Source organism: Sedimentitalea sediminis (genome assembly GCF_042687825.1).
Classification (GTDB): domain Bacteria; phylum Pseudomonadota; class Alphaproteobacteria; order Rhodobacterales; family Rhodobacteraceae; genus Sedimentitalea.
On record NZ_JBHUQE010000008.1, the window covers coordinates 1 to 54,003 of the forward strand.

General features: G+C 65.1%; 58 protein-coding genes, 1 tRNA gene, 1 pseudogene and 1 riboswitch (1 of these 61 only partly in view). Of the genes and pseudogenes, 23 read left to right on the forward strand and 37 right to left on the reverse strand.

The annotated features are described in order from the left end of the window. Positions 1–75: 75 nt before the first annotated feature. From ACFMPD_RS08345 to thiB, 8 genes are all read right to left on the reverse strand, one after another. A complete protein-coding gene (locus ACFMPD_RS08345; protein ID WP_380993344.1) occupies positions 76–870 on the reverse strand; it encodes a cytochrome c1 in 795 nt (264 codons plus the stop codon). 17 nt (positions 871–887) lie between these two features. Next, positions 888–2,234, reverse strand: coding sequence for a cytochrome b (petB, locus tag ACFMPD_RS08350; RefSeq protein ID WP_380993345.1), 1,347 nt, complete (start codon positions 2,232–2,234; stop codon positions 888–890). 11 nt (positions 2,235–2,245) lie between these two features. Next, positions 2,246–2,806, reverse strand: coding sequence for a ubiquinol-cytochrome c reductase iron-sulfur subunit (gene petA, locus ACFMPD_RS08355; RefSeq protein ID WP_380993346.1), 561 nt, complete (start codon positions 2,804–2,806; stop codon positions 2,246–2,248). Between the two features lie 220 nt (positions 2,807–3,026). Then, positions 3,027–3,638 carry a glutathione S-transferase gene (locus ACFMPD_RS08360; RefSeq protein WP_380993347.1) on the reverse strand — a complete coding sequence of 204 codons (612 nt, stop codon included), beginning with the start codon at positions 3,636–3,638 and terminating at the stop codon, positions 3,027–3,029. Between the two features lie 42 nt (positions 3,639–3,680). After that, a complete protein-coding gene (locus tag ACFMPD_RS08365; protein ID WP_380993348.1) occupies positions 3,681–4,301 on the reverse strand; it encodes an FMN-binding negative transcriptional regulator in 621 nt (206 codons plus the stop codon). A 67-nt stretch (positions 4,302–4,368) separates the two neighbouring features. Next, positions 4,369–5,061, reverse strand: coding sequence for a thiamine ABC transporter ATP-binding protein (locus ACFMPD_RS08370; RefSeq protein ID WP_380993349.1), 693 nt, complete (start codon positions 5,059–5,061; stop codon positions 4,369–4,371). Further along, on the reverse strand, positions 5,048–6,604 hold the full coding sequence (locus ACFMPD_RS08375; RefSeq protein WP_380993350.1) for an ABC transporter permease family protein: 1,557 nt from the start codon (positions 6,602–6,604) through the stop codon (positions 5,048–5,050). Before ACFMPD_RS08375 ends, ACFMPD_RS08370 begins: the two co-directional genes overlap by 14 nt. Continuing rightward, complete coding sequence (gene thiB / locus ACFMPD_RS08380) at positions 6,580–7,557, reverse strand: thiamine ABC transporter substrate binding subunit (protein ID WP_380993351.1); 978 nt, start codon at positions 7,555–7,557, stop codon at positions 6,580–6,582. Before thiB ends, ACFMPD_RS08375 begins: the two co-directional genes overlap by 25 nt. 34 nt (positions 7,558–7,591) lie before the next feature. Then, positions 7,592–7,691, reverse strand: a riboswitch (TPP riboswitch). A gap of 148 nt (positions 7,692–7,839) precedes the next feature. Here thiB and aroC point away from each other — a divergent pair. Next, the gene (aroC, locus tag ACFMPD_RS08385; protein WP_380993352.1) at positions 7,840–8,940 is read left to right on the forward strand and encodes a chorismate synthase; all 1,101 of its coding nucleotides are present in this window, start codon (positions 7,840–7,842) and stop codon (positions 8,938–8,940) included. 118 nt (positions 8,941–9,058) lie between these two features. Beyond that, positions 9,059–9,997 (forward strand): DMT family transporter, encoded by a 939-nt coding sequence (locus ACFMPD_RS08390; RefSeq protein ID WP_380993353.1) that lies wholly within the window; start codon positions 9,059–9,061, stop codon positions 9,995–9,997. A gap of 122 nt (positions 9,998–10,119) precedes the next feature. Here the strand turns inward: ACFMPD_RS08390 and ACFMPD_RS08395 are convergent, their stop codons facing one another. Continuing rightward, positions 10,120–10,752, reverse strand: coding sequence for a VPLPA-CTERM sorting domain-containing protein (locus ACFMPD_RS08395; RefSeq protein WP_380993354.1), 633 nt, complete (start codon positions 10,750–10,752; stop codon positions 10,120–10,122). 203 nt (positions 10,753–10,955) lie between these two features. Continuing rightward, complete coding sequence (locus ACFMPD_RS08400; protein ID WP_380993355.1) at positions 10,956–11,822, reverse strand: branched-chain amino acid aminotransferase; 867 nt, start codon at positions 11,820–11,822, stop codon at positions 10,956–10,958. A gap of 157 nt (positions 11,823–11,979) precedes the next feature. On the opposite strand from ACFMPD_RS08400, the gene ACFMPD_RS08405 reads away from it, so the two are divergent. The 6 genes from ACFMPD_RS08405 to dxs all read left to right on the forward strand — a co-directional run bounded on the left by ACFMPD_RS08405 (position 11,980) and on the right by dxs (position 17,241). Then, positions 11,980–12,489: a MarR family winged helix-turn-helix transcriptional regulator gene (locus tag ACFMPD_RS08405; protein ID WP_380993356.1), complete on the forward strand. Its 510-nt coding sequence runs from the start codon at positions 11,980–11,982 to the stop codon at positions 12,487–12,489. Then, the gene (locus ACFMPD_RS08410; RefSeq protein WP_380993357.1) at positions 12,489–13,190 is read left to right on the forward strand and encodes a response regulator; all 702 of its coding nucleotides are present in this window, start codon (positions 12,489–12,491) and stop codon (positions 13,188–13,190) included. The genes ACFMPD_RS08405 and ACFMPD_RS08410 overlap by 1 nt, the downstream gene beginning before the upstream one ends. Before the next feature lie 66 nt (positions 13,191–13,256). Beyond that, on the forward strand, positions 13,257–14,183 hold the full coding sequence (locus ACFMPD_RS08415; RefSeq protein WP_380993358.1) for a histone deacetylase family protein: 927 nt from the start codon (positions 13,257–13,259) through the stop codon (positions 14,181–14,183). Beyond that, the gene (locus ACFMPD_RS08420) at positions 14,180–14,422 is read left to right on the forward strand and encodes an exodeoxyribonuclease VII small subunit (RefSeq protein WP_380993359.1); all 243 of its coding nucleotides are present in this window, start codon (positions 14,180–14,182) and stop codon (positions 14,420–14,422) included. Before ACFMPD_RS08415 ends, ACFMPD_RS08420 begins: the two co-directional genes overlap by 4 nt. Next, positions 14,423–15,289 carry a polyprenyl synthetase family protein gene (locus ACFMPD_RS08425; RefSeq protein ID WP_380993360.1) on the forward strand — a complete coding sequence of 289 codons (867 nt, stop codon included), beginning with the start codon at positions 14,423–14,425 and terminating at the stop codon, positions 15,287–15,289. It abuts the gene before it with no gap. Positions 15,290–15,312: 23 nt separating this feature from the next. After that, the gene (gene dxs, locus ACFMPD_RS08430) at positions 15,313–17,241 is read left to right on the forward strand and encodes a 1-deoxy-D-xylulose-5-phosphate synthase (protein WP_380993361.1); all 1,929 of its coding nucleotides are present in this window, start codon (positions 15,313–15,315) and stop codon (positions 17,239–17,241) included. Positions 17,242–17,301: 60 nt separating this feature from the next. Here the strand turns inward: dxs and ACFMPD_RS08435 are convergent, their stop codons facing one another. The 4 genes from ACFMPD_RS08435 to rbfA form a co-directional block, all read right to left on the reverse strand. After that, positions 17,302–17,808, reverse strand: a complete 507-nt coding sequence (locus ACFMPD_RS08435) for a DUF1643 domain-containing protein (RefSeq protein ID WP_380993362.1) — start codon at positions 17,806–17,808, stop codon at positions 17,302–17,304. 89 nt (positions 17,809–17,897) lie between these two features. Continuing rightward, positions 17,898–18,803 carry a tRNA pseudouridine(55) synthase TruB gene (truB, locus tag ACFMPD_RS08440; RefSeq protein ID WP_380993363.1) on the reverse strand — a complete coding sequence of 302 codons (906 nt, stop codon included), beginning with the start codon at positions 18,801–18,803 and terminating at the stop codon, positions 17,898–17,900. Positions 18,804–18,879: 76 nt separating this feature from the next. Next, positions 18,880–19,632 carry a phosphodiester glycosidase family protein gene (locus tag ACFMPD_RS08445; RefSeq protein WP_380993364.1) on the reverse strand — a complete coding sequence of 251 codons (753 nt, stop codon included), beginning with the start codon at positions 19,630–19,632 and terminating at the stop codon, positions 18,880–18,882. After that, entirely contained in the window at positions 19,629–20,024 is a 396-nt protein-coding gene (rbfA, locus tag ACFMPD_RS08450) for a 30S ribosome-binding factor RbfA (protein WP_380993365.1), read from the reverse strand. Before rbfA ends, ACFMPD_RS08445 begins: the two co-directional genes overlap by 4 nt. 85 nt (positions 20,025–20,109) lie before the next feature. Between rbfA and dapB the strand changes: the two genes are divergently transcribed. Then, positions 20,110–20,919: a 4-hydroxy-tetrahydrodipicolinate reductase gene (gene dapB, locus ACFMPD_RS08455; RefSeq protein WP_380993366.1), complete on the forward strand. Its 810-nt coding sequence runs from the start codon at positions 20,110–20,112 to the stop codon at positions 20,917–20,919. Positions 20,920–20,998: 79 nt separating this feature from the next. On the opposite strand, the gene ACFMPD_RS08460 is transcribed toward dapB, so the two are convergent. Continuing rightward, positions 20,999–21,589 carry a hypothetical protein gene (locus ACFMPD_RS08460; RefSeq protein WP_380993367.1) on the reverse strand — a complete coding sequence of 197 codons (591 nt, stop codon included), beginning with the start codon at positions 21,587–21,589 and terminating at the stop codon, positions 20,999–21,001. Between the two features lie 129 nt (positions 21,590–21,718). On the opposite strand from ACFMPD_RS08460, the gene ACFMPD_RS08465 reads away from it, so the two are divergent. Beyond that, a complete protein-coding gene (locus ACFMPD_RS08465; protein WP_380993368.1) occupies positions 21,719–22,042 on the forward strand; it encodes a hypothetical protein in 324 nt (107 codons plus the stop codon). Between the two features lie 118 nt (positions 22,043–22,160). Here ACFMPD_RS08465 and ACFMPD_RS08470 read toward each other — a convergent pair whose 3' ends face one another. Further along, complete coding sequence (locus tag ACFMPD_RS08470) at positions 22,161–22,343, reverse strand: DUF1674 domain-containing protein (RefSeq protein ID WP_380993369.1); 183 nt, start codon at positions 22,341–22,343, stop codon at positions 22,161–22,163. Positions 22,344–22,432: 89 nt separating this feature from the next. Here ACFMPD_RS08470 and ACFMPD_RS08475 point away from each other — a divergent pair, with 89 nt between their 5' ends. From ACFMPD_RS08475 to ACFMPD_RS08505, 7 genes are all read left to right on the forward strand, one after another. Then, positions 22,433–23,698, forward strand: a complete 1,266-nt coding sequence (locus ACFMPD_RS08475) for an RsmB/NOP family class I SAM-dependent RNA methyltransferase (RefSeq protein ID WP_380993370.1) — start codon at positions 22,433–22,435, stop codon at positions 23,696–23,698. A 127-nt stretch (positions 23,699–23,825) separates the two neighbouring features. After that, the gene (locus ACFMPD_RS08480) at positions 23,826–25,571 is read left to right on the forward strand and encodes a heparinase II/III family protein (protein ID WP_380993371.1); all 1,746 of its coding nucleotides are present in this window, start codon (positions 23,826–23,828) and stop codon (positions 25,569–25,571) included. 117 nt (positions 25,572–25,688) lie between these two features. Further along, the gene (purH, locus tag ACFMPD_RS08485; protein ID WP_380993372.1) at positions 25,689–27,278 is read left to right on the forward strand and encodes a bifunctional phosphoribosylaminoimidazolecarboxamide formyltransferase/IMP cyclohydrolase; all 1,590 of its coding nucleotides are present in this window, start codon (positions 25,689–25,691) and stop codon (positions 27,276–27,278) included. Between the two features lie 10 nt (positions 27,279–27,288). Beyond that, positions 27,289–27,777 carry a signal peptidase II gene (gene lspA / locus ACFMPD_RS08490; RefSeq protein WP_380993373.1) on the forward strand — a complete coding sequence of 163 codons (489 nt, stop codon included), beginning with the start codon at positions 27,289–27,291 and terminating at the stop codon, positions 27,775–27,777. 102 nt (positions 27,778–27,879) lie between these two features. Further along, positions 27,880–28,398: a DUF3035 domain-containing protein gene (locus ACFMPD_RS08495; protein WP_380993374.1), complete on the forward strand. Its 519-nt coding sequence runs from the start codon at positions 27,880–27,882 to the stop codon at positions 28,396–28,398. A 97-nt stretch (positions 28,399–28,495) separates the two neighbouring features. After that, positions 28,496–29,842, forward strand: coding sequence for a M16 family metallopeptidase (locus ACFMPD_RS08500; RefSeq protein WP_380993375.1), 1,347 nt, complete (start codon positions 28,496–28,498; stop codon positions 29,840–29,842). After that, positions 29,839–31,152, forward strand: a complete 1,314-nt coding sequence (locus ACFMPD_RS08505; RefSeq protein ID WP_380993376.1) for a M16 family metallopeptidase — start codon at positions 29,839–29,841, stop codon at positions 31,150–31,152. Before ACFMPD_RS08500 ends, ACFMPD_RS08505 begins: the two co-directional genes overlap by 4 nt. 42 nt (positions 31,153–31,194) lie before the next feature. Here ACFMPD_RS08505 and ACFMPD_RS08510 read toward each other — a convergent pair whose 3' ends face one another. From ACFMPD_RS08510 to pobA, 8 genes are all read right to left on the reverse strand, one after another. Beyond that, a complete protein-coding gene (locus ACFMPD_RS08510) occupies positions 31,195–33,531 on the reverse strand; it encodes an aldehyde dehydrogenase family protein (protein ID WP_380993377.1) in 2,337 nt (778 codons plus the stop codon). Positions 33,532–33,543: 12 nt separating this feature from the next. Beyond that, on the reverse strand, positions 33,544–33,930 hold the full coding sequence (locus ACFMPD_RS08515; RefSeq protein ID WP_380993378.1) for a hypothetical protein: 387 nt from the start codon (positions 33,928–33,930) through the stop codon (positions 33,544–33,546). Positions 33,931–33,950: 20 nt separating this feature from the next. Beyond that, a complete protein-coding gene (gene deoC, locus ACFMPD_RS08520; protein WP_380993379.1) occupies positions 33,951–34,940 on the reverse strand; it encodes a deoxyribose-phosphate aldolase in 990 nt (329 codons plus the stop codon). Between the two features lie 124 nt (positions 34,941–35,064). Further along, entirely contained in the window at positions 35,065–35,904 is an 840-nt protein-coding gene (locus ACFMPD_RS08525; protein ID WP_380993380.1) for a 3-oxoadipate:acetyl-CoA acetyltransferase, read from the reverse strand. A gap of 26 nt (positions 35,905–35,930) precedes the next feature. Further along, positions 35,931–36,548 carry a protocatechuate 3,4-dioxygenase subunit alpha gene (gene pcaG / locus ACFMPD_RS08530; protein ID WP_380993381.1) on the reverse strand — a complete coding sequence of 206 codons (618 nt, stop codon included), beginning with the start codon at positions 36,546–36,548 and terminating at the stop codon, positions 35,931–35,933. A gap of 1 nt (position 36,549) precedes the next feature. Continuing rightward, entirely contained in the window at positions 36,550–37,272 is a 723-nt protein-coding gene (gene pcaH, locus ACFMPD_RS08535) for a protocatechuate 3,4-dioxygenase subunit beta (RefSeq protein WP_380993382.1), read from the reverse strand. After that, positions 37,269–37,649: a 4-carboxymuconolactone decarboxylase gene (gene pcaC / locus ACFMPD_RS08540; RefSeq protein ID WP_380993383.1), complete on the reverse strand. Its 381-nt coding sequence runs from the start codon at positions 37,647–37,649 to the stop codon at positions 37,269–37,271. Before pcaC ends, pcaH begins: the two co-directional genes overlap by 4 nt. Positions 37,650–37,734: 85 nt before the next feature. After that, positions 37,735–38,904, reverse strand: coding sequence for a 4-hydroxybenzoate 3-monooxygenase (pobA, locus tag ACFMPD_RS08545; protein ID WP_380993498.1), 1,170 nt, complete (start codon positions 38,902–38,904; stop codon positions 37,735–37,737). 238 nt (positions 38,905–39,142) lie between these two features. On the opposite strand from pobA, the pseudogene ACFMPD_RS08550 reads away from it, so the two are divergent. Next, positions 39,143–39,304, forward strand: a pseudogene (locus ACFMPD_RS08550) (transposase); the annotation flags it as partial. Between the two features lie 810 nt (positions 39,305–40,114). Here the strand turns inward: ACFMPD_RS08550 and ACFMPD_RS08555 are convergent. The 4 genes from ACFMPD_RS08555 to ACFMPD_RS08570 all read right to left on the reverse strand — a co-directional run bounded on the left by ACFMPD_RS08555 (position 40,115) and on the right by ACFMPD_RS08570 (position 41,299). Further along, on the reverse strand, positions 40,115–40,417 hold the full coding sequence (locus tag ACFMPD_RS08555; protein ID WP_380993384.1) for an AAA family ATPase: 303 nt from the start codon (positions 40,415–40,417) through the stop codon (positions 40,115–40,117). Continuing rightward, on the reverse strand, positions 40,414–40,653 hold the full coding sequence (locus ACFMPD_RS08560) for an AAA family ATPase (protein WP_380993385.1): 240 nt from the start codon (positions 40,651–40,653) through the stop codon (positions 40,414–40,416). The genes ACFMPD_RS08555 and ACFMPD_RS08560 overlap by 4 nt, the downstream gene beginning before the upstream one ends. A 169-nt stretch (positions 40,654–40,822) precedes the next feature. Next, a tRNA-Ala gene (locus ACFMPD_RS08565) sits at positions 40,823–40,898 on the reverse strand. A 77-nt stretch (positions 40,899–40,975) separates the two neighbouring features. Then, on the reverse strand, positions 40,976–41,299 hold the full coding sequence (locus ACFMPD_RS08570) for a TIGR02300 family protein (protein WP_380993386.1): 324 nt from the start codon (positions 41,297–41,299) through the stop codon (positions 40,976–40,978). Positions 41,300–41,401: 102 nt separating this feature from the next. Between ACFMPD_RS08570 and ACFMPD_RS08575 the strand changes: the two genes are divergently transcribed. After that, a complete protein-coding gene (locus tag ACFMPD_RS08575) occupies positions 41,402–42,082 on the forward strand; it encodes a M48 family metallopeptidase (RefSeq protein WP_380993387.1) in 681 nt (226 codons plus the stop codon). A 48-nt stretch (positions 42,083–42,130) separates the two neighbouring features. Beyond that, complete coding sequence (locus ACFMPD_RS08580) at positions 42,131–42,781, forward strand: GntR family transcriptional regulator (RefSeq protein WP_380993388.1); 651 nt, start codon at positions 42,131–42,133, stop codon at positions 42,779–42,781. Positions 42,782–43,053: 272 nt separating this feature from the next. On the opposite strand, the gene rplT is transcribed toward ACFMPD_RS08580, so the two are convergent. The 4 genes from rplT to pyk all read right to left on the reverse strand — a co-directional run bounded on the left by rplT (position 43,054) and on the right by pyk (position 45,461). Then, a complete protein-coding gene (gene rplT, locus ACFMPD_RS08585; protein ID WP_380993389.1) occupies positions 43,054–43,419 on the reverse strand; it encodes a 50S ribosomal protein L20 in 366 nt (121 codons plus the stop codon). A 15-nt stretch (positions 43,420–43,434) separates the two neighbouring features. Further along, the gene (gene rpmI, locus ACFMPD_RS08590; RefSeq protein WP_380993390.1) at positions 43,435–43,635 is read right to left on the reverse strand and encodes a 50S ribosomal protein L35; all 201 of its coding nucleotides are present in this window, start codon (positions 43,633–43,635) and stop codon (positions 43,435–43,437) included. 122 nt (positions 43,636–43,757) lie between these two features. Then, entirely contained in the window at positions 43,758–43,982 is a 225-nt protein-coding gene (locus ACFMPD_RS08595; protein ID WP_380993391.1) for a hypothetical protein, read from the reverse strand. A 33-nt stretch (positions 43,983–44,015) separates the two neighbouring features. Beyond that, positions 44,016–45,461 (reverse strand): pyruvate kinase, encoded by a 1,446-nt coding sequence (gene pyk / locus ACFMPD_RS08600; protein WP_380993392.1) that lies wholly within the window; start codon positions 45,459–45,461, stop codon positions 44,016–44,018. A 114-nt stretch (positions 45,462–45,575) separates the two neighbouring features. Between pyk and ACFMPD_RS08605 the strand changes: the two genes are divergently transcribed. Beyond that, positions 45,576–46,313, forward strand: coding sequence for an N-formylglutamate amidohydrolase (locus ACFMPD_RS08605; protein WP_380993393.1), 738 nt, complete (start codon positions 45,576–45,578; stop codon positions 46,311–46,313). A gap of 118 nt (positions 46,314–46,431) precedes the next feature. After that, a complete protein-coding gene (locus ACFMPD_RS08610) occupies positions 46,432–46,746 on the forward strand; it encodes a DUF1244 domain-containing protein (protein ID WP_380993499.1) in 315 nt (104 codons plus the stop codon). 9 nt (positions 46,747–46,755) lie between these two features. Here ACFMPD_RS08610 and ACFMPD_RS08615 read toward each other — a convergent pair whose 3' ends face one another. Then, entirely contained in the window at positions 46,756–47,712 is a 957-nt protein-coding gene (locus tag ACFMPD_RS08615; RefSeq protein ID WP_380993394.1) for an alpha/beta fold hydrolase, read from the reverse strand. 92 nt (positions 47,713–47,804) lie between these two features. Next, positions 47,805–48,458 carry an RluA family pseudouridine synthase gene (locus ACFMPD_RS08620; protein WP_380993395.1) on the reverse strand — a complete coding sequence of 218 codons (654 nt, stop codon included), beginning with the start codon at positions 48,456–48,458 and terminating at the stop codon, positions 47,805–47,807. A 112-nt stretch (positions 48,459–48,570) separates the two neighbouring features. On the opposite strand from ACFMPD_RS08620, the gene ACFMPD_RS08625 reads away from it, so the two are divergent. Next, positions 48,571–48,981: a nuclear transport factor 2 family protein gene (locus ACFMPD_RS08625; RefSeq protein ID WP_380993396.1), complete on the forward strand. Its 411-nt coding sequence runs from the start codon at positions 48,571–48,573 to the stop codon at positions 48,979–48,981. A gap of 9 nt (positions 48,982–48,990) precedes the next feature. On the opposite strand, the gene ACFMPD_RS08630 is transcribed toward ACFMPD_RS08625, so the two are convergent. The 3 genes in view from ACFMPD_RS08630 to ACFMPD_RS08640 are tightly spaced (at most 59 nt apart) and all read right to left on the reverse strand, a layout consistent with a single transcriptional unit that may run on beyond the window. Then, entirely contained in the window at positions 48,991–51,435 is a 2,445-nt protein-coding gene (locus ACFMPD_RS08630) for a GcvT family protein (RefSeq protein ID WP_380993397.1), read from the reverse strand. A gap of 59 nt (positions 51,436–51,494) precedes the next feature. Next, the gene (locus ACFMPD_RS08635) at positions 51,495–52,391 is read right to left on the reverse strand and encodes a homocysteine S-methyltransferase family protein (protein ID WP_380993398.1); all 897 of its coding nucleotides are present in this window, start codon (positions 52,389–52,391) and stop codon (positions 51,495–51,497) included. Then, positions 52,388–54,003: the 3' portion of a GcvT family protein gene (locus ACFMPD_RS08640; protein WP_380993399.1), read on the reverse strand. Its footprint extends 829 nt past the window's final position; only the last 1,616 of its 2,445 coding nucleotides appear in the window; its start codon lies beyond the right edge, outside the window; its stop codon occupies positions 52,388–52,390. The genes ACFMPD_RS08635 and ACFMPD_RS08640 overlap by 4 nt, the downstream gene beginning before the upstream one ends.

Genomic DNA, 54,003 nt, shown 5'->3' on the forward strand with positions numbered 1-54,003 from the left:
CCACGTGACAGCCGTCCACATAAAAAAACCCCCGCGCCGGGGCGCGGGGGTTTGGTTATGAGATCAGGCGGCTGGTCAGCCGACCTTCTTGCCCTTGATCGGCGCCCAGATCCGCTTGTTGGTCAGATACAGCAGGACCGACAGGATCGTCAGAAACAGAACGCCGACGAAACCGGCCTGTTTGCGCGCCATCATCTTGGGCTCGGCGGCCCACATCAGAAAGGCGGACACGTCCTGCGCCATGTGATGCATGGTGTTGGGATGACCGTCGGCGAACTCGACCTGCTCGTCGAACAGCGGCGGGGCCATCGAGATCCAGCCCCCCGGGAATGCCGTGTTCTCGTAGAGGATCGCGCCGGCCTCCTCCTTTTCCTCACCGGTATACCCGGTCAGCAGCGAGGCGATGTATTCGGCACCACCCATGCCTTTGAACAATTGGTTCATGCCCAGGCCATAGGGGCCGTGGAATCCGGCACGGGCCTTGGCCATCATGGTCAGATCCGGGGCACCCGCGGCATCATTGGCCGGAAAGTGATCGACCGGTGTGGCCGGACGGTAATCGTCCAGCTCGGCGTCGAACACCTCGAAATTCTCGGCCGCATAGGCGCGCACCTGATCCGCCGGGATCTGCGGTCCGCCCTCGTCCGAGAGGGTCCGCAAAGGCACGTATTTCAGCCCGTGGCAGGCCGAGCATACCTCGGTATAGATCTGCAGGCCGCGCTGCAGCTGATTGCGGTCATAGGTGCCAAAGGGGCCCTCGAACGAGAAGGCGAAATCCTCGATATGCTGCTCGCCGCCGCCTGCCGCCAATGTGGCAGCAGGGGTCAGAGCCAGGGCAAAGGCGGCACCGATTGCAAGTTTCTTGAACATCTGTCCCGATCCTTCTCTTATTCGGCGGGTGCTGCGCTGGCATCGCTGCCGGCCTCAGCCTTCTTGCCATAATGCGCCTCGAAATCCTCTTCGATGGTCGCGGGCTGCGGGTCGGGTTTCTCGATGATGCCCAGCAGCGGCAGGATCACCAGGAAATAGGCGAACCAATAGGCCGAGGCGATCAGCGCAAAGCTGGCATAGGGCTCTTCGGCGGGCATGGCCCCCAGCCACATCAGGGCGACAAAGTCGATGACCAGCAGCCAGAACCACCATTTGAACATCGGACGATACCGGCCCGAACGCACGCTGGACGTGTCCAGCCACGGCACCAGCGCCATCACAGCGATCGCACCGAACATCGCGATCACACCAAAGAACTTGGCATCCACGATACCGCCGGTCACGAACGAGGCGATCTGCACGACCCAGACCTCGGAGGTGAAGGCCCGCAGGATGGCGTAGAAGGGCAGGTAGTACCATTCCGGCACGATATGTGCAGGCGTCACCAGCGCATTGGCTTCGATATAGTTGTCCGGGTGGCCCAGATAGTTCGGCATAAAGCCGACCACGGCCCAGAACACAGCCATGATCACGGCCAGCGCAAACAGGTCCTTGATCACGAAATAGGGCCAGAACGGAACCGTGTCCTTTTCGGCCTCGGCCTTGCTGCCACGACGGACTTCGACGCCGGTCGGGTTGTTGTTGCCGGTGGTGTGGAAGGCCCAGATATGCACGGCGACCAGCGCGGCAATCACGAAGGGCAGCAGATAGTGCAGGCTGAAGAAACGGTTCAGCGTGGCGTTGTCCACAGCAGGTCCGCCCAGCAGCCAGGTCTGCAGACCTTCGCCGATGAACGGAATGGCGCCGAACAGGCCGGTGATCACGGTGGCGCCCCAGAAGGACATCTGACCCCAGGGCAGAACGTAGCCCAGGAAGCCGGTCGCCATCATCGCCAGATAGATCAGCATGCCGACGATCCAGGTGATCTCGCGCGGGGCCTTGTAGGACCCGTAGTAGAGACCGCGGAAGATGTGGATATAGACCGCCACAAAGAACAGCGAGGCACCGTTCGCGTGCAGATAGCGCAGCATATAGCCGCCATTCACGTTGCGCATGATGTGTTCGATACTGGCAAAGGCCATGTCGACATGCGGTGTGTAATGCATCACCAGGATGATACCGGTGACGATCTGCAACACCAGGCAGAAGGTCAGGATGATGCCCCAGATCCACATCCAGTTCAGGTTCTTGGGCGTGGGGATCATGATCGTGTCATACAGCAGCCCGACAATCGGAAGACGGCTGTGCAGCCATTTTTCGATACCGGTCTTGGGTTCGTAATGATCGTGCGGAATTCCGGCCATTGATTGCTTCCCTATCCCAGTTTGATCGTGGTTTCGTCGACGAACTCGGCGACCGGAATCGGCAGGTTCTCGGGGGCCGGACCCTTGCGGATGCGTCCGGAGGTATCATAGTGCGACCCGTGGCACGGGCAAAACCAGCCGTGGAAATCGCCAGCGCCATCGCCCAGCGGCACACAGCCCAGATGGGTGCAGACGCCCATCATGACCAGCCATTCACCGGCCTCGTCCATGGTGCGGTTCTCATCCGAAGCGTCCAGACCCGGCTTGTTGACATTGCGGTCCAGCGGATCGGGCAGTTCCGAAACGTCAACCGCGCGCGCCATTTCGATCTCTTCTTCCGTGCGGCGGCGGATGAACACCGGCTTGCCCAGGAATTTGACGCTGATCTGGGTGCCGATTTCGACACCGCTGACATCGACGCGGATCGAGGACAAGGCCTGAACGTCCGCCGACGGGTTCATCTGATTGACCAGCGGCCAGATGGCGGCCCCTGCGGTTACGGCTCCGGCGCCAGCGGTGGCGTAATAGAGGAAATCTCTCCGGGTGCCTTCGTGATCTTCTGCGTGCGACACGAGGTTTACTCCAATTCCTGCGCCCGCGAGCGGGCAAACATGCATAAGGGCCGCAGTAATGGGCGGCATCTCAGGGCGGTATTACCGGTGTCGTTTGGGTTCGTCCAGCGGTCATAGCCGCGCAGGAGGCCGCAACCGCGCGGTTGTGTCGCTACAGCGTCGGTTTAATCGGGGTTCCGGCGTTCCCAGATGCAGGGGATTGCCCGAAATTTCGTTCGGATCACACCTGAACGGGCCGTGTCGCCTGCATCGACGGGCGCGATTCGAAGGTGGCGAACCAGTCCGCCAGCGCCGGGTTGTCGCGGCGCCAGTTGCGCGCGTCATGACGAAAATCGACATAGCCCAAGGCGCAGGCGACGGCGATCTGCCCCATATCGAGCGGCCCTGCCAGATGGCTCATCCAGCGCGCGTTCAGCGCCGTGATCGCGCGCGCAGCCTTGGCCCATTGCGCTTCGATCCAGGCGGGCGACCGTTCGGCCTCGGGGCGCAGGCGCACCTCGTAGGCCATCGCCACCGCCGCCTCCATGAGGCCATCGGCGGTGGCCTCCAGCGTCAGGGTCTGCCAGCGCTGCGCACCGCCCGGATAGAGCGCGCCGCCGAAACGGTCGTTAAGATAGGCGCAGATCACCCGGCTGTCATACAGTGTCGGACCGTCGGTGCGCGCCAGTGCCGGGATCTTGCCCAGCGGATTGGCCGCGATCAGGCGATCCGACGAGTCCAGCGCGGTCGTGACCACCGTCTCGACCTCGACCTGGTCGGTCCGGTCCAGTTCGTGCAACAGAACCGAAACCTTGCGGACAAAGGGCGAAAGCGGTGAATGATAAAGCTTCATGGGACCGTCCTGTGCTGTGGCGGGCCGAGCCTAGCACGGGTGTCAGCCCTGTCCACCGGCCCCGCGCATCAGTGCCGCCAGCATCCCGGTTTCGGCCCCGATACCATAGGCGTCCATGTGATCCGCCGCGTTCAGACGCGCCGGGTCGGGTTTGTTCTGGCTCAGCTTCCAGGTGCCGTCCACATCCGTGATCCGCAACCGGCAGGGCACGATCTGGCGCATCATGCGCTCCAGCGTGCCGGCCTCCATCTTGGCGGTGCTCCAGATCGGTTTCGGCAGCAGCCGTTCCTCCATCAGCGCCGACTGCCGGTCCAGCAGGGCGCGCAATTCTTTTTGGGGCCGCAGTTCCAGCAGGCCGGTCAGATGCACGGCGACATAGTTCCAGGTCGGCACCTGATCGGCAATGTCATACCAGTCGGGCGAAACATAGGCATCCGGCCCCGAAACCGCGATCCGCGCGGCCTGCGGCGTCTTCAGCGCGCGGGCGATCGGGTTGCTGCGCAGCAGATGCAGGTCGGCCACGTCGTCCTGCAGCAGGAACGGCACATGCGCCATCAGCGGCGCCCCACCGGCGCTGATGGCCAACAGCCCAAAGGCGCGCTCGCGGGCAAAGGCCAGGTTCCTTTGCCTGTCCGCCGTGCGATATGCCGGGTTGGGGTGCATGTCCGTCCTCTTTTGCCTGCCCCGCTCTTGCAGAACTGCCGCGCGCTTGGCAAGCCCGCCGGCCGCGTCAGCCCAGATAGGCGCGCAGCGCCGGCGGCGGGTTGTCCAGCAATTCGGCCGTCGCGGCGGGCGGATGCGCGGTGCCGCCTTCGACCAGGATGACCTGATCGGCGATCCGCCGGGCGTCCTGCGGATCGTGGCTGACCATCATCAGCGTGGCGCCGGTCTCGCGCACCAAGGCGGCGACCAGATCCAGCATCTCGGCCTTGAGGGCGGGACCAAGCGCGGCAAAAGGTTCGTCCAGCAACAGCAGCGGCCGCGCCTGCACCAGCACCCGCGCCAGCGCCGCGCGGCTCTGCTGGCCGCCGGACAATGCCGCCGGTTTACGCCCCTCCAGCCCGTCCAGTCCGACCCGCGCGATGGCACGCGCGACCTCGGCTTTCTGCGCCGCGCTCAGCCGCAGATCGGGATCGGCGCCCAGACCGACATTCTGCGCCACCGTCAGATGCGGAAACAGGTTGCCGTCCTGAAACAGCATCGCCACGGGCCGGGCGCCGGGCGCGGCATCGGTCAGGTCACGGCCCTGCCACATCAGGCGCCCCGCAACAATCGGGTGAAATCCGGCAATCGCCCCGATCAGCGTCGATTTGCCGGCGCCCGACGGGCCGATCACCGCGATCCTGCTGCCCGGCGGCAGGGTAAAATCGGCCCCCAGCCGGAACCCGCCATTGTCGATCACCGCGCGATCAAGCTTCAGCATGCCAGCGCCCTCCCCGGTCGAAAATCCAGAACAGCAGCATCGACAGCAGCAACAGCACCAGGGCCGCCCCCGCCGCCGCCTGCATCTGATAGGCCCCCATCAGCCGATAGACCTGCAGGGGCAGCGTCGCGCGCTGCGGATCGGCAAACAGCGCGATCACCCCGAGATCGCCCATCGACAGCGCCGCCGACAGCCCGGCTGCAAAGCCGATCTGCGCCCGCATGCGCGGCAGCAATACCCGGCGCAGAAACGGCCGCCCGGCCATGCCCAGCGTCAGCGCCAGCGGGCCGTGGCGGGCGATCACCTGCCGCGCCCGGGGCACCAGGATGCGCAGGGCGAAGGGCAGCGCCATGGTGGCGTTGACCAGCGCCGTCACCGGCAGCGCCAGCGCAAAAGGATCGGCGACGGGGTGGATCACCACGAACAGCCCGGTGCCGATCACCAGGGGCGAGGCCGCCAGCCCCAAGAGCCCGGCCAGTTCGACGCCCTGCCCGCGCCCCAGCGCCACCGCGACCGCCATCGGCAGCGCCAGCGCCAGGGTCAGCGCGGTGCTGATCGCGGCCACGACCAGCGAATTCAGCGCCGCCATGACCACCGAAACAGGCAACAGCAGCAGCCCCGGCAGCCCCGCCAGGACGATGGCCGCCAGCGGCAAAAGCAGAAACAGCGCGGCCAGGACGATGAACCCGGTATCCAGAATTCGGGCCCCGGCAGCGGTGGCATCCCAGCGCTGCACCGGACGGTCCAGCCCGCTGCCGAACCCCTCGGCCGGTGCGGTCCGCAGCGCAATCCACGCCGCCAGTCCGGTCATGACGATCTGCACACAGGACAGAAGCGCCGCGCGCCCCAGATCGAAATCAAACCGAAAAGCCTGATAGATCGCCAGTTCGATCGTGGTCGCGCGCGGCCCGCCGCCCAACGTCAGCGCCACCGCGAAACTGGTCAGACAGATGGCAAAGATCACCGCCAGAACACCGGGCACGATACGTCTGAGCATCGGCAGTTCCAGCAGCTGCCACATGGCCCGCGGCCCGGCTCCGAGTTGGGCGGCCAGCCGGAACCGCTCGGCGGGAATTTCCTGCCAGCCTTGCAGGATCAGCCGCGTCGCCAATGGCAGGTTAAAGAACACATGCGCCAGAACCACCCCATGCAGCCCATAGATCTGCACCGGCGGCAGCCCGGCCCAGCCCAGCGCCAGGCTGATCCAGCCATTGCGCCCGAACACCGCCAGCAGGCCCAGCACCGCAACGATCACCGGCAGGATGAACGGCGCGCCCAGCAGGGCGATCAGCACCCGGCGCCCGGCAAAGCGCCGCCGCGCCAGTGCCCGCGCCAATGGCACGGCCAGCGCGACGCTGAACAGGGCGGACAGGCCCGCCTGCAGCACCGTAAAGCGCACCGCCGCCCAATCGGGCGCCCCCAGCCCGCGCCCCGGTTCAGCGCGCAGGAATACCGCCAGCAGCGCGCCCAGGATCAGCACGGCGACCAGGGCCGCCGCGCCGTTGCCGGCGCGGTGCCCTACTGGCTGAGCGCGCCCAGCCATTCCGCCAGGGCCTCGTCCCGCAGCCCGGCGGCCTCGGCCGGCGACGCCAGCAGGGCCTTGTCCGGCTGCACCAGTGTTTCGAACCCGGCGGGCAGACCGGCGGCGGGCGTCACCGCCGGAAACATCCAGTTCGTGGTCGGGATCGCCGACTGGAACGGCTCGGACACGACGAATTGCAGAAAGGCATCCGCCAGATCCGGCTGATCGCTGCCGGCCAGCTTGGCGGCGACTTCGATCTGCAAATAGTGGCCCTCGGAAAACACCGCTGCCGCCTTGCCGGCATCCTCTTCGGCGATCAGGTGATAGGCCGGCGAAGTCGTGTAAGACAGCACCATGTCCGCCTCGCCCTCCAGGAACAGGCCATAGGCTTCGCTCCAGCCCTTGGTGACGGTGACGATATTGTCGGCCAGACCTGCCCAGATTGCCGGGGCCTCGGCGCCATAGGCCGTCTTGACCCACATCAGCAGCCCCAGACCGGGCGTCGACGACCGGGGGTCCTGAATGACGATTTTCGCGTCGCTGTCCGCCAGCGCCCTGAAATCCCCCGGCGCCGCCATGTCCGCATTGTGCACAAAGGCGAAATAGCCCCAGTCATAGGGCACAAAGGTCTCGTCCGACCAGGCCACCGGCAGGCTGTACTCTGCTGTCACACCGCTGGGCGCGAACAACCCGGTTTCCAGCGCCGCCTGGGTCAGGCTGGTGTCCAGCCCCAGCACCACATCGGCCTCGCTGTGCGCGCCTTCGAGTTTCAGCCGCGCCAGAAGGGCCGCGCCATCGCCGGCGGCGACCAGTTTCAGATCGCAGCCGCAGGTCTCTTCGAACGCCTTTTCAATCACCGGTCCGGGTCCCCAGTCGGACACGAAACTGTCATAGGTATAGACGGTCAGCTCGGGTGTTTCGGCGTGGGCCGCCGAGGCACAGAGAACTCCCGCTGCAATGGCAAGATACTTCATGGCATCCTCCTCTTGCGGCGACAGGGCAGGGATGGAGAGATGTCCAGACCTTCCCTACGCCGGTTCTAGCCGGTTCAGGTTCAACGGGTCCGCGTCGCGCGTCTCAGCCGGTTTCGGCCCCCCGAGGTGATCCGTTACCTAGCCCCCGGCCCGGCAAAAGACAAGCGCGCCGGACCTGCGGACCACAGGCCAACTGCACCGGCGACAGCCCGGCGCGCAGGCGCGAAACCGCTTGAGGCACCGGCGTGGCCCGGCTAAGCACTCAGCGCAAAGGAGTTGCCCATGTCGATCAACAGCTTTGGCCACCTGTTCCGAGTCACCACCTGGGGCGAAAGCCACGGGCCGGCCATCGGCGCCACGGTCGATGGCTGCCCGCCGGGCGTTGCCGTGGACGAAGCGATGCTGCAGCACTGGCTGGACAAGCGCAAACCCGGCCAGAACAAATACACCACCCAGCGGCGCGAAGCGGACGCAGTGCGCATCCTGTCGGGCGTATTCGAGGGCCGGACCACCGGCACGCCGGTACAGTTGCTGATCGAGAATACCGACCAGCGGTCCAAGGATTACGGCGATATCAAGGACAAGTTCCGCCCCGGTCACGCCGACATCACCTATTACCAGAAATACGGCAACCGCGACTATCGCGGCGGTGGCCGCTCGTCAGCGCGCGAAACCGCCAGCCGCGTTGCCGCCGGCGGACTGGCCCGGGCGGCGATTCGCGAGATGCTGCCCGATCTGCGGATCACCGGTTACATGGTGCAGATGGGACCGCACCAGATCGACCGCGACCGCTTTGACGCCGCCCAGATCACCGCCAACCCGTTCTGGGTGCCCGATGCCAATGCCGCGATCAAATGGGCCGACTATCTGGACAGCCTGCGCAAATCCGGCAGCTCGGTCGGCGCGGTGATCGAAGTCGTGGCCAGCGGCGTGCCCGCCGGTCTGGGCGCGCCGGTTTATGGCAAGCTGGACACCGATCTGGCGGCGGCGATGATGAGCATCAACGCGGTCAAGGGCGTCGAGATCGGCGAAGGCATGTCGGCGGCGATGCTGACCGGCGAGCTGAATGCCGACGAAATCCGCATGGGGCCGGACGGGCCGGAGTTTTCCAGCAACCATGCCGGCGGCATTCTTGGCGGCATCAGCACCGGTCAGGACGTCGTCGTGCGCTTTGCCGTCAAGCCGACCAGCTCGATCCTGACCACCCGCAAGACCATCACCACATCCGGCGAGGATACCGAGATCGTGACCAAGGGCCGGCACGATCCCTGCGTCGGCATTCGCGCCGTGCCCGTCGGCGAAGCGATGATGGCCTGCGTGATTCTCGACCACCTGCTGCTGCATCGCGGACAGATCGGACAGAACCGCGGCACCATCGGCTGACCGGCCGGTTCCCGCATCGGGGGCATCAACTGAACCCGGCTCTGATTGCGCACGCGCAGGCACCGGTCCCTTCGGCCGCCCCTTGCACCGGCCCCGGCAAAGGCGCAGATGTGGCGTCATGGCGAAACCGTTAACATCGCATCGACCCGGGCTGGCCATCGCGCTGAAACTCAGTGCGGTCTTTCTGTTCACCCTGATGTCGGGGCTGATCAAGGCCACATCGGATGCAGTACCCCCCGGCGAAGCGGTGTTCTTTCGCTCGGCCTGCGCGATCCCGGTGATCCTGATCTGGCTGGCCGCCCGCGGTCAGTTGCGGCACGGGCTGCTGACCCGGGATGTCAAAGGACATTTCTGGCGCGGCCTGCTGGGCACCTGCGCCATGGGCATGACATTTGCCGGTCTGGGCCTGCTGCCCCTGCCCGAAGTCACCGCCATCGGCTATGCGGCACCGATCTTTACCGTGCTGCTGGCGGCGCTGATCCTGGGCGAACGCATCCGGCTGGTGCGGATTTCGGCGGTGGCGGTCGGGTTGGTCGGCGTGTTGATCATGCTGTGGCCACGGTTGGGCTCGGGCGACGGACCACAGGACGGCGCGCAACTGGGCGCCCTGCTGATACTGTCGGCGACGCTGGCCCGGGCGCTTGTGCAGATCCATGTGCGCCGCCTGGTGCAAACCGAACATACCGCCGCCATCGTGTTCTATTTCTCGGCCACGGCGTCCCTGATCTCGCTGCTGACCATGCCTCTGGGATGGGCCCTGCCCGGCCCCGGCACCCTCGCGCTGCTGGTCGCCGCCGGGGTGATCGGCGGCATGGCGCAGATTCTGGTTACCTCATCATACCGCTTTGGCCCGGCTTCGATGCTGGCACCCTATGAATATGCCTCGATGATCTTTGCCATCGTCATTGGCTATGTCTGGTTCGGCGACCTGCCGACCGGGGTCATGCTGATCGGTGCCGCGCTGGTCATCGCCGGCAATATCCTGGTGATCTGGCGCGAACACCATCTGGGACTGGAACGCGCCCGGACCCGGTCGGTCACCGACCCCAAAAGCTGAGTCTGCCCGCCGGCTGCGGCGCCCTGTCTCGCGACAGGCGGACACCGGAAACGAAAAAAGGCCCCGGACATCCGCCCGGGACCCTGCCGCGAGCCATCGCCCGCGCATTGTTTCGCCCGTTGTCAGGCCGCCTTGCGGCGCCGGCGCAGAGCCGCGAACCCGCCCAGACCGGTCAGCAACAACAGCGCGCTGGCCGGAACCGGAACCACAACCGCATATCTGGTGAGGTTGGACTGCAACTGCACCTGCGTCTCGTTGCCTTCGAAATACCACAGCTCGGCGGCATAGACGCCAGTGGCGCCCGTCCAGGTCATGTTCGTGCTGGTGCCCGGACCCTGCAAACCTTCGGTGGTTCCAGGATTCAACTGCACACCGCCAACGGTCAGACGAAAGCCGTCATCCGAGGTCACGTTGATGATGTCGCCAGTGGTCAGCGACACCGAACCGGTCAGCCGGAACACCGATTCCTGGATATTCGCCGAGTTGGTGCCCACGATCGAACCGGCATCCGCGTTCAGAAAATCCGACAGCGATCCGATGTCCCAATTGGTCCCGGCATCGCCATAGTTGATGGATGTCGAGGTGAACGTGGCCGTCGTGGGATCGGCACCACCGTTGACCTGATTGATGGCCTGGGTCACCGACGCGATCGTATTCGGCGCGACATTCCAGAATTCGCCGTTCAGCGTCGCCGCGGCTGCGCCGGTTGCCGACAGACCGACCGCCGCCACCGCAGCGAATAATAGTTTCTTCATGGACTTTCCCCCGTTCAAAATTGAACTTTGCAGAATGCTCGCCCGCCGAAAATCCGACGGCTGTCGGCGCAATTCTGCCGACGTCGGTCACTGTGCCAAAAAAGAAACATGTTTACCATAACTTTTTCGGCTTACGCCCAACGGTCCGGCCCGGGCGCATCGGCGCGCGCGGCAATTCGCGTCACGCCCGTGGCAGGGTGCGCTCAGGCGCGGACCAGCTTTTCATAGCCTTCGGCAATGTCCCGCGTCAGGGTGCCGACCTCGAAATTATAGTCGCCGATCTGCCCCACCGGCGTCACTTCGGCGGCGGTGCCGGTCAGCCAGCATTGTTCGAACCCTTCCAGTTCGCCGGGCTCGATATGCCGCTCGTGCACCGGGATCTGGCGATCCTTCAGCATGCCGATCACGGTCTGCCGCGTGATTCCGTTCAGGAAACAGTCGGGATCGGGGGTATGCACCTCGCCATCCTTGACAAAGAACATGTTGGCCCCGGTCGCCTCGGCGACATAGCCGCGATAGTCCAACATCATCGCATCGCTGCAGCCATTGGCCTCGGCGGCATGCTTGGACATGGTGCAGATCATGTAAAGACCGGCGGCCTTGGCGTGGCTGGGGATGGTTTCCGGGCTGGGGCGTTTCCATTTCGAGATGTCCAGCTTGGCGCCTTTCATCTTGGCATCACCGTAATAGGCGCCCCATTCCCACGCGGCAATGGCCACGCGCACCGGATTGCGCGCCGAGGCAACCCCCATGTCCGGCCCGGCCCCGCGCCAGGCAAGGGCGCGGATGTAAGCGTCCTGCAAACCGCTGGCTGCCAGAACCTCGACCTTGGCGGCTTCAAGCTCGTCCACCGTGTAGGGGACTTCGAAATCGATCAGTTCGGCCGAGCGCCGCAACCGTTCGGAATGCTGGCGCGACTTGAAGATCTTTCCGTTATAGGCCCGCTCGCCCTCGAATACCGAACTTGCGTAATGCATGGCATGTGTCAGGATGTGCACCTTTGCATCCCGCCAGTTGATCATTTGGCCGTCCATCCAGATCTGGCCGTCCCGGTCATCATATCCCGACATGTTGCATCCTTTCGCGAGCGACTGCATTTTGGATTATTGCGCAACAAGGTCCGTTTCGGACATTTTGTTACACTAAAACTGCGACTCGATACCGCTTCGCTCTTGGAATGTCAACAAGGCTGACGTATGCTGACACAAAGATGCAATGAGGCAAGTCATGTCTGACGGACGCGCGGCACAGACCTATAGCGGCGAAAGCCTGCTGTTTCTGACCGACGAGCAATTGCGGCAGGGCATCGAGGCGATGTTCTTTGCCTATCGCGGCTTTACCGCCGATCCCGACCGCATCCTGGCGGAAATGGCCTATGGGCGGGCGCATCACCGGGCCATCCACTTTATCAACCGCGCGCCGGGCACCACGGTCAACAACCTGCTGGCGATTCTGGGCGTGACCAAACAGTCGCTGAACCGGGTTCTGCGCACGCTGATCTCGGACGGGCTGGTCGAAAGCCGGGTCGGCACCAGCGACAAGCGCGAACGCCACTTGTACCTGACCGAGATGGGGCGCACCCTGGAAAGCCAGCTGAGCGACGCCCAGCGCGCGCGCATGCGCGCCGCCTATCGCGAGGCCGGCCCCGAGGCGGTGGCCGGGTTCAAGCAGGTCCTGGAAGCGATGATGGACGCGGACATGCGCCGCGCCTATGCCAAATTGCGGGATGGTGCCTGATGAGCGAACTGGATGCACATCTGCTGGTCGTGGACGATGACGAACGGATCCGCGAGCTGCTCAAGAAGTTCCTGGTCCGGCACGGGTTTCTGGTCACGGCCGCGCGCGATGCCGCGCATGCCCGTCGCATACTGGCCGGTTTGGATTTCGACCTGATCGTCATGGATGTGATGATGCCGGGCGAGGACGGCGTCAGCCTGACCCGCGCCCTGCGGCAAACCCATACCACGCCGATCCTGCTGCTGACGGCGCGCGGCGAGACCGAGAACCGCATCGCCGGGCTGGAGGCCGGGGCCGACGACTATCTGGCAAAACCGTTCGAGCCCAAGGAACTGCTGCTCAGGATCAACGCCATCCTGCGCCGGATGCCCGAGACCCCCGTCGAGGACACGGTACCCAAGATCCTGCATCTGGGTCCGATTCGCTATGATATCGAGCGCGGCGAGATGTGGCAGGGCGATCAACTGGTGCGCCTGACCGCCACCGAAAGCCAGCTGATGAGGATCTTCTCTGCCTGTCCGGGCGAACCGGTCACCCGCAGCAAGCTGGTCGAGGATCTGGGCCGGGACCGCGGTCAGGCGCAGGAACGCGCCGTCGATGTCCAGATCACCCGGTTGCGGCGCAAGATCGAAACCGACCCCAAGCAGCCGCGCTATCTGCAGACCGTGCGCGGCGCCGGGTACATGCTGGCGCCGGACTGAGCGGAAACAGGACACGCGCCCGCGGACATGCCGGCAAGCAACAGGCAAGAGGATCGCAAGAACGCCATGAAAACCGCCGTTATCACCCACGCCGATTGCCTGAATCACCTTACGCCCGAGGGCCATCCCGAACGGGTGGCGCGGCTGGAGCACATCCTGCACGCGCTGCAACCGCTGGACCTGAACCGGGTCACCGCGCCGATGGCTGCCGATGACAACATCCTGCGCATTCATCCCGCCAGCCACCTCGCCGACCTGCGCCGGGCACTGCCCACCGAAGGGCTGCGGGCGCTGGATGCCGATACCTGGGTCTCGCCTGGCTCGCTGGACGCCGCCTTTCGCGCCGCCGGCGCGATGGTGCGCGCCATCGACATGGTGCTGGGCGGCGAAGCCCCCAACGCCTTTGCGGCCGTCCGCCCGCCCGGGCACCATGCCGAAAAACACGAGGCGATGGGGTTTTGCCTGTTCGGCAACGCCGCCCTGGGGGTCAAGCACGCGCTGGATCACCACGGGCTGCAGCGGGTGGCGGTGGTGGATTTCGACGTACATCACGGCAACGGCACCCAGGACCTGCTGTGGGACGAACCCCGTGCCCTGCTGATCAGCAGCCAGCAGATTCCGCTGTTTCCCGGCTCGGGACTGGCCGGCGAGACCGGCGCGCATGACAATATCCTGAACATGCCGCTGCGGGCCGGTTCCGGCAGCGCCGAGATGCGCCGCGCCTACACGGAACAGGCATTTCCGCGGCTGCACGCCTTTCGGCCCGACCTGATCATCATCTCGGCCGGGTTTGACGCCCATGCCGACGACCCGCTGGCCCAACTGGACTGGCAGACCGAGGATTTCGCCTGGGTCACCGCAGAGGTGTGCAAACTGGCCGACGCGCTTTGCCAGGGCCGGGTGGTCTCGACTCTGGAGGGCGGCTATGATCTGAACGCGCTGTCCGCCAGTGTGCGGGCGCATGTGCAGGAACTGATGAAAGCCGCGAAATGACCGATACACCCGTTTCCGAAATGAGTTTCGAGCAGGCGATGAAAGAGCTGGAGGACGTTGTGCGCCAGCTGGAAGACGGTGACGTTGCCCTGAACGATTCGATCGCGCTGTATGAACGCGGCGCGCTGCTCAAGAAACGCTGCGAGGACGAGTTGAACCGGGCCGAGGAAAAGGTCGCCGCGATCACCCTGGACAGCGACGGCAACCCGGTCGGCACGACCCCGGTCGAAGGCCAGTAAATGTTCCGCGACAGTCTGGCCGATGCGGCCCGGCGGATCGAGACGCATTTTGCGTCCTGTCTGGCCGGGTTTGATGACGTTCTGGTGGTGCAGGCGATGGCCTATGCCACGCGGGGCGGCAAGCGTCTGCGCGGGTTTCTGGTGCTGGAAAGCGCGCGGCTGCATGGCATCGCCCCCGAGGTCGCGATCTGGCCGGCCACCGCCATCGAGGCGTTGCACGCCTATTCTCTGGTGCATGACGACCTGCCCTGCATGGATGATGACGACTTGCGCCGGGGACAGCCCACTCTACATGTGAAATGGGACGAGGGCACGGCGGTTCTGGCCGGCGATGCCCTGCACAGCCTGGCCTTTGAGCTGGCCTGCCATCCGGATTGCGGATCGCCCAAGGCCCGGGCGGATCTGACGCTGGGGCTGGCGCGGGCCGCCGGGGCACGGGGCATGGTACTGGGCCAGGCACTGGACATGGCGGCGGAAACCGCCGCGACGCCGTTGACATTGCAGGAAATAACCACCCTGCAATCGGGCAAGACCGGGGCGCTGATCGAATGGTCGGCCTGCGCCGGAGCGGTGCTGGCACAGGCCGATCCCGAACCGTTGCGCCAATATGCCCGGGCGCTGGGGCTTGCCTTTCAGATCGCGGATGACATCCTTGATGTCGAAGGCGACGCGGAAAAGGCCGGCAAACGCCTGAACAAGGATGCCGCGGCCGGCAAGGCGACCTTTGTCTCGCTGCTGGGGCTGGACGCCGCCAAGACACGCGCCGCCGACTTGGTGGATCAGGCCTGTGCCGCGCTGCAGCCCTATGGGCAAAGGGCGGACACCTTGCGCGAAGCCGCCCGGTTCGTTATTGCGCGCGACAATTGACAGGGCGCTGCACGGAGGCACCGATGCCTGACAGACCAAAGACGCCGCTGCTGGATCAGATCAACCGACCGGCCGACCTGAAACGCCTGAGCGACGCTCAACTGACCCAGCTGGCCGGCGAACTGCGTTCAGAGACCGTGTCGGCCGTGTCGGTCACCGGCGGGCATCTGGGCGCCGGTCTGGGCGTCGTCGAACTGACTGTGGCGCTGCATGCGGTCTTTGACACGCCGCGCGACAAGATCATCTGGGATGTCGGCCATCAATGTTATCCGCACAAGATCCTGACCCAGCGCCGCGACCGCATCCGCACCCTGCGGATGAAAGACGGTTTGAGCGGTTTCACCAAGCGCAGCGAGTCGCCCTATGACCCCTTTGGCGCGGCCCATTCCAGCACCTCGATCAGCGCCGCGCTGGGATTTGCCGTGGCCCGCGATCTGGGCGGCGTCACCCCCGAGGGGCTGGGCGATGCCATCGCGGTGATCGGCGACGGTTCGATGAGTGCGGGCATGGCGTTTGAGGCGATGAACAATGCCGGTCACCTCAAGAAACGCCTTATCGTGATCCTGAACGATAACGAGATGAGCATCGCCCCCCCGGTGGGCGCGTTGTCGTCTTACCTGTCCCGCCTCTATGCCGAGGAACCGCTGCAGGATCTGAAGGCCGCCGCCAAGGGGGCGGTGTCGCTGCTGCCCGAACCGTTCCGCCTGGGCGCCAAACGCGCCAAGGACATGCTCAAGGGCATGACCATCGGCGGCACCCTGTTCGAACAGCTGGGATTCTCGTATGTCGGCCCGATCGACGGCCATGACATGAGCCAGTTGCTGCCGCTGCTGCGCACGGTCAAGGCGCGGGCGCGCGGCCCGATCCTGATCCACGCGCTGACCAAAAAGGGCAAAGGATACGGCCCGGCGGAATCGGCGCGCGACAAGGGCCACGCCACGGCCCGGTTCGACGTGATCACCGGCGAACAGCAGAAAGCGCCCAGCAACGCCCCCAGCTATACCGGCGTGTTCGGTCAGTCGCTGACGAAACTGGCCGCCGAGGATGACAAGATCGTCGCCGTCACCGCGGCGATGCCCGATGGCACCGGCCTGAACCTGTTTGCCGAACGCTTTCCCAGCCGGTGTTTCGATGTTGGCATCGCCGAACAGCATGGTGTGACCTATTCCGCAGCCCTGGCAGCGGGCGGAATGAAACCCTTTTGCACCATGTATTCCACCTTTTTGCAGCGCGGCTATGACCAGGTTGTGCATGACGTGGCGATCCAGCGCCTGCCGGTGCGTTTCGCCATCGACCGCGCCGGGCTGGTCGGCGCCGACGGCGCCACCCATGCCGGCAGCTTTGACATCGCCTATCTGGCGAACCTGCCCGGGTTCGTGGTGATGGCGGCGGCGGACGAGGCCGAACTGGTGCATATGGTGGCCACGGCAGCGGCGCATGACGAAGGACCCATCGCCTTTCGCTATCCCCGGGGCGAAGGGGTTGGCGTCGATCTGCCGGAACGCGGTCAGGTTCTTGAGATCGGCAAAGGCCGGATCGTCCGCCGCGGCAAGCGCGTCGCCATCCTGTCGCTGGGCACCCGTCTGGCCGAGGTGCAGAAGGCCGCCGAAGCGCTGGCGGCGCGGGGCATCACGCCGACCATCGCCGATGCCCGTTTCGCCAAACCGCTGGACCGCGACATGATCCTGGAACTGGCAGCCGATCACGAGGCGCTGATCACCATCGAAGAGGGCGCCGTGGGCGGCTTTGGCAGCCATGTCGCGCAATTGCTGGCCGATGAAGGCGTGTTCGACAACGGTCTGAAATTCCGCGCGATGGTCCTGCCCGACATTTTCATCGACCAGGCCAGCCCGGCCGACATGTACGCGGTGGCCGGCATGAACGCCCAGCAGATCGAGGCCAAGGTGCTCAACGTACTGGGAATCGCGACGATCGGCGAGAAACGCGCCTGATCCCCGCCCTGTCGGGTGCGACTGGGGCCAGATATCAGGACCTGATTTCAAGCCCAGGTTTCAGGACCAGATCTCGGGCTGTTGCGCATAGGCGATATAGAGCGGGTGCTTTGGGTGCCCAGCCTTGCTGAGCCCCAGGTGATAGAGATCGCGGCCCGTGCCGCGCAACAGCGCCTCGACCCGGGCGCCGCGCTGCAGATGCGCGCCATGGGTGCCCCAGGCCGCGACGACCTGATCGGCCCAAGCCGCCCCGGCCAGAATCGCCGCGTCGTTCTCCGGCCCCACCGGATCGGCGGCGGCCCGCATGCGGCGCGGATCGGTGTCGCGCCAGGCGAATATGTTGGTGACCTGAAACGCCCCGAACCCCAGCGCGCGGGCGCGCCGTTCGCACCGCTCGACCGTCGGGTCGTTCTGCACCTCGGTCGCGGTCGACGGGTTCAGCATCACGAACAGCGCCTTGCGTCCGTCCGGGTCCCAGACCCGCGTCAGACTGTAGCGGTAGCGTTGGCAATCGGAATAGACGGCGGTCGAGGGGGCATCGCCCTTGGTGTGGCTGCGGGTGATCATGCCGGCGTCTCTAGCCGATCCGCGCGCGCGCCGGAACCCCCCGGACGGGCACTGTGCCGATCTCTGCAGCGCCCATCGATCCAACAGGATCAGGCCGCGAAAACCCGGCTGGGATGCAGTTCGCCCGATTTGTAGATACCGACCGCCACCGCGCGGCCGTCCAGCGAGGCCCAGGCCTCGTCGCCGTATTCCACGTCCGACGCCAGAACCAGGCCCGGGTTGCCATTGCGCAGGCGCGCCGCGCCCTCGGGCGTGCAGCGCAGTTCGGGCAGGTCGACCAACCCTTGCTCCAAGGGGCGCAGATACGCGTCCAATGCGGGTGTTTTGGCCATTTCGTCGATCTGGGCCACGCTGATCCCGTCTTCGACGTCAAACGGCCCCGACCAGATGCGCCGCAACTCTGTCACATGGCCATGACAGCCCAGTGCGGCGCCCAGATCGCGGGCGATCGAGCGCACATAGCCGCCCTTGCCGCAGGTCATTTCCAGAACCACGTGATCGGCATCGGGACGGTCCACCAGCACCAGTTCCTCGACCCAGAGCGGCCGCGCCGCCAAGGTGACGTCTTCGCCGTCGCGCGCCAGCTTATAGGCCCGCTGACCGTCGATCTTGACGGCAGAGAATTTCGGCGGCACCTGCAGGATATCGCCCAGAAAGGGCTGCAGCGCCAGTTTGATCTCGTCGTCCGTGGGACGCGCCGCGCTTTCGGCGATGATCTCGCCCTCGGCGTCGTCGGTATTGGTGGCCTGACCCAGCCGGACGGTGAACACATAGGCCTTGAGCGCATCCGTGATATAGGGAACGGTCTTGGTCGCCTCGCCCAACGCCACCGCCAGAAGGCCGGTCGCCTCGGGGTCCAGCGTGCCCGCATGCCCGGCTTTCTTGGCCTCCAGCGCCCAGCGCACCTTGTTGACCACGGCGGTCGAAGTCATGCCCGCGGGCTTGTCCACCACCAGCCAGCCGGAAATGTCGCGGCCCTTGCGTTTGCGTCCCATGATGCCTCGTTTCTGTCCTGAGGGGCGCGGCCTAGCGCAAGCCACTGGCCCTGTCAAACAGGGCCAGTCAGATAGGTCAATCAGCCGGCTGGTTTGCGTCTATCACTACCCCGACGACGGGTCCCATGCGGAACCCCGGGTCGTTGCGGCCCAGCTGCGGCGCAAAAAGGCGCGAGATGCGCCCGTCGAAATACAAAGCGCTGGGCAGGTTCAGCGCATCGCGGAACAGGCTGCCGAATTCGTGAAAGGTGACCGGGTTGCGCGACATCACAAAGACCGCCCGCGTGCCATCGGCATTGGTGCCGACACCGTTCCGGACATGACGCGAGGTGCTGTCCACCAGAAACCGCGGATGCAGCGCGCCGTCGATCACCAGCATCGGTCCGGACTGGGTGGCATAGGTGCAATCGGGCCGGTCCTGCAGAAAGGCCTGGGTTTCGATCACGTCGGCCCGGCTATCGCGCAGACAAAAGATGCCATTGGGCACCAGCCCGAAATTGCCCGGCCCCGGCCCCGGCACCACGCGCATTACCTCGGCGCCCTGTTCGACATAGTAGCCGACCGGCGCCCGGTCGTCGTGATACATGCCGGCATTCATGGCAAAGCTCAGCCGTTTCCCCTGCGCCGCCAGCGCCTGGTCGATGGCCGAGAAATGACCATAGGGCACGCCGGTCTCGTCGCGCAGGAACAGCCGCAGATCGGCGGTTTCCGCATCGACCTCGCACATTGTATAGGCGTTGCCCGCGTGGTCCAGATCGCGGCATTGCTGTGCCATGGCCGGCAGGGCCGCCAGGCTGGACAACAGGACGATCAGCGTGGCGCGTATCACTCGTCGAGATCCCGGCGCACGGCGTCCTGGTTCAGCATCCGTCGGGTGTCGTCCATCCGGTCGAATGTCTCGTCCAGCTGAAACCGCAGATCGGGCGCGAATTTCAGCGCCAGCTTCTTGGCCACCTTGCGGCGCAGCTCGCCCTTGTTGCGGGCCAACAGCTTGAGCACGTCCTCCTGCCCCTGCCCGCCCAGCGGCAGGACATAGGCGGTCGCCACCCGCAGATCCGGCGACGTGCGCACCTCGCCGACCGTGATCGAGATGCGGTTCAGGTCCGGGTCATGTACATCGCCGCGGGCCAGAACCTCGGACAGCGATCTGCGGATCAGTTCGCCGACGCGCAGCTGTCGTTGCGAAGGGCCGGGACCGTCATGAAACTTGTTCTTTGCCATGCTGCCGGTCTAAGCCGAATGGCGGCCTTTGCCAAGCACGGCGCGAACGGTTAACCAGCGTGCAATTGCAACGGAGAGTCGCGACATGACACACAAACCCGGGATCGTCGTCACCGGCGCATCCGGCCGCATGGGCCAGATGCTGATCCGCACCGTCACCGAAAGCGACCGCGCCCAGCTGGTCGGCGCGGTCGAACGCCAGGGCCATCCCTGGGTCGGTCAGGATGTGGGCACCGCGATGGGCGGGGCGGAACTGGGCGTGACCGTGACCGATGACGCACTAGAAGCCTTTGCCCGCGCCCAGGCGGTAATCGATTTCACCGCGCCCGAGGCCACGCTGGAATTCGCCACCCTGGCCGCGCAGGCAAGGCTGGTGCATGTGATCGGCACCACCGGATTCAGTGCCGAGCAGATCGCTCGGCTGACGCCGATCGGGCGTCACGCGGTCATCGTGCGCGCCGGCAACATGAGCCTGGGCGTCAATCTGCTGACGCAGCTGACACGCAAGGTCGCCGCCGCCCTGGACGAGGATTTCGACATCGAGATCGTTGAGGCGCATCATCACCACAAGGTCGATGCCCCCTCGGGCACCGCCCTGATGCTGGGCGAGGCCGCGGCTCAGGGCCGCGGCGTGGCGCTGGACATGGTGGCCGACCGGGGCCGCGACGGCATCACCGGGGCACGCAAACCCGGCAATATCGGCTTTGCCGCCATTCGCGGCGGCGATATCGTGGGCGAACATGACGTGCTGTTCGCCGCCCCGGGCGAGCGGATCGTGCTGCGCCACATCGCGACCGACCGGGCGGTATTTGCCCGCGGGGCGCTCAAGGCGGCCCTATGGGGTCAGGGCCGCACCCCCGGCGAATATGACATGGTGGATGTGCTGGGGCTGTAACCCGACACCGGATCCGAATGCGCGCGGGGCTGTAGCCCCGCGCGCATCAACTGCGGCATTTACCACGCCTGCGCCTTGATCAGGCCGAGCGCAGCAGAACCTTGCTGGAGCCAATCGCATCGGCAATCTTGCTGTATTGCAGCGCCTTGCTTTCGGAGGCTTCGGCACTGCGCAGCAGCAGGGTTTCGGTATTGTCCAGAATCGCCCGCGCCTGGGCGTTGACGTTGGGCAGGGCCGCCGGATCGACCGGCGTCAGGGGCCGACTGGTCGAGACCGGGGTCTCGCCCTGGCTCACGGCCCGGCCCCTGGGCAAGGTCGAATCGCGGTTCGCCCGGGCCAGATCGGCCAGTTGGTCGGACGTGTCCTTGAGGATCGATTTGACCTCGGAATAGTCGCTGTCCCGCGGGATTTCCCGGGAAATCGTTTCCAGTCGTTCCGCAAGGCAATCGACCTTGTAGGAGTCATTGTCCAGTTCGGCACAGAACTTCTGGGCAGCCGCGATATTGCCGGTCAACACTTCGGTGTAGTTTTTCGAGCCGAATTCGCCCGCGGGCAGGATCACGGTGTACACCAATCCGGGACCCGGCACCTGCGCGGCGGCCGGCTGAGCGGCCAGCACCAGCGACAGCGCGGCAGTGGCGGCGCCTAATCCTTGCAATGCGGTTTTCATGAAAATACTCCTGCTTTTCAAAAATTCTGCGGCTTCATGCATGACGTTGCCCAAGCCGTTGCTTCTCGCTATTGTGGCTGCATTGTAACAGGATTCGATTGTGGGGCTATGGGCAAAATTTCAGCAACAATGATCGCAGGCGTATTGTCGGCAGGGTTTGCCGCCGGCGCATATGCCCAAGGGGCCGCAACCGCTGTTTCCGAGGCGCGGGTCAGGCTGGCCTGCGGAACCGGCCGGGTTATCGGGGCCGAAACCCTGGCCAACGGATCGATCCGTGTGACCTGCGAACAGCAGGCCCGGGTTCCCGCCGAACTGGGTCTGGGCGGTCTGACCCCCGAAGCCACCGCCGCCATCGTCGCGACCGTTGTCCTGTTGCCGATCCTGCTGGATGACGACGACAGCAGCGGCACCACTACCACATCATCAACGATGCCCAACTCTTCGAATCCCTGATACCCGGGCAGTTCGATTTGACCGGCATGCCGGAGCACAGGACCCTGTACGTCGGCATGCCCGATCCTTACGCGGATCGGGCAACCGCGTACGGACAGGTTCCTGACCTGCGGCGGCTCTAAAAGTCGATCGCCAGGCCCTTTTTTTCCCAATCACCATAGCGCACCGGTTCGGGACCGTCGCGACCGCCCAGTTCCTTGGGCAGCGGGTCGGCCTTTTCGGCGGCCTTGCGCCGTTCATCAGCCTCGGCCAGAGCCCGCTGCGCGGCGGCGGGCAGATCACGTCGGGATGTCTCGGTCATAGCGGGTTCCTTTGTGTCTGATGCGTGATATACGCCGCGCGCCGCGCCCTGCACAAGAGCAGCGCGACCACACTAAGGGGAAACGAAACATGGCAGAGACCGGCCTGGCGGCCCGACGCAGCGCGATTCACCTGCTGGATCAGGTTCTCGGAGAAGGCCGGCTGATCGCCGAATGCCTCTCTGCCGGCGCGCTTGACGCATTGCCGGCAGAGGACCGCGCGCGCGCCCAGCGTCTGGCGCTGGAGACCCTGCGCGGGTTGGAACGGGCCGACCGGCTGCTGAAAAAGCACCTGCGCAAAGCCCCGCCTCTGTCGGTGCGCAACGCGCTGCGGCTGGGCACGGTCGAGCTGTGCCACGGCGCGGCGGCGCATGGGGTGGTGAACGCACTGGTGCAGATCGTCGGCGCGCATCGGCGCCATGGCCAGCTCAAGGGGCTGGTCAACGCGGTGCTGCGCAAGATCGCCGCCGAGGGTCCACGGGCCTGGGCGGCCCTGCGCACGCCCCGGACGCCGAAATGGCTGCGCGCGCCTCTGGTTCAGGCCTGGGGGGCGACGGCCGTGGCCGCGATGGAGCAGGCACATTTCACCGGCGCGCCGCTGGATATCACCGGCAAGCCCGGAGCCGACCTTGGCGCATTGGACGGTACCGTCCTGCCGACCGGATCGCTGCGGCTGCAAAGCCCGGGCCAGGTCTCGGCCCTGCCGGGATACCGGGACGGGACATGGTGGGTACAGGATGCCGCCGCCGCCCTGCCCGCGCGCATTCTGGCGCCGCAGCCGGGAATGACGGTGCTGGATCTATGCGCCGCCCCGGGCGGCAAGACCCTGCAGATGGCCGCCGCCGGGGCGGATGTCGTGGCGGTGGACAGTTCCGAACAACGGATGAAACGGCTGCGCGAAAATCTGGCACGCACGGAACTTAGCGCCGAGCTGCGCGTCGCCGACGCACTGGATCAGAGCGGACTCTATGACGCGGTTCTGCTGGATGCCCCCTGTTCGGCCACCGGCACGATCCGCCGCCACCCGGACCTGCCCCATGCCAAGGACGGCGCAGAATTCGCCGCCCTCATCGAATTGCAGGCCCGGATGCTGGCCCATGCCTGGACGCTGCTGCGCCCGGGCGGGCGGATGGTCTTTTGCACCTGTTCGCTGCTGCCCGACGAGGGCGAGGTCCAGATCGAGGACGCCCTGTCGGCGCATCCCGACATGGCGGCGGACAGGGCCGCGATGGACCTGCCGGGGATCGATCCGGACTGGATCACCGCCGAAGGCGGGTTGCGCCTGCGTCCCGATTACTGGCCGGACCGGGGCGGCATGGACGGATTCTATATCGCCTGCCTGCGCAAGGCGGGCTGACCCGGATCGGCAAGCGGCAATGGGGGGCTGCAACACCCGCATCCAGGCCGATGCGTTTGGGCGGTGACTTGCCGCGCGCGGCATAGTAGGATTGCCGCAAACGCCAAAGAGCGTAGAGGCAGAGCAGATGTCGCATTCAGATCGTTTCGCGCAAGACCGCGCCCGGTTCCTGAACCGGCTTTATGCGCGGCTCAGCACCCGGCAAAAGGCAGCGATCGGTTTTGTCTCGCAGCCCGAACCTCGCACCATCGGGGATTTTTCGCGCGGCCGGCAGTTGCTGGCCGGCAATCTGTTATTCGCGGGCTTTCTGGTCCAGCAGCCCCCGGGCGCCGGCCTGTGGCAGGCCAAGGCGCCCGATCTCGCCTTTGACGCCGAACGCCACGGCTTTGCCTGGCTGGACGATCTGGCGGCTGTGGGCGATGTCAGAGCGCGGGCCTGTGCTCAGGACTGGCTGTGGGGCTGGATCCGCGATTTCGGCCGCGGCCGCGGACCGGGCTGGACGCCGGATCTGACCGGCCGGCGGATCATCCGCTGGATCAATCACGCGATCTTTCTGTTGCGCGGTCAGGACAAACCGGACAGCGACGCGTTTTACCGCGCGCTGGCACGACAGAGCTGGTTTCTGTCCAAGCGTTGGCACAGCGCGGCGCCGGGATTGCCGCGTTTTGAGGCGCTGACCGGGCTGATCTATGCCGGGCTGTCCCTGGAGGGCAAGGAACGCCTGGCGGATCCGGCGGTGCGGGCGCTGGCGCGGGAATGTGACAGCCAGATCGATGCCGAGGGTGGCCTGCCAACGCGCAATCCCGAGGATCTGCTCGAGGTCTTTACCCTGCTGACCTGGGCCGCGGCGGCGCTGCAGGAGGCGGGGCGCGACACCCCGCCGGCCCATCTGTCGGCGATCGCGCGCATCGCGCCGACCCTGCGCAGCCTGCGTCATGCCGATGGCGGGCTGGCGCGGTTTCACGGTGGCGGGCGCGGCTCTGAGGGCCGCCTGTATCAGGCGCTGGCCGCCAGCCAGATCAAACCGCGACCGCCGCAGGGGCTGGCTATGGGTTATGCCCGGATGTCAGCGGGCCGCACCAGCGTGATCATCGATGCCGCGCCGCCGCCGGCCGGTCCCGCCTCGGTCGATGCGCATGCCTCGACCCTGGCTTTTGAACTGACCTCGGGGCGGCGTCCGCTGATCGTGAATTGCGGCTCGGGCGCGTCCTTCGGCGCCGAATGGCGCCGGGCCGGACGCGCCACCCCGTCGCATTCAACGCTGTGCCTCAGCGGCTATTCCTGTGCGCGCCTGGCCGGTGCGGAACCCGAAACCGGCCAAGAGGAACTGGTCGATGGTGCGCGGCACGTGCCCGTCGAGATGCGTGAACGGGCTGAGGGGCCACGCTTTCAGGGCGGCCATGACGGCTATGCCGCACAGTTCGGCCTGATCCATGCGCGCACCCTGGATCTGAGCCATGACGGTCGCGGGCTGAGCGGCGAGGACCTGCTCTTGACCATGGATCAGGACGACCGGCGCCGCTTCGATCACGCCATGGACCGTGTCGGGCTGACCGGAATCGCCTTTGACCTGCGGCTGCATCTGCACCCCGAGGTCGATGCGACCCTGGATCTGGGCGGCGCCGCCGTGTCGATGGCGTTGAAAAACGGCGAAATCTGGGTGTTTCGCCACGACGGCCAATTCCAGCTGGCGCTGGAACCCGGAGTCTATCTGGAACCCGGCCGGCTGAAGCCGCGCGCCGCGCGGCAGATCGTATTGTCGGGCCGCGCCACGGATTACGCGACGCGCATCCGCTGGTCGCTGTCCAAGGCGCAAGAGACCGCCGTCGCGATGCGCGATCTGGCACAGGACGAACCGGTTCTGGAAAGCTGAACCGCGGCGCTGCCGCACCAGCCTGACGCCCGGCCGGGGCGCGCGACAAACTTGCGGTTCAATCCCGTGGCGAATTGCACTATGCCCCGCGCAACAGGTGACAATCGAGGATCTGACATGACCGACACCCGCCGCATTCGCCGCGCCCTGATTTCCGTTTCCGACAAGACCGGCCTTGTCGAACTGGGTCAGGCCCTCGCAGCCCGCGATGTCGAACTGCTCAGCACCGGTGGCACCGCATCCGCCTTGCGCGACGCCGGATTGGACGTCATCGACGTGGCAGAGGTGACCGGGTTTCCCGAAATGATGGACGGGCGGGTCAAGACCCTGCACCCGATGGTGCATGGCGGGCTGCTGGCCCTGCGGGACAACCCGGCGCATATGGCGGCCATGGAACAGCACCGGATTGGCGAAATCGACCTGCTGGTGGTCAACCTCTATCCGTTCGAGGCCACCGTCGCCGCCGGCGCCGATTACGACACCTGCATCGAAAACATCGATATCGGCGGCCCGGCGATGATCCGCGCCGCGGCCAAGAACCATGCGTCGGTCACGGTGGTGGTCGATATCGAGGATTACCAGAAACTGCTGGGCGACATGGACCAGCATGATGGCGCGACCTGTCCGAAATTCCGCCGCAAACTGGCCCAGACCGCCTATGCCCGCACGGCGGCCTATGACGCCGCGGTCTCGACCTGGATGGCCGGGGCGATCGGTGTCACCACGCCGCGCCGTCGCGCCGTTGCCGGCACTCTGGCGCAGACCCTGCGCTATGGCGAGAACCCGCACCAGCAGGCGGCGTTCTATACCGATGGCAGCGATCGCCCCGGCGTGGCCAACGCGGTACAGCATCAGGGCAAGGAACTGAGCTATAACAACATCAACGATACCGATGCGGCGTTTGAACTGGTCAGCGAATTCGCCCCGGACCAGGGTGCGGCCTGTGCCATCATCAAACATGCCAACCCCTGCGGCGTGGCCCGGGGCGAGAGCCTGAAACAGGCCTATCAGCGCGCCTTTGACTGCGACCGGACCAGCGCCTTTGGCGGCATCATCGCCCTGAACCGGCCGCTGGACGGCGAAACCGCAGAGGAGATCGCCGGCATCTTTACCGAGGTGGTGATCGCCCCCGGGGCCGACGACGCCGCGCGGGCCGTTTTTGCCGCCAAAAAGAACCTGCGCCTGCTGACCACCGACGGGCTGGCCGATCCGCGCAGTCCCGGACTGACCGTGCGCCAGGTGTCGGGCGGGTTGCTGGTGCAGGACAAGGACACCGGGTTCATCACCAGAGACGATCTCAGGGTCGTGACCAAGCGCCGGCCGACCGAGGCGGAACTGGCCGATCTGCTGTTTGCCTGGACCGTGGCCAAACACGTCAAGTCCAACGCCATCATCTATGTCAAGGACGGCGCCACCGTGGGCGTCGGCGCCGGTCAGATGAGCCGCGTCGACAGCACCCGCATCGCCGCGCGCAAATCCGCCGACATGGCCGAGGCGCTGGGGCTGGATGCCCCCCTGACCCAGGGGTCGGTCGTGGCCTCGGACGCGTTCTTTCCCTTTGCGGACGGTTTGCAGACCGCCGCCGAAGCCGGTGCCACGGCGCTGATCCAGCCCGGCGGCTCGATGCGCGACGACGAGGTCATCGCCGCTGCCGATGCGGCCGGTCTGGCCATGGTGTTCACCGGCATGCGCCATTTCCGGCACTAAGGCCCGATCCGTGACGCGCAGTGCTCTGATCTGGGCGGCCCTGGCGGGGTTTCTGGCCGATCAGGCCAGCAAGTACGTGGTGATCCATGCCATGGGCCTGTCCCGCCGGATGGCCATCGACGTGCTGCCGCCGCTGCTGAATTTCCGCTATGGCGAAAACCGCGGGATCAACTTTGGCCTGCTGGGCAATGACGGCGAGTTGACCCGCTGGCTGTTGATCCTGTTCTCGCTGATCGTCGTTTTCGCGGTCTGGTACTGGGTCCGAACGCGGCATGCGGGGTCGGTGCGCATGCTGCTCTGTGCCGGCCTGCTGATCGGCGGCGCGCTGGGCAATGTGATCGACCGGCTGCTTTACGGCTATGTGCTGGATTTCCTGAACATGTCCTGCTGCGGCATCCACAACCCGTTCGTCTTTAACCTGGCGGATGTGTTCATCTTTGCCGGTGCCATCGGCCTGGTGCTGTTCGAACCGGCCAGCCGGGCACGCAACGCGCCCTGAACCGCACCGCCCGGTTTTCACGATAAAAACCACCGGAAAATGGTGGCGTGACCTTGGCCGGCGAATGCGCTAAAAGCCATGCAAACAGGCAGGAGATGAACCATGCGGATACCGCTGGGTCTGATGATACTGGGAATGGCCGTGGCGCTGGCCGGATGCGGCAGGAAACCGTTGCACGATCTGCGCAGCAATTCCCGGGGACCGGACGAATTCATGGTCCTGCCGGTCAAGCCGCTGACCGCTCCACAGGATTACGACCTGCTGCCGGCCCCGACACCGGGCGGGGCCAACCTGGTGGATCAGACGCCCCGGGCCGACGCGGTTGTCGCGCTGGGCGGCCGCGCCACGGCACTGGATCCGGACCGCGGCGTTCCCGGATCGGACGGCGCGCTGATCACCGCCACCGGGCGCTATGGTGTGCCGGCCAACACCCGGACAACGCTGGCCGAAGCGGATGCGCAATTCCGCAAGCGTCAGGGTCGCATGACCAGCATCAAGCTGTTCCCGGTGGATCGCTACCGCCAGGTCTACCGTCGCGAGATCATGGACCCCTATGAGGCCAACGATACCTTCCGCCGCTCGGGGTTCGGCACCCCGACCGCGCCGCCGACGGATCAGTGATCGCGCTCACGTTTGTGACAGGGCTTCTTGAACACCGCGCCCACGCACGTAGGTTGTCGCTCAGGAAAACCAGAATCATGATGGAAGGTGCATAGGGATGCGTCGCGTTCTTTCCGGTTTGGCGGCGATCGCCGTGGCCGCTGTGCCGGTGTCGGCCTCGGGTATCGACGATGCGGTGACCAGTTTCGATCTGGACAACGGCATGCAGGTCGTGGTGATCGAGGATCATCGCGCCCCGGCCGTGCAGCATATGGTCTGGTACCGGGCCGGATCGGCGGACGAACCTGTCGGTTCCTCGGGTGTCGCGCATTTTCTGGAACATCTGCTGTTCAAGGCGACCGACAAGCTGAAAGCGGGCGAGTTTTCCGCGATCGTCGCGGCGAATGGCGGTCAGGACAACGCCTTTACCAGCTATGACTATACCGCCTATTTCCAGCGTGTTGCGGCGGACCGGCTGGAATTGATGATGCGCATGGAATCCGACCGGATGGTCAATCTGCGCCTGACACCGGAGAATATCGACACCGAGCGCGATGTGATCCTGGAAGAGCGCAACATGCGCGTCGAGAACAACCCCCGCGCTTTGTTCAACGAACAGGCCAATGCGGTGCAGTATTACAACCACCGCTATGGCGTGCCGATCATCGGCTGGAAACACGAGATGGAAACGCTCAGCCTGGAGGATGCTCTGGAATTTTATCGCACCTATTACGCCCCCAACAACGCGATCCTGGTGGTTTCGGGCGATGTCGATCCTACCCAGGTGCGGCAGCTGGCGCAGGAATATTACGGTGCCATCCCCGCCAATCCCGACCTGCCCGAACGTCTGCGCACGCAAGAACCGCCGCAATCGGCGGCCCGGCGGATGACCTATCGCGACGCGCGGGTGGCCCAGCCCTATGTCAGCCGGTCCTATCTGGCGCCGGAACGCGATAGCGGCGCTCAGGAAGAGGCCGCTGCGCTGGTGCTGCTGGCCCAGATTCTGGGCGGCGGCACCACGTCGCATCTGACCGAACGTCTGCAGTTTCAGGAACAGGTAGCGGTCTATTCCGCCGCCTTCTACAACGGCACGTCGCTGGATGACACGACCTTTGATCTGCTGGTGGTGCCAAGTGACGGGGTATCGCTGACCGAGGCCGAAGCGGCGCTGGACACCGCCCTGGCCGAATTCCTGCGCGATGGCGTCGATACCGATCATTTGGACCGGATCAAGATGCAGTTGCGCGCCTCGGAAATCTATGCCCGCGACAATGTGGACCGCGTTGCCAACCGTTATGGCCGGGCGCTGACCACCGGACTGACGGTGGCGGATGTCCAGGCCTGGCCGCATGTGCTGCAAGCCGTGACTCCTGAGCAGATTTTGGCCGTGGCGCATCAGGTTCTGCAACCGGAAAACTCGGTGACCGGCTGGTTGACCGGCAAAGACAAGGTGACGACGCAATGAAACCGGTTCTGGCGCTCTTGACCTGGCTGATCCTGGCCCTGCCGGTCTCAGCAGGAGTGAACATCCAGTCGCTCACGACCCCTTCGGGTATCAAAGCCTGGCTGGTCGAGGAGCGTTCGATCCCCTTTACCGCGCTGGAACTGCGGTTTCGCGGCGGCACCTCGCTGGACGCGCCCGGCAAGCGCGGTGCGGTCTATCTGATGACCGCCCTGCTGGAGGAAGGGGCGGCCGACTTGGATGCGCGCGCCTTTGCCCGCGCCACGGAAACGCTGGCCGCCAGTTTCAGCTTTGATGCCGGCGACGACTCGGTAACGATCTCGGCCCGGTTTCTCAGCGAGAACCGCGACGCGGCGCTGGCGCTGCTGCGGGCCGCCATCCATGAACCCCGCCTTGATCCGGACGCTGTCGAGCGGGTTCGCGCCCAGGTGCTTGCCAACCTGCAATCCGATGCCAAGGATCCCGACAGCATCGCGCGCAGCACCTTTTCCCGGCTGGCCTTTGGCGATCATCCCTATGGCAGCGACGGCGAAGGCACGATCGACTCGGTATCGGCGCTGACGCGGGACGATCTGGTTCAGGCGCATCGCGATGTCTTTGCCCGTGACCGGCTGTATATAGGCGCGGTCGGTGACATCACCCCGGCCGAACTGGGCGCGCTGATCGACGGGTTGCTGGCCGATCTGCCGGCCCAAGGGCGCGCCATTCCGGGACCGGCGACCCTGCAACTGACCGGCGGCGTCACGGTGGTGGATTTCGACACGCCGCAATCGGTGGCGGTGTTCGGACAACGTGGTATCGACCGCCAGGACCCGGATTTCTTTGCCGCCTATGTGCTGAACCAGGTGCTGGGTGGCGGCTCGTTCGAAAGCCGGCTGATGAACGAGGTGCGCGAAAAACGCGGCCTGACCTATGGTGTCTATTCCTATCTCGCACCCAAGGATCTGGCGGCGGTCTATCTGGGCAGCGTCGCCTCGGCCAATGACCGTATCGCCGAAGCGATCCAGGTGATCCGCGCCGAATGGACCAAGGCCGCGACCCGGGGCGTGACAGCCGCCGAGGTTGCGGCCGCCAAGACCTATCTGACCGGCGCCTATCCGCTGCGGTTTGACGGCAATGGCCAGATCGCCCGGATCCTGACTGGCATGCAGATGGAGGGGCTGCCCATCGACTATGCCACCACCCGCAACGCCCAGGTCGAAGCAGTCACGGTCGAGGATGTGAACCGGGTCGCCACTGAACTGCTGGATCCCGAGGGGCTGCAATTTGTGGTGGTGGGTCGCCCCGCCGGGCTGGACGGCTCGACAAACTGACCCGCTTCATTTGCGCGAAAGCTTGCCGGACCCGGCCGACGGTCACGCGCCGTAAGGCACCCAGATCGTCTTGATTTCGGTCGCTTCTGACAGGAAACGCGCCGTCTGGGACCTGAACCAGTCCATGGCCAGACCGTTGTTGACCCAGCTGCGTTTCAGATTACCCGCACTGGCGCGTTCGATCCCGGCGGACAGGTCGGACGAGGAAAAGCTCCAGATCGCGTCCACGTTCAGATGCGCCGCCAGTGTCGGGGCCAGATCGGCATGCGCCCCGGTCAGGATGTTGACCACCCCGCCGGGCAGATCCGACGTGTCCAGCACCTGGTAGAAATCGGTCGCAGACAGAGGATAGAGTTCGCTCGCCACCAGAACCACCCGGTTGCCCATGGCAATGGCCGGCGCCATGACCGAGACCAGCCCCAGCAGCGGCGCCTCGTCGGCACAGAGCGCGCCGATGATGCCGACCGGTTCCTTCATCGCCATGGCAACACCGCGGATCGGCACCGCATGGACCTGACCGTCATATTTGTCGGCCCAGGCGGCGGCGCTGAACAGGCGCTGGATACTGGCCGCAACCTCTTTGGAACCCTGTTTGCCGCCTTTCATCGCGTCGATACGGGCGGCGAATTCATCGGCCCGCGCCGACAGGTTCTCGGCGATGTAATACAGGATCTGCGCCCGCAGATGCCCGGTTGTCCGGCCCCAGCCCGCCGCGCTCTGCGCCGCTTCGACCGCGTTGCGCACATCCTTGCGGTTGCCCTGCCCGACATGCCCCAGCAGGGTGCCGGACTTGCCGAAAATCGGATCGGAATAACCGCTGTCGGGGCGGGCCTGCTTGCCGCCGACATACATCTTGGCGGTGCGGTCAAGGGCATCCTGCGGGCTCGCTTTGCCGGTGGCGCGCGCACCCCGGATCAGCGGTTTGGCCTTGCCTTTTTGTCGGGTATAGGCGCGCAGCCCTTCCCAGCCGCCTTCACGGCCAAACCCGCTTTCGCGCACGCCGCCGAACCCGGCGGCGGCATCAAAGAGGTTGGTGGCGTTGACCCAGACCACCCCGGCCGCCAGTTGCGGCGCGATATCCAGCGCCAGGTTGACATTCTCGGTCCATAGCGTCGCCGCCAGCCCATAGCGGCTGTTATTGGCCAGCTGCACCGCCTCGTCCGGCGTGCGAAAGGTGGTGCCCACCAGAACCGGGCCAAAGATCTCTTCCTGCATCAATGAGTCGGCCGGCGTCAGCCCGGTGATCAGCGTCGGCGGGTAAAAGCACCCCTCGGCCGGCATCCGGACAGCGGCGACGTGGCGCTCGCCCATCGCATTCGCCTCGACCAGACGGTGGATCGTGTCCAGTTGCACCGGATCGACGATGGCGCCCACGTCGATGCACTTGTCCAGCGGATCGCCGATACGCAAACGGTCCATGCGGTCGCGCAGGCGGGCGTGGAAATCCTCGGCAATGCTTTCCTGCACCAACAGGCGCGACCCGGCGCAACAGACCTGACCCTGGTTGAACCAGATCGCATCGACCAGCCCTTCGATGGCACTGTCGATATCGGCGTCGTCAAAGACGATATAGGGGCTTTTGCCGCCCAGTTCGAGCGTCAGGGCCTTGCCGCTGCCCGCCGTGGCCTCGCGAATTTTCCGCCCGACCGAGGTCGAACCGGTAAAGGCGATCTTGTCGACCTGCGCGGCAACGATCATCTCGCCCACCGCGCCGTCGCCGGTGACGATGTTGACCACACCCGCTGGCAGCCCGGCCTGCTGGCAGATTTCGGCGAACAGCAAGGCGCTCAGCGAGGTGTATTCGGCGGGTTTCAGCACCACGGTATTGCCCATGGCCAGTGCCGGGGCAATCTTCCAGGCCAGCATCAGCAGTGGAAAGTTCCACGGAATGATCTGACCGCAAACGCCCAGAGGTTCGGAATCGGGCAGCGCCTCTTCCATCAGTTGCGCCATGCCCGCGTGGTAATAGAAATGCCGTTGCGCCAGCGGGATGTCGATGTCGCGGCTTTCACGGATCGGTTTGCCGTTGTCCAGGGTCTCCAGCACCGCAAACAGCCGGCTGTGTTTCTGCAGCAGCCGCGCGATGGCATAGAGATACCGCGCCCGGCCCGGACCGCCCAGTTCGGCCCATTTGCCCTGCGCCTTGCGGGCGGCGGCCACGGCGGCATCCACGTCGGCCTGGGTCGCCTGGGTCAATGTCGCCAGCGTCGCGCCAGAGGCCGGGTTGCGGCTGTCGAATCCGGTGCCGGGCGCGGTGAAATCACCGCCGATGAAATGCCCAAAGCCATTGCCGCGCTGGGCCAGCCATGCCAGCGCCGCGTCCGGGCTTTCGGGGGCCGGGCCGTATTCCATGGTTTCAAAGATTTCCGGGACGTTCATGTCGGCCCCCTGTCAGCGGATGGCAAGAATGATAAGGTCAATGACTATCACGAATACCGGAAACCCAATAGTCACCAGCTGCGGGCGAAAGTCGTTGGCAAGGTCCCGCGAAACCGCGGGAACCGACTGGCGGGCGGCCGCATAACAGGCGTTGATCCGTTTCTGCAGGTCAAGCAGCGCAAACCAGACCGGCATTGCAAGCATCGTGTAGATCACGGCAAAAACGATCCGGTTCGTGCTGAACCGTTCCGCGGCCCGCAGATCGTCGGACGCCACCATCCAGCCGCCGACCGCGATGCTGGCCAGCAAAAAGAACTGGACGAGCTTGGTCGCCACCTCGGCATGCCTGAGCGCCATGTCCACTGCGTCGCGCCAGTGAAAACCCGCTTTCTCGGGCATGGTATCGCTCCCTTGCCCGCTCATCCCGTGGGATGCCTGTAGCCGGCGGAATAGTCCCCCGTGACGTGATGTTCCAACTGTCGTTCGATATCGCCCAGCAGCGAACTGGCGCCAAAGCGGAACAGGTCCGGCTGCAGCCAGCGGTCGCCCAGTTCCTCTTTGATCAGCGCCAGATAGACCAGCGCATCCTTGGCCTTGGATATCCCGCCTGCGGGTTTATAGCCGACCCGGTACCCGGTGCGGCGGTAATAGTCGCGGATCGCCCTGATCATCACCAGCGTCACCGGCAGCGTCGCGTTCACGGTTTCCTTGCCGGTCGAGGTCTTGATGAAATCCGCGCCCGCCATCATGCAGACCAGACTGGCACGTCCGACATTGCGCAGCGTGCCCAGTTCGCCAGTGGCCAGGATCGCCTTGACATGCGCCGCGCCACAAGCGTCCCGAAAGGCGCGCATCTCGTCATACAAACCCTGCCAGTTACCGGTCAGTACATGCCGTCGCGAGATGACGATGTCGATCTCTGCCGCCCCGGCGGCCACGCTCTCGCCAATCTCGGCCAGACGCAGGGGAAAGGGCGACAGCCCGGCCGGAAAGCCGGTGCTGACGGCGGCGACCGGGATGCCGCTGCCGTGCAGCGCCTCGACGGCGGTGGCGATCATGTCGTGATAGACACAGACCGCGCCCACGGTCAGCCCGTCCATGCCCAGCGCCTGCAACAGGTCGGGGCGCACCGGCTGACGCGCCTTGCCGCACAACCGCCGCACCCGCTGGGCGGTGTCATCACCCGACAGCGTGGTCAGGTCGATACAGCTGATCGCGCGCAGCAGCCAGGCGGCCTGAAACTGCTTTTTGACCGTGCGCCGCCCCGGCAGCGTCGCGGCCCGGCGTTCAATGGCCGAGGTGTTGGCCTGAACCCCGCGCAGCCAGTCCATATCCAGCGCCATGCCCGGATTTCGCCGTTCGATCACCTGCGGCAAATGCGGTGCGCGCGTTGTCGTTTCGGTCTGCATCCCGTGTCCTCGCCGGTCTTTGGGCAGGTTTCTGGAGCGTCAGGGTTGCATGGGTGCGGCAACTTGGCAAGCGCGTTGCCGCGACCGGATCGGGGCCCGACAGGGCCGGTATGCAGCCCGGCCCTCAGCCCGTGACGGGCCGCAGACCGAGGATCGCGCGGGCCTGGGCCGGGGTCGCGACGGGACGGCCATGATCCTGGCAGATATCGGCTGCGCGGGCCACCAGCGCGGCGTTGGACGGGGCCAGCGTGTCGCGGTCCAGCCGCACGTTGTCCTCAAGACCGGTCCGCGCATGCCCCCCCGCCGCAATGGCCCATTCGTTCAGCGTGGCCTGATGCCGGCCGATCCCGGCAGCGCACCAGGGTGCGGTCTCTCCGAACAGGCGATGCACCGTCCTGACATAGAAATCGAACACCTCGCGATCGACGGGCATGGCGTTTTTCACGCCCATCACGAACTGGACATAGGGCGTGCCCGCCAGTTGCCCCTTGTCCGCCATTTCACGGGCCTTGAAGATATGGCTCAGGTCAAAGGCTTCGATCTCGGGCTTGATTTCATATTCCAGCATCTCGGAGGCCAGCCACTCCACCAGATCGGGCGGGTTTTCGTAGACCCGGGTGGGAAAGTTGTTCGAACCGACCGACAGCGACGCCATGTCCGGACGCAGCGGCAGCATGCCACCGCGCGCGCGCCCGGCCCCCGACCGCCCGCCGGTCGAAAACTGCAGGATCACGCCGGGGCACAGGGCCGTCAGACCCTCCTTCAGTTGCGCGAATTTCTCGGGGTCCGAGCTGGGTGTTCCATCGTCATTGCGCACATGGGCATGGATGATGCTGGCACCGGCCTCAAAGGCGGCCTGGCTGCTTTCGATCTGTTCGGAAATGCTGACCGGTACGGCGGGATTGTCCGATTTGGTCGCGACGCTGCCGGTGATGGCGCAGCACAGGATACAGGGATCGGTCATGTTGGTCCTCTTTGCGGGTCGGCGCGTCAGATATCGAAAAAGACGGTTTCGCCGTCGCCCTGAACGCGGATGTCAAACCGGTATACCACATGTCCGTCGCGTTCGGACCGTTTTGCGATCAGCGTCGGGCGCCGGTTCTGCCATTCGATCAGGTTCAGCACCGGGTCGGCGGCGTTGGCCGCGGCTTCGTCCTCGAAATACAGCCGGGTGTTGAGGCCGATATTGATGCCGCGCGCGACGATCCACAGGCTGATATGCGGCGCCATCATGACACCGGACCGGCCCATCACCGGCCCCGGCTTGACCGTGTCAAACCGCCATTCGCCGGTGTCGAAATCGGTGATCACCCGGCCCCAGCCGCGAAAGCCCGGCTCGACCGGGCCGCCGCCTTCGGGATGGGCATAATGGCCCTCGGCATTGGCCTGCCAGACCTCGAGCATCGCGTCCCTGATCGGGCTGCCAGTGCCATCGATCACCAGCCCCTCGACGCGGATGCGGTCGCCTCTGGCCCCGGGGCCGGCGATGTCCCGGCCCAGTTCGTTGTCATAGATGTCAAACCCCGCCGCACCCGGCGCCAGTCCGATATGCACATAGGGTCCGGCAGTCTGGGACGGGGTTTCCCTGAGATAGTCCGGCTTTCGCATGTCAGTTCCCCTCGAGCCGGTTTTCAAAGAGCGTCGAACGCCGCCCGCGCAGCACGATGTCGAACCGATAGGCGATGCTGTCCAGCGGGATCGTCGCATTCATGTCCAGCCTCGCGGTCAGTTGATCCACCGCATCCGCGTCCGGCAGGGTCTGCACGATGGGGCAGCGCGGAATCAGGGGATCGCCCTCGAAATAAAGCTGGGTGATCAGGCGCTGGCTAAAGGCGCTGCCAAAGATGCTGACATGGATATGCGCCGGACGCCAGTTGTTGATCTGGTTGCGCCAGGGATAGGCGCCGGGCTTGACCGTGCGGAAAAAGTAATACCCCGTTTCGTCCGTCAGGGTACGCCCGCAGCCGCCGAAATTGCGGTCGATGGGGGCCAGATAGGTGTCCTTTTGATGGCGATAGCGGCCGCCGGCATTGGCCTGCCAGATCTCGACCAGTGTTCCGGGCACGGGCCGCGCGTTTTCGTCCAGCACCCGGCCATGCACAATGATGCGCTCGCCGATCGGATCGCCATCCGTGGCGAAATTCCGGATCAGGTCATGATCGAGCGGCCCGATATCGTCCTGGCCAAACACCGGCCCGGTGATCTCGCTGGCCGATTGCTGCAGGCTGATCAGCGACAGGCGCGGGCTGCGGGCCACCGAAGTCTTGTAGTCCGGCGTCAGGGCCGGCGGGTGCCTGGCCCGGTCGCGCTGATAGTATTCGGCCGGTTTCATGTCGTGCCCTCCATCTCGGCAAAGGTCTGTTTCGCCAGTTTGATCGCGTGATTGGCCCTGGGCACGCCGGCATAGACGGCGACATGCAGAAAGGCCTGCATCACGTCCTCGCGGCTGGCGCCGGTGCGCACGGTGGCGCGGACATGCATCGGGATCTCCTCGAAATTGCCGGTCGCGGCCAGCAGGGCCAGTGTCAGCATCGACCGTTCGCGGCGGCTGATCGTGTCATCGGCCCACAGGGTGCCCCAGGCGCCCTCGGTGATCAGGGTCTGGAACGGTTGGTCGAAATCGGTCCGGTTGGCCTCGGCCCGGTCGACATGCGCGTCCCCGAGAACGGCGCGGCGCACGGACAGGCCGGTTTCATAGCGATCAGGCATCAGGGGTTCCCTTGTCGTTGTGGCGGCGTGCGGCCCTGCAGACCGGTGGCATCCTGTGCCATTGGGCACCGGTTCGCCCATTGCATCAATAGGGCAGGCCGACATAATTCTGCGCCATCACGCTTTGCGCCGTCGGATTTGATCGCAGAAACTCGATATCGGCCTTCTGCATCTTCAAATCGAACGGGGACTGGTCGGGAAACCGGTGCAGCAGGTTGGTCATCCACCAGCTGAACCGCTCGGCCTTCCAGACCCGCGCCAGCGCGTCGTCGCTATAGCTGTCCAGACCGGTGCTGTCGTCCTGTTCATAAAACCGTACCAGCCCATGGTACAGATAGTAGACATCGCTGGCCGCGGTATTCAGCCCCTTGGCGCCGGTGGGTGGCACGATATGGGCGGCGTCTCCGCACAGGAACAGCCGGCCCCAGCGCATCGGTTCGGTGACGAAACTGCGCAGCGGCGCGATGCTTTTCTCGATCGCAGGGCCAGTGATCAGCTGTTCGGCATATGCCGCAGGGATGCGACGCTTCAGCTCTTGCCAAAAGGCGGCATCGGTCCAGTCCTCCGGGCTGTCGCTCAGCGAGCACTGGATGTAATAGCGGCTGAGATTGGCATTGCGCATCGAGCACAGCGCAAAGCCCCGGTCCGAATTGGCATAGATCAGTTCGTGATGAACCGGCGGCGTTTCGCTGAGAACCCCCAACCAACCGAACGGATACAGCTTTTCATACTCGCGGCGGACATTCAGCGGAATGGTCTGTCGGCTGACGCCGTGGAACCCATCGCACCCGGCGACGAAATCGCAGTCGATCCGTCGCGCCGCCCCCTGAACCCGGTAGGTCACATGGGGGCTGTCGGCGTCGGCACCGTGAATGGCGACATCCTCGGCGTTGAATTCCAGCCGTCCCCCGGATTTTTCGCGCGCCTCGTACAGATCGCGGGTCAGCTCGGTCTGGCCATAGACCACCACCGGCGATCCGGTCGGCGCGTTGAATTCGATGCGGAACACGTCGTCACCATAGGACACCAGCGTGCCGTCATGCACAAATCCCTGGGCATGCAACCGCTCGGCACAGCCGGCTTCTTCGAGCAGCCGGACAAACCCCTGTTCCAGAACCCCCGCGCGGATGCGGCCCAGCACGTAATCCTTGGTCTTTCGTTCGAGAACGACGCTGTCGATGCCACGCCTGTGCAAAAGCTGTGACAGCAACAGCCCCGACGGACCGCCGCCGATGATTGCCACCCGCGTCTTCATCGCGATTTCCTCACACATGGTTCGAATTTCACATATCGAGTGCGATAATGAAAATGAGTTACAGGGCTATTGATTATCAATATGGATAACTATGGTGGATCGCCGCATCAAGTTTCGTCATCTCGACGCGTTCAGCGCCATCGCCCGGGCCCGCAGCCTGAAGCGGGGGTAATCCCCCCCGATCTTTGGGGGGATGCGGAAGTCGAATTTTCTCGGCAGGATGAACGAGGAGATTCCGATGAAGAAGACACCTTTCACTAAAGCCCAGATCATGGCTATCCTGCGGCAGATGGAGGGCGGCGTGCCGGTGTCCGAGCTGTGCCGGGAGCACGGCATGAGCAGCGCCACGGTTTACAAGTGGCGCGCCAAGTATGGCGGCATGGACGCCAGCCTTATCAGCGCAATCGGGAAAGAACCTCCGATCTCGCTGATAAACGGCTCGGGTCTGGGCAGGCCGCCCCGAGTTCAAACCCCCGGAAAATCTCCAGCCAGGTGGTCCGACAAAGGGGAGCGGGTCACCATAGAAGCACTTAGCACCGTTCGCTCGAATCTAAAGACTCTAGAGAATTCGATCTCGCCACCATAGGTGTGCTTACTACTATGCAAGTGCTGCCCTGATCGGGCACTCGTCACTGTCTTGGATACCCAGGCTGCTAGAATCGCGGCGGAAGGGTTTTCAACCTGGATGGCTGTGTGCGAAGCGAAGGCTTTGATTTCGATTTCTTGGGACGCGGAGCAGACAAAGCGCTGCGTCCTAATTCTGTGATGCTATAGCGTTCATGAACACCACCTACGAATTTCTCACTGACGAATGGTTCTATCCATCCATTCTCCAGAAGAGACGCAATCGTTTTTGCACCCGCTCCATGGATCTGAGCTGCATACTCCCATTCCTGGTAGGCAAGGCATAGTAACGCTTTCCGTTGTCGCGTGGTGGGCGTCAGCATACAGATTTCTCTTAGATCGCGTGAATTAGTTTAGGAACGCCGGGTTATTGCAGCGTATAGTGGCTCATTGCTCAAGGCTGACTTCTGTAGAGTCGAACGCCCGATATCTCAAACGTGAACCTCGCTTTATGGACTGCGCCCGCAGCAATTGGATGCCAAGCGCAAAGGCGGCTTTGGGCCGTGAGTGCCAGGCAGCGGGAGGCCGGATGGACCATGCGGTTTGTCTGCTTCAGCAGTTTCGCCACGGCATCTAGAGATGACGGTCAATTGGCCAGTTGCTTACAGACAAAGTCGGCGCGTGTTACAATGTCGGCGCGCGGCAGCTCTGTGATTTCGTATCCGAGGGCGGGGTAGGTCTCGCGCATGACGGCACAGGTCGCTTCGGCTTTGGCGCGAGTCTGCTTGCGTTCGGTGTCCTGCACGAAGATTTCTTCCCAGAAAGGTGCAAGAAAGACGCGACAGTTGTAGCGAGTTTCCTTGGTTGCGGCGGCGACGCGTGGCGGCACCGGGAGGCGGCAGAGCGTCAGGTAGCCCAGGATGTCGGGAATGCCTCGGTCGAAGGTCACTGGGCCAGAGAGCGCCTGTGCGGCGCTGTAGGGCGCAGGTCGCGTTCGAGCATCCGTCCGGCGTAGGCCATGCGATCCGCCCACGGGAGGGCATCCCCGCCGCTGGCCATCTCTTCGCGGATGATCGCGCGGCCGGATTCGGGGATTGTGTGAAAGCCGCGACGGGCGAGCGCGGTGATGAGGCTGGTCTTGCCCGCACCGGGGCCGCCCGTCACGACGAAGAAATGATCGCTCATGGGTCATCCTCGGATTCGACAGGGGGAAGGGCCGCGAGGCGATCGAACTGCCATCGGCACGGATCGGAGCAGCATGGATTTTCGCAGGGAAAACAGCACCGGTCTGCGCGGCAGAGGCAAATCCTCTGACGAAAAAGGCAGACCTATCTGGTGCTTTTCATATGTGAGATGGTGGAGCCTAGGGGGATCGAACCCCTGACCTCTTGCATGCCATGCAAGCGCTCTCCCAGCTGAGCTAAGGCCCCGGAACCGTGCGCCGGTGTCTAGGCGCAGATTCGGGCGGGATCAAGCGAAAAATCCCGCCACGCGCAGAATCCTGGGATCAGTCTTCGTCCTCGACCGCCACGTCGGCGATCTCGTCCAGCGAGACATCATCATCGTCATCGTCGTCTTCCAGGATGTCGTCTTCCAGATCGACATCCACCGAGTCGTCTTCCTCGAGGACGACTTCGTCATCCGTTTCCTTTTCCTTGGCCTTGCGGGTCGCCGCGTCTTCGGCATCGGCGGCAATCATCCGGCCCTTGCCGGCGACGATTTCCACGACCTCGCCCGTATAGGGACTGACGATCGGGTCCTTGTTCAGGTCGTAAAACCGTTTGCCGGTGGTCGGGCACAGGCGTTTTGTACCCCATTCTTCCTTGGGCATGTGAATCCCCTTGATTATCTGCTGAGTCGGATCGACGATTCCGGTCACGTGCCATATGACATGCGCACTGTCAAAGCCTTTAGACCGGGAAGGGACACGCATATGGCCGAGCATCAGTTGCCAGGGTCGCCGCCTGTGACGGTCAAGCTGCGCCGCTCGGGTCGGGCGCGGCGTATCAGCCTGCGGGTGTCGCGCCTGGACGGGCGAGTCACGCTGACCCTGCCACCGGGCGTGCCGGATGCCGAAGCGCTGGATTTCGCCCGTTCGAAACAGGACTGGATCCGCGGACATCTGGACACCCGCCCTCTGGGCATCGCGGTAGAGCCGGGGATCGATCTGCCCATCGAGGGCGTGCCCCATCGCGTGACCTTGATCCCCGGGCGGCGGGTCCTGCGGCAAAATGGTGAGATCGGCGTGCCCGGCCCGGATGCCGCCCGCCGCCTGCAACCCTGGTTACGCGAACTGGCCCGCGACCGGCTGGCCGCCGCCGCCGATCACTATGCGGCGATGCTGGGCCGGCCCTATCACCGGCTGACGATGCGCGACACCCGGTCCCGCTGGGGTTCTTGCTCGTCGCGCGGCGGGCTGATGTTCTCGTGGCGGCTGATACTGGCGCCGCCGGACATCCTGCGCTATGTCGCGGCACATGAGGTGGCGCATCTTGCCGAGATGAACCACTCACCCGCCTTCTGGGCCACCGTCCAGCGCCTGCACGGTCCCTGCGCGGCCCAACGGCAATGGCTGCGCCGCGAGGGCGGCAGCCTGCACATGTATCAATTCTGATCCGACGGGCTGTTGACCTTTGCCGGCTTTGTGATCACAGATCGGATCATGATATCGACCCGCCCCACCGAAGCCACGCTGGTGGCTGCCCATGATCGCGTCTATCGCGCCTTGCGCGGTCGCATCATGCATGGCGAGATCGCGCCCGGTCGGGCGCTGACCTTGCGCGGCATCGGCAGGGATTTCGATGTCTCGATGACACCGGCCCGCGAAGCCGTGCGCCGCCTGGTCGCCGAAGGCGCGCTGTTCCTGTCCAGTTCCGGCCGGGTCTCGACGCCCGAACTGACGCAGGAGCGGATCGAGGAACTGGCCGCGCTGCGGGCGCTGCTGGAGGTCGAACTGGCCAGCCGCGCCCTGCCCCGCGCCCATATCGCCCTGATTGACCGGCTGCAGGCGATCAACGGCGCAATTGCCGAGGCCGTCTCGAACCGCGACGCGGTCGGCTATATCCGCAGCAACCTCGAATTTCACCGCACGCTCTATCTGCGCGCCCAGGCCCCGGCGATGCTGGCGATGGCCGAAACCGTCTGGCTGCAGATGGGGCCGACCATGCGGGCGCTCTATGGCCGTCTGCGCCGCACCGAGCCGCCGCATTTCCACAAGCTGATGATTGCAGCGCTCAAGGCCGGCGACGAGCCGGGACTGCGCCTGGCCGTGCGGTCGGACGTGACCCAGGGGCTGCGGATGCTGGCCGGCTGACCCTAACGGCTGCCGGTGAGCCAGGCAGCGCGGCACTTCGATGACCGGCTCGCGAATGCCTTGCCATTGACCGCCGGCAACGCGCTGGGCCACTGTCACCGTATCGTGGCCCAGCCACGCGCCATCGGCGCGGAAACCACAGCCTGAAGCACCCGTGTCGCCCCCAGCTTTCTTCCGGCACGGATCCCACTGGGGTCGGGATTTGAAGCGCATGAAAAAAGACCCGCCAAAAGTCTTGGCAGGCCTTTTCAAATTCGATCTCGGGGCTGGCCTCAGGCGGCCAGTGCGGCCTGTGCCTTGGCAACGATGGCACCGAAGGCGTCAGGCTCGTGCACCGCCAGATCGGCCAGAACCTTGCGGTCCACCTCGATGCCGGCCAGGGTCAGACCGTTGATGAAGCGGCTGTAGGTCAGCGCCTCGTCATGGCTGCGCACGGCGGCATTGATGCGCTGGATCCACAGGGCGCGGAAGTTGCGCTTGCGGTTCTTGCGGTCGCGGGTGGCGTACTGGTTCGCCTTGTCGACGGCCTGCGTGGCAACCTTGAAGGTGCTCTTGCGGCGGCCGTAATAGCCTTTGGCGGCCTTGATGATCTTCTTGTGGCGGGCGTGGGTGACGGTTCCGGACTTGACGCGGGACATGTGATCGGCCTCCTATCAGCGGTCGTAGGGCATGAAGCCCTTGACGATCTTGGCGTCCGGGGCGGACAGGGTCGTGGTTCCACGGGCGTCGCGGATGAACTTGCGGGTCCGCTTGATCATGCCGTGGCGCTTGCCGGCCTGGCCGGCCATGACCTTGCCAGTGGCGGTCACCTTAAAGCGTTTCTTGGCGCTTGCCTTGGTCTTCATCTTGGGCATTTCCGTCTCCTTGCTTTTGGGTCGGTACGAAACGCGACTCGGCATGCCACATCGGCCGGTCGCGCGGTCAGAAGCGCCATTTACGCAAGACGGGTCAAACTGGCAAGAGGGCAGCGGTTTTTTTACGAGACAATCCGCGCCACGACGCCCAGAACCACTTCGGGAATCTGATCGATCTGGTATCCGCCGGGCTTGCTGGACACGGCGAACAGGATCAATCCCCCCGCGATCAAGATGGTCAGGGCCGAGGCGCGCGGCGCCCGCCCGTCGGTGACAGCCGACAGGATCGACGGGATGGACAGCACCCCGATCAACAGCCCCAGCGTCAGTGTCAGATCCGGATCCATGGCGCCCACCCCGTCAATACAATCGCGCCCAACCTATTCCGGGTCGGTCCGATAGATCAATCTTTCGTCGCAGGGGGCGACACGCAGGATGTTGGTGGTGCCCGGAACGTTGAACGGCACGCCCGCCGTGATCACGATCTGATCGTCCCCCGACGCGAAACCGCCCTTGCGCGTGGCCCGCGCGGCGTTGACCACGGCGTCCTTGAACCGTTCCAGTTCGCCGGTCATCAGGCAGGTACAGCCCCAACTCAGGGCCAGCCGGCGCGCGGTACCGCGCAAGCTGGTCATCGCGATGATCGGCACCCGCGGGCGTTCGCGGGCGGTCAGCAGCGCGGTGGTACCGCTTTGGGTGAAACAGCAGATTGCCTTGATATCCGTGGTCTCTGCGATTTCGCGGGCGGCGGCGACGATACCATGGGCGACGCTGTGGCCCTTGACGCTGCGCGAGGCGGCGATGATCTGTTCATAGGTCGGGTCGGCTTCGACCTCGATTGCCACCCGGTCCATGGTCTGCACCGCCTGCACGGGGAACTGCCCGGCGGCAGATTCCGCGCTGAGCATCACCGCGTCGGCGCCCTCGTAGATGGCCGTGGCGACATCGCTGACTTCGGCCCGGGTCGGCATCGGGCTTTCGATCATGCTTTCCAGCATCTGGGTGGCGACGATCACCGGTTTGGCCGCGGCGCGGCACCGGCGCACCAGGCGTTTCTGGATCGGCGGCACCGCCTGCACCGGCAGTTCCACGCCCAGATCGCCCCGCGCCACCATGACGCCATCGCTGGCCTCAAGGATGTCGTCGAACCGGTCGACCGCCTTGGGCTTTTCGATCTTCGCCAGGATCGCCGCCCGTCCGGCGGCCAGTTCGCGGGCCTCGGTCACGTCGCGGACCCGCTGCACAAAGCTGAGCGCCAGCCAGTCGACACCGAGATTGCAGGCGAATTCCAGATCCTTGCGGTCCTTTTCCGACAAGGCGGCCAGCGGCAGTTCGACATCCGGCACATTGACGCCCTTGTGGTTCGAGATCGCGCCGCCGGCGATCACGGTGCAATCGGCGAAATCGCTGCCGCAGGCCTCGACCCTGAGGCGGATCTTGCCATCGTTGACCAGCAGAGACACCCCGGGAACAAGCGCCTGAAAGATTTCCGGATGCGGCAGACACACCCGGTGGGTATTGCCCGCTGCGGTGTCCAGATCCATGCGAAAAGCCGCGCCGTTTTCCAGCTCTACCGCGCCATTGGCGAATTTTCCGACGCGCAGCTTGGGGCCCTGCAGATCGGCCAGGATGGCGATCGGGCTGTCCAGTTCCTCTTCCACCTGCCGGATGATCCGGTGTTTCTCGCGAATCTCTTCATGCGTGCCGTGGCTCATGTTCAGTCGGAAAACGTCGACCCCGGCCTCGTGCAACGCGCGGATCATTGCGTGGGTTTCCGACGACGGACCCAAGGTGGCAACAATTTTGACGTTACGGTCTCGTTTCATCTGCCAAGTGTCCTCGTGCCGAAATGTTAACGCAAACAGGCGCGCGTCGCTTATGGCGCAATTCCAAATTGCCCACAACTGTCCTAAAGCTGTCCAGAACAAGATGACAGGCCCATGACATACAGCCCCTTTTTCATTCACGGCGAAACCCGGCCCGCGCGCTGGCTGATTACCTGCGATCACGCAACCAACTCGGTTCCGCCGCAAATCTGCGGCGGCGATCTGGGATTGGCGCGCGAAGACATGGAACGCCACATCGCCTATGATGTCGGCGCCTATGGTGTCGCCCAGCATTTGGGCCAGTTGCTGGATGCGCCGGTGATCGCCGCCAATTTCTCGCGGCTGGTGATCGACCCAAACCGGGGTGAGGACGACCCGACCCTGCTGATGAAGCTGTATGACGGCTCGATCATCCCGGGAAACCGCCACGCCGACCGGGCCGAGATCGAGCGCCGCAAGGCGCTGTGCTACCACCCATATCACGCGGAACTGGCACGGATGGCGGCGTTGCCGCATGCGGTGATCCTGTCGATCCACAGTTTCACCCGGCAGTTGCGCGGGCGGCCACCGCGCCCGTGGCATATCGGGCTGCTCTATGCCGAGGACGACCGTCTGGCCGCTCCGCTGCTGCGCCGGCTGCAGGCCGAACCCGACCTGTGCGTGGGCGACAACCAACCCTATTCCGGCCACCTGCCCGGCGATTCCATCGACAAGCATGCCAGCGCGCATAACCGCCCCAACGTGCTGATCGAGCTGCGCAACGACCTGATTGCCGACCATGAGGGCCAGCGCCTCTGGGCCGAAAGGCTGGCCCCGGTCCTTGAGGACGCGCTGGCGGATTCAGGCCTCTGACCCCGGCTTTGCAGGCCAAAGCCTGATGCCGGGGTTTGACGCTGGGGTTTGACGCGGGTCCGGATCAGGTATCAATGGACCGAAACCGAACCGGAGACCGAACATGGATTCGCACGACATCGACCCGCAAACCGAAACCGAATTGCAGGCCGCCGCGTTTCGCCGGCTGCAAAGGCACCTGATGCAGGATCGCACCGACGTTCAGAACATCGACCTGATGAACCTGGCCGGGTTCTGCCGCAACTGCCTGGCCCGCTGGTATCAGGAAGCCGCCAACGACAAGGGCATCGAAATGGACAAGATGCAGGCGCGCGAGCGGTTTTACGGAATGACGATGGACGAATGGAAGGCAAACCATCAGACCGAGGCCAGCCCCGAGAAACAGGCGGAATTCAAGGTCGCCTTTGCCGAGAATGTCGGCCCCAAGGACTGAGCGCCCGGGTCAGGTGACCCTCGCTGCCATGCGCCGGATGAAATCGGCGCAATCCGCCGGCGCCGTGATCGGGATCATGTGGCCGCGATCCGCCAGGGTTTCGCAGGACAGCCCGTGGACCTGCATGGTATGGCCATGTGCCGTGGGTGACAGGATCGCGTCCGCGGCACCGAAAAGAACACCGCCCGGCACCGTCAGGTCGTGGTCATAGCGCGCCGAAATCCGGGCGGCGGCGGCCTGCAGCGCGACAACGTCAGAGGCAGCGGTAACAAAGGCCTTGGGGCGCAGCCCCAGCGCCGCACCGCCCCGGGTCATGAAATCCTGCGGCCAGGGTTCCGGGTGAAAGACGATCGACAGCACCTTGTCCTTGGTGGCCGCCGCCAGCGGCACCGCGATGGTGTGGCCCAGCAGCCGGCGCATCCAGGGCGATCTGACCTGCAGCCCCTTGAACACCTCGGGCACGCCGGACTGATCCTGCGTCACCGGACACAACAGCGCCAGCGCACCGGTCTTGTCGGGTCGGTCCAGCGCCATCGCCAGCGCCACCGCGCCGCCCAGCGAATGCCCCACCAGCACCGGCCGTTCGATCCCCAGCGCATCCAGCAATTCGCCGATCATCCGCGCCTGTTCGGACGGATCGGCCAGCGCGTCGTCGGCGCGCTCGGAATAGCCGCAGCCGGGACGGTCCACCGCGATGACGCGGAACTCATCTTTCAACAGGTCGGTGAGGCCATAATCGAAATGCTGCAATTGCCCGCTGAGCCCGTGGATCAGCACCAGCGGCTGGGCGTCCTTCGGTCCCAGATCCAGATAGTGGATCGCGCCGTCCCTTAGCCGGTGCACCTGCCCCACGAGCGGCACCAGCTTGGGTGCCTGGGCGGCCATGCTGCGGGTCCGAAAGACCGCCAGCACCAGCAACAGGCCCAGCCCGCCCGGCAGCGCCCAGAAAAGAAAAGTCAGCACCATGTTCATGGACTCCGGTTCATTGCATGCGCGCGCAACCTAGCCATGAATGCGGGGCCTGTCTGCCCCCTGCGAGCCGGCGGCGGCACCGGCGCTCAGAATTCGGCGGCGGCACGGAATTTCATCGATTTGCCACTGTCCGGATGCTTGATCCGCAATTCCTCGGAATGCAGCATCATGCGCGGGTAGTCGGCTGCGGCACCCTGCGCGTATAGCGGATCGCCCAGGATCGGATGGCCCAGCGCCAACATATGCACCCGCAACTGGTGGCTGCGCCCGGTCCGGGGCATCAGCCGCACCCGGCTGGTGCCCGTATCATGGCGCAGCACCCGCCACTCGGTCAGGGCCGGCTTGCCGGTCTCGTGACAGACCATCTGACGCGGCCGGTTGGGCCAGTCCACGATCAGCGGCAGATCGACGGTGCCGGTTTTCGGCGACAAGATCCCCGCGACGCGGGCGACATAGGTCTTGCGGGCCTGCCGCTGCTCGAATTGTTGCCCCAGATGGCGCTGGGCATGCGCGGTCAGGGCAAAGACCATGACGCCGGACGTGTCCCGGTCCAGCCGATGCACCAGCAGGATCTCGGGAAACACCGCGCGCAGGCGGGCGATCAGGCAATCGGCCAGATGCGGGCCGCGCCCGGGCACGCTGAGCAGGCCGGCGGGCTTGTTGACCACCACCAACTGGGCATCGTCATGCAGGATGTCCAACGGGAGGTCGGGCGGGGCATAGTCGTGTGAAACCGTCATCGCGCCTCAGTACCGCCAAGCCTGACTGCGAACAAGTTCCCGCGACGTCGGGCTTGCCAGCGCCCCGAGGTTGATCGAACCTCTGGACAGCGCAACCAGACAGGACCGCCCGATGCACCCGACCATCCGCCAGATGCACGAGGTCGTCGCCAGCGGTGACGACAGTCGGATCGCCACGGTGCTGGCACCGAACGTGCGGTTCCTGCCACCGACCTATTTTGCCACCTGGACCGGACGCGAACCGGTGGCGGCAATCCTGGGCCATGTCGGTCAGGTGTTCCGCGAATTCCACTACCGCCGGACAATGGGGGCCGATCGCGACTGGGCGCTGGAGTTCCAGTGCCGCATCGGCGATCTGGACGCGGTCGGTGTCGACCTGATCACGCTCGACGAGGACGGACTCATCTCGGTCCTGGAGGTCGCGATGCGTCCGCTCAGCGCCGTCCGCGCCCTGCGCCAGGCGATGAACGCGCGGGTCATGTCCGACCCGCGCTTTCTGACCTATCGTCAGGCCCTGTCCTGATCGCCAACGCTACAAGCGCACCCGCTCGGATTTCGGATCGTACAGGGGCCGGATGGACGCCTGTGCGGCGACCCGCACGCCGGCGATATCGATCTCGTAGGACGAAGCCAGCAGGTCAGCGGTGCTTTCGCCCCGGCAGGGCACATAGCCCAGACCAATGGCCGCGCCCAGATGATGGCCATAGGCGCCCGAAGACAGAAACCCGACGATCTCGCCATCGCGCAGCACCGGCTCGTTATGATAGAGCAGCGGCTCGGGGTCGGTCAGCATGAACTGCAGCAGCCGCCGGTCCAGCCCCGCCTCGCGCTTGGCCAGAACGGCATCGCGCCCGATGAATTCGGGCTTGTCGGTCTTGACGGCAAAGCCCAGCCCGGCCTCGAGCACGTGATCCTCGCAGGTGATGTCGTGACCGAAATGGCGGAACCCCTTTTCGATCCGGCAGGTGTCCATCATGTGCATGCCACACAGTTTCAACCCCAAGTCCCGGCCGGCCTGCCACAGGGTTTCGAACGCGTGCTGCGCCATGTCGGCAGAGACGTAGATTTCCCAGCCCAGCTCGCCGACATAGGTGACCCGGTGGGCCCGGGCCAGGCCCAGGCCCAGCTCGATGTCCTGGGCGGTGCCAAACGGGTTGCTGTCGTTGGAAAAGTCGTTCGGCGACACCGCCTGCAACAGCTTGCGGGCATTGGGGCCCATCACGGCCAGCACGCCCTCGGCGGCGGTGACATCGGTCAGCACGACGTTGAAATCGCCCTTATGGCGCTGCATCCAGAGCTGATCGGCCAGCCGCGTCGCCGCCGGCGTGACGACCAGATAGGCGGTTTCGCCCAGCCTGGTCACGGTCACGTCCGCCTCGATGCCGCCGCGCGGGTTCAGAAACTGGGTATAGACGATCTTGCCGATGGGCACATCGTATTGCCCGCCGCCGACATGGTTCAGAAAGGCGCAGGCATCCGACCCCTCGACGCGGATCTTGCCAAAGGAAGACATGTCGTACATGCCCACATTCTCGCGCACGGCGCGGTGCTCGGCGGCGACATTGCCAAAGAAATTCTGCCGCTTCCAGGAATAGGCATAGGCCGGGTCCTGCCCGGGATCGGCGTACCAGTTGGCGCGCTCCCAGCCGGCCAGTTCGCCCATCACGGCGCCCTGTTCCAGCAGCTGGTGATGAAACGGCGTGCGCCGCACCCCGCGCGCCGTGGCCTTTTGCCGATAGGGAAAGTGATCGGCGTAAAGCAGGCCCAGCGTTTCGGCCGCGCGCGCCCGCAGATAGCGCCGGTTGCCCTGAAAAGGATGCATCCGCACGATGTCCACATCGCCCAGATCAAAGGGTTTCTCGCCATCCTGCATCCATTGCGCCAGCGCCATGCCGGCGCCCCCCGCCGACTGGATGCCGACCGAGTTGAACCCGGCGGCGACCCAGACATTGTCCATCTCGGGCGCCAGGCCCAGATGATAGGCATCATCCGGCGTGAAACTCTCGGGACCGTTGAAAAACGTATGAATGCCCGCGCTGCCCAGCATCGGCAGCCGGTTTACCGCCTGCTCCAAGATCGGTTCGAAATGGTCGAAATCCTCGGGCAACTGGTCGAACTCGAACTCTTCGGGGATCGGCCCCCAGGGTTTCGAAACGGGTTCGAACGCGCCCAGCATCATCTTGCCGGCGTCTTCCTTGTAGTAGGCGCATTCATCGGGCACCCGCAGCACCGGCATCTGGGTCAGCCCGGCAATGGGCTCCGAGACGATATAGAAATGCTCGCAGGCCTGCAGCGGCACGTTGGTCCCCAGCATGCGGCCAACCTGATGCCCCCACATGCCGGCGCAGTTGACCACCATGTCACAGGCGATATGGCCCTGCTGGCCGTCCTCGTCGCTGACCCAGTCCACACCGGTCACACGGCGCCCGGTGCGGGCGACTCCGGTGACCTTGATGCGCTCGTGCACCCGGGCGCCGCGTTGCCGCGCGCCCTTGGCCAGCGCCAGCGCGATATTGGCCGGATCGCCCTGCCCGTCCAGCGGCAGCCAGACTCCGGCGGTCACGCCCTCGATATTCAGATGTTCATATCTGGCCTTGACCTCTTGCGGACCGATTTCCTCGACCTCGACGCCAAAGGCGCGGGCCATGGCAGCCTGGCGAAAGATTTCCTCGCGGCGTTCGTCGGTCAGCGCGACGGTGATCGACCCGCAACGCCTGAACCCGGTGGCGACACCGGTTTCGGCCTGCAAATCGCCGTATAATTCCTGGCTGTACTTGGCCAGCCGGGTCATGTTGGCGGTCGCGCGCAGCTGCGCGATCAGCCCGGCCGCGTGCCAGGTGGTGCCGCTGGTCAGTTGCTTGCGTTCCAGCAGCACCACGTCCTGCCAGCCCAGCCTGGTCAGGTGATAGGCCACCGAACAACCGATGACACCGCCGCCGATGATGACCACGCGGGCCGATTCTGGAATTGTCGTCATGTTTTCGTTCCTCGATTCTGCCGACCGCCCCCGCCGGGCGGTACAGCCCCCCCCGCCCGTCAGACGATCCGATGCCCCGCCGCCCGCAGGCGCCGGGCCAGTTCGGCGATGTGATCGGGGCCGACCTCGCAGCAGCCACCGACAATAGTCGCGCCCTGAGCCACCCAGTTCATCGCATGTTCCGCATAGGCCGCCGGATCCAGATCGACGCGACGCTGCAACACCTCGACCGTCGGCGCATCTTGCAGGAACGCGTCGGAAATCTCGGTGAACCCGTTGGCATAGGCGCCGTATCGCAGCCCGAACTGCCGCAGGACGGGCAGACCGTCGGTCACCACCTCGGGCCGGGAACAGTTCAGCAGCACCGCCTCGGGGGCGTATCGCGACAGCACCGGTGCGATATCTGTCAGCGGCTCTCCCGACCGCAGTCGACGGCCGTCGTCATCGCGCACCGTCAGGGCCAGCCAGACCGGCTTGCCGCAATCCTGTGTGGCCCGCAGAGCGCCCTCGGCTTCCTGCACCGAGGACACGGTTTCGATCAGGAACAGATCGACGCGCGGCGCCATCAACTGCACCAGTTCGCCGAATTTCAGCGCCGCCTCATCGGGGTTGACCTTCAGATCGGGCCGGTACGAAGCCAGCAGCGGCCCCAGCGCGCCGGCGATACGCCCGCCCGCATAACGATCGCGCGCCATTTCCGCCTGGGCCATCGCGGTCTCGATCAGGGCAGGCACTTCATCCTCGAGACCGATCCGCGCCAGCCGGCTGCGATGCACCGCATAGGTGTTGGTGGTGGCAATGGTCGCGCCGACGGCGAAATAGTCGGAATGCACCGCGCCGACCAGATCGGGCTGGTCCATCATCACCCTTGTCGACCACAAGGGCGTCGCCCGGTTGCCGCTGCGTTTGACCAGTTCCTGCCCGATCGAGCCGTCCATCAGGGTGATATCGGTCATGCCCTCAGCCTTTCGTTGCCCGGATCCCACAGCGGCGCGTCCGGCTGCACCACCGCGCGGACCCGATTGCCATAAATCTCGACCTCTATTTCGGCGCCGGGCACCGCCAGATCGGCCCGCAGCATTGCCAGCGCGACCGAGCCGTTCACCCGGTATCCCCAGGCCCCCGAGGTGGTCTCGCCGACGATCTGCCCGTCATACCACAGGGTCGACATATAGGGCGCATCCGCCGTGTCCGCGTCCACCAGTAGGGTCGCGAAACGCTTGGCGCTGCCGCTTTTCCGTTCCGCCAGCAGCGCCGCCTTGCCGGGAAAATCCTGCGGCTTGTCCAGCCGGACGAACCGCTGCAGCCCGCCCTCGAGCAGGGTGTAATCCGTGGACAGATCGCCCTTCCACGCCCGGTACCCCTTTTCGATGCGCAATGCGTTCAGCGCGTACATGCCAAAGGGCTTGACCCCGGCCGCCATCAACGCATCCCAGATCGCCGGGGCCGCCTCGGGCGCGCAATGGATCTCCCAGCCCAGTTCGCCGGCAAAGGACACCCGTATCAGGGCACAATCCTGCCCCGCCACCTGTCCGCGATAGCTGACCGACAGCCAGGGTGCAGTCAGATCGTGATCTGTCAGCGGCTGCAGGATGGCGCGCGCCTCAGGCCCGGTGACCAGCAGGCATTCCACCTCGTCGGAATGGTCGGTCACGGTGATCCCCTCGGGCGCCTGCCGGGCAAAGATCTCGGCATCGTGCCATTGCGCCACAGCAGCGGTGATCAGGCCGACCTCGTCCGGGCCATGCACCAGCACCGAGCATTCCGTCAGAATGCGGCCGCGCGCATCCGGGAAATAGGCCAGCCCGATGCGCCCCGGTTTCGGCAGTTGCGAGGCCGTCTGCCCATCGACGAAATCGCGCGCGCCGGGACCTGCGACCCTGAGCCGCGTAAAGCCGGAAATCGCGATCATGCCGCAATGGTCGCGCACCGCCTCGCATTCCTCGCGGATACGCGGCTGCCAGGGGCCGTTCCGGTCCCAGGTCCGGGTAGCCGCCTCGCCGGTATCGTCGCCGGGCTGCGCGAACCAGTTGGCGCGTTCCCAGCCATTGTAGGCGCCAAAGACCGCGCCGGCGGCGCGCAACCGGTCATGCAATGTGGACAGCCGCTTGTTGCGCCCGGCGGGCCATTCGTGATGCGGGAAATGCATTGCGTATTCGTGGCCATAGGTCTCGACACCCTTGGCAACGCAGTAGTCCTGATCGGCATAGGCCGTGTAGCGGCGCGGATCGACCGCCCACATGTCCCATTCGGTCTGCCCCTCGGTGACCCATTCGGCCAGCACCTTGCCGGCGCCGCCGGCCTGCGCGATGCCAAAGGTAAACACGCAGGCCTCGAACGCATTGGGCACGCCCGGCATCGGCCCCAGCAGGGGCAGCCCGTCCGGCGCATAGGGAATCGGGCCGTTGATCACCTTGTTGATGCCCGCGCGCCCCAGCAGCGGCACACGTTTCATGGCGTCTTCGATATACCATTCCAGCCGTTCCAGATCGTCCGGGTAAAGCTGAAAGCTGAAATCCTCGGGCATCGGGTCGTCCGGGGTGATCCAGTGCGCCTTGCAGTTGCGTT

What these genes read in the sequence shown, in the direction of transcription:
- ACFMPD_RS08345 (WP_380993344.1), bottom strand. Translation starts at nt 870, where the DNA reads ATGTTCAAGAAACTTGCAATCGGTGCCGCCTTTGCCCTGGCTCTGACC.
- petB (WP_380993345.1), bottom strand. Translation starts at nt 2,234, where the DNA reads ATGGCCGGAATTCCGCACGATCATTACGAACCCAAGACCGGTATCGAA.
- ACFMPD_RS08360 (WP_380993347.1), bottom strand. Translation starts at nt 3,638, where the DNA reads ATGAAGCTTTATCATTCACCGCTTTCGCCCTTTGTCCGCAAGGTTTCG.
- ACFMPD_RS08365 (WP_380993348.1), bottom strand. Translation starts at nt 4,301, where the DNA reads ATGCACCCCAACCCGGCATATCGCACGGCGGACAGGCAAAGGAACCTG.
- ACFMPD_RS08370 (WP_380993349.1), bottom strand. Translation starts at nt 5,061, where the DNA reads ATGCTGAAGCTTGATCGCGCGGTGATCGACAATGGCGGGTTCCGGCTG.
- ACFMPD_RS08375 (WP_380993350.1), bottom strand. Translation starts at nt 6,604, where the DNA reads ATGGCTGGGCGCGCTCAGCCAGTAGGGCACCGCGCCGGCAACGGCGCG.
- thiB (WP_380993351.1), bottom strand. Translation starts at nt 7,557, where the DNA reads ATGAAGTATCTTGCCATTGCAGCGGGAGTTCTCTGTGCCTCGGCGGCC.
- aroC (WP_380993352.1), top strand. Translation starts at nt 7,840, where the DNA reads ATGTCGATCAACAGCTTTGGCCACCTGTTCCGAGTCACCACCTGGGGC.
- ACFMPD_RS08390 (WP_380993353.1), top strand. Translation starts at nt 9,059, where the DNA reads ATGGCGAAACCGTTAACATCGCATCGACCCGGGCTGGCCATCGCGCTG.
- ACFMPD_RS08395 (WP_380993354.1), bottom strand. Translation starts at nt 10,752, where the DNA reads ATGAAGAAACTATTATTCGCTGCGGTGGCGGCGGTCGGTCTGTCGGCA.
- ACFMPD_RS08400 (WP_380993355.1), bottom strand. Translation starts at nt 11,822, where the DNA reads ATGTCGGGATATGATGACCGGGACGGCCAGATCTGGATGGACGGCCAA.
- ACFMPD_RS08405 (WP_380993356.1), top strand. Translation starts at nt 11,980, where the DNA reads ATGTCTGACGGACGCGCGGCACAGACCTATAGCGGCGAAAGCCTGCTG.
- ACFMPD_RS08410 (WP_380993357.1), top strand. Translation starts at nt 12,489, where the DNA reads ATGAGCGAACTGGATGCACATCTGCTGGTCGTGGACGATGACGAACGG.
- ACFMPD_RS08415 (WP_380993358.1), top strand. Translation starts at nt 13,257, where the DNA reads ATGAAAACCGCCGTTATCACCCACGCCGATTGCCTGAATCACCTTACG.
- ACFMPD_RS08420 (WP_380993359.1), top strand. Translation starts at nt 14,180, where the DNA reads ATGACCGATACACCCGTTTCCGAAATGAGTTTCGAGCAGGCGATGAAA.
- ACFMPD_RS08425 (WP_380993360.1), top strand. Translation starts at nt 14,423, where the DNA reads ATGTTCCGCGACAGTCTGGCCGATGCGGCCCGGCGGATCGAGACGCAT.
- dxs (WP_380993361.1), top strand. Translation starts at nt 15,313, where the DNA reads ATGCCTGACAGACCAAAGACGCCGCTGCTGGATCAGATCAACCGACCG.
- ACFMPD_RS08435 (WP_380993362.1), bottom strand. Translation starts at nt 17,808, where the DNA reads ATGATCACCCGCAGCCACACCAAGGGCGATGCCCCCTCGACCGCCGTC.
- truB (WP_380993363.1), bottom strand. Translation starts at nt 18,803, where the DNA reads ATGGGACGCAAACGCAAGGGCCGCGACATTTCCGGCTGGCTGGTGGTG.
- rbfA (WP_380993365.1), bottom strand. Translation starts at nt 20,024, where the DNA reads ATGGCAAAGAACAAGTTTCATGACGGTCCCGGCCCTTCGCAACGACAG.
- dapB (WP_380993366.1), top strand. Translation starts at nt 20,110, where the DNA reads ATGACACACAAACCCGGGATCGTCGTCACCGGCGCATCCGGCCGCATG.
- ACFMPD_RS08460 (WP_380993367.1), bottom strand. Translation starts at nt 21,589, where the DNA reads ATGAAAACCGCATTGCAAGGATTAGGCGCCGCCACTGCCGCGCTGTCG.
- ACFMPD_RS08465 (WP_380993368.1), top strand. Translation starts at nt 21,719, where the DNA reads ATGATCGCAGGCGTATTGTCGGCAGGGTTTGCCGCCGGCGCATATGCC.
- ACFMPD_RS08470 (WP_380993369.1), bottom strand. Translation starts at nt 22,343, where the DNA reads ATGACCGAGACATCCCGACGTGATCTGCCCGCCGCCGCGCAGCGGGCT.
- ACFMPD_RS08475 (WP_380993370.1), top strand. Translation starts at nt 22,433, where the DNA reads ATGGCAGAGACCGGCCTGGCGGCCCGACGCAGCGCGATTCACCTGCTG.
- ACFMPD_RS08480 (WP_380993371.1), top strand. Translation starts at nt 23,826, where the DNA reads ATGTCGCATTCAGATCGTTTCGCGCAAGACCGCGCCCGGTTCCTGAAC.
- purH (WP_380993372.1), top strand. Translation starts at nt 25,689, where the DNA reads ATGACCGACACCCGCCGCATTCGCCGCGCCCTGATTTCCGTTTCCGAC.
- ACFMPD_RS08495 (WP_380993374.1), top strand. Translation starts at nt 27,880, where the DNA reads ATGCGGATACCGCTGGGTCTGATGATACTGGGAATGGCCGTGGCGCTG.
- ACFMPD_RS08500 (WP_380993375.1), top strand. Translation starts at nt 28,496, where the DNA reads ATGCGTCGCGTTCTTTCCGGTTTGGCGGCGATCGCCGTGGCCGCTGTG.
- ACFMPD_RS08505 (WP_380993376.1), top strand. Translation starts at nt 29,839, where the DNA reads ATGAAACCGGTTCTGGCGCTCTTGACCTGGCTGATCCTGGCCCTGCCG.
- ACFMPD_RS08510 (WP_380993377.1), bottom strand. Translation starts at nt 33,531, where the DNA reads ATGAACGTCCCGGAAATCTTTGAAACCATGGAATACGGCCCGGCCCCC.
- ACFMPD_RS08515 (WP_380993378.1), bottom strand. Translation starts at nt 33,930, where the DNA reads ATGCCCGAGAAAGCGGGTTTTCACTGGCGCGACGCAGTGGACATGGCG.
- deoC (WP_380993379.1), bottom strand. Translation starts at nt 34,940, where the DNA reads ATGCAGACCGAAACGACAACGCGCGCACCGCATTTGCCGCAGGTGATC.
- ACFMPD_RS08525 (WP_380993380.1), bottom strand. Translation starts at nt 35,904, where the DNA reads ATGACCGATCCCTGTATCCTGTGCTGCGCCATCACCGGCAGCGTCGCG.
- pcaG (WP_380993381.1), bottom strand. Translation starts at nt 36,548, where the DNA reads ATGCGAAAGCCGGACTATCTCAGGGAAACCCCGTCCCAGACTGCCGGA.
- pcaH (WP_380993382.1), bottom strand. Translation starts at nt 37,272, where the DNA reads ATGAAACCGGCCGAATACTATCAGCGCGACCGGGCCAGGCACCCGCCG.
- pcaC (WP_380993383.1), bottom strand. Translation starts at nt 37,649, where the DNA reads ATGCCTGATCGCTATGAAACCGGCCTGTCCGTGCGCCGCGCCGTTCTC.
- pobA (WP_380993498.1), bottom strand. Translation starts at nt 38,904, where the DNA reads ATGAAGACGCGGGTGGCAATCATCGGCGGCGGTCCGTCGGGGCTGTTG.
- ACFMPD_RS08560 (WP_380993385.1), bottom strand. Translation starts at nt 40,653, where the DNA reads ATGAGCGATCATTTCTTCGTCGTGACGGGCGGCCCCGGTGCGGGCAAG.
- ACFMPD_RS08570 (WP_380993386.1), bottom strand. Translation starts at nt 41,299, where the DNA reads ATGCCCAAGGAAGAATGGGGTACAAAACGCCTGTGCCCGACCACCGGC.
- ACFMPD_RS08575 (WP_380993387.1), top strand. Translation starts at nt 41,402, where the DNA reads ATGGCCGAGCATCAGTTGCCAGGGTCGCCGCCTGTGACGGTCAAGCTG.
- ACFMPD_RS08580 (WP_380993388.1), top strand. Translation starts at nt 42,131, where the DNA reads ATGATATCGACCCGCCCCACCGAAGCCACGCTGGTGGCTGCCCATGAT.
- rplT (WP_380993389.1), bottom strand. Translation starts at nt 43,419, where the DNA reads ATGTCCCGCGTCAAGTCCGGAACCGTCACCCACGCCCGCCACAAGAAG.
- rpmI (WP_380993390.1), bottom strand. Translation starts at nt 43,635, where the DNA reads ATGCCCAAGATGAAGACCAAGGCAAGCGCCAAGAAACGCTTTAAGGTG.
- ACFMPD_RS08595 (WP_380993391.1), bottom strand. Translation starts at nt 43,982, where the DNA reads ATGGATCCGGATCTGACACTGACGCTGGGGCTGTTGATCGGGGTGCTG.
- pyk (WP_380993392.1), bottom strand. Translation starts at nt 45,461, where the DNA reads ATGAAACGAGACCGTAACGTCAAAATTGTTGCCACCTTGGGTCCGTCG.
- ACFMPD_RS08605 (WP_380993393.1), top strand. Translation starts at nt 45,576, where the DNA reads ATGACATACAGCCCCTTTTTCATTCACGGCGAAACCCGGCCCGCGCGC.
- ACFMPD_RS08615 (WP_380993394.1), bottom strand. Translation starts at nt 47,712, where the DNA reads ATGGTGCTGACTTTTCTTTTCTGGGCGCTGCCGGGCGGGCTGGGCCTG.
- ACFMPD_RS08620 (WP_380993395.1), bottom strand. Translation starts at nt 48,458, where the DNA reads ATGACGGTTTCACACGACTATGCCCCGCCCGACCTCCCGTTGGACATC.
- ACFMPD_RS08625 (WP_380993396.1), top strand. Translation starts at nt 48,571, where the DNA reads ATGCACCCGACCATCCGCCAGATGCACGAGGTCGTCGCCAGCGGTGAC.
- ACFMPD_RS08630 (WP_380993397.1), bottom strand. Translation starts at nt 51,435, where the DNA reads ATGACGACAATTCCAGAATCGGCCCGCGTGGTCATCATCGGCGGCGGT.
- ACFMPD_RS08635 (WP_380993398.1), bottom strand. Translation starts at nt 52,391, where the DNA reads ATGACCGATATCACCCTGATGGACGGCTCGATCGGGCAGGAACTGGTC.